General features: G+C 65.6%; 41 protein-coding genes (1 of these 41 running past the window's edge). 19 read left to right on the top strand and 22 right to left on the bottom strand.

The genetic code is table 11. The features are described 5' to 3' along the window. Window positions 1-1,853 precede the first annotated feature (1,853 nt). Window positions 1,854-2,477 carry a hypothetical protein gene (locus tag FN976_RS29595; RefSeq protein ID WP_255440856.1) on the bottom strand — a complete coding sequence of 208 codons (624 nt, stop codon included), beginning with the start codon at window positions 2,475-2,477 and terminating at the stop codon, window positions 1,854-1,856. Between the two features lie 240 nt (window positions 2,478-2,717). Between FN976_RS29595 and FN976_RS26210 the strand changes: the two genes are divergently transcribed. Next, complete coding sequence (locus tag FN976_RS26210) at window positions 2,718-4,205, top strand: pentapeptide repeat-containing protein (protein ID WP_145896540.1); 1,488 nt, start codon at window positions 2,718-2,720, stop codon at window positions 4,203-4,205. A 568-nt stretch (window positions 4,206-4,773) separates the two neighbouring features. Here FN976_RS26210 and FN976_RS26205 read toward each other — a convergent pair. Continuing rightward, complete coding sequence (locus FN976_RS26205) at window positions 4,774-5,085, bottom strand: hypothetical protein (protein ID WP_186511201.1); 312 nt, start codon at window positions 5,083-5,085, stop codon at window positions 4,774-4,776. 1,373 nt (window positions 5,086-6,458) lie between these two features. Between FN976_RS26205 and FN976_RS26200 the strand changes: the two genes are divergently transcribed. Continuing rightward, window positions 6,459-6,785: a hypothetical protein gene (locus tag FN976_RS26200; protein ID WP_145896536.1), complete on the top strand. Its 327-nt coding sequence runs from the start codon at window positions 6,459-6,461 to the stop codon at window positions 6,783-6,785. A 7-nt stretch (window positions 6,786-6,792) separates the two neighbouring features. Here FN976_RS26200 and FN976_RS26195 read toward each other — a convergent pair whose 3' ends face one another. Together FN976_RS26195 and FN976_RS26190 are read right to left on the bottom strand one after the other, a co-directional pair. Continuing rightward, a complete protein-coding gene (locus FN976_RS26195) occupies window positions 6,793-7,152 on the bottom strand; it encodes a hypothetical protein (protein ID WP_145896534.1) in 360 nt (119 codons plus the stop codon). A 9-nt stretch (window positions 7,153-7,161) separates the two neighbouring features. Then, window positions 7,162-7,488, bottom strand: a complete 327-nt coding sequence (locus FN976_RS26190; RefSeq protein WP_145896532.1) for a hypothetical protein — start codon at window positions 7,486-7,488, stop codon at window positions 7,162-7,164. A 723-nt stretch (window positions 7,489-8,211) separates the two neighbouring features. Between FN976_RS26190 and FN976_RS26185 the strand changes: the two genes are divergently transcribed. Further along, window positions 8,212-8,931, top strand: coding sequence for a hypothetical protein (locus FN976_RS26185; RefSeq protein WP_145896530.1), 720 nt, complete (start codon window positions 8,212-8,214; stop codon window positions 8,929-8,931). Window positions 8,932-9,169: 238 nt separating this feature from the next. On the opposite strand, the gene FN976_RS26180 is transcribed toward FN976_RS26185, so the two are convergent. Continuing rightward, entirely contained in the window at window positions 9,170-9,394 is a 225-nt protein-coding gene (locus FN976_RS26180; RefSeq protein WP_145896528.1) for a hypothetical protein, read from the bottom strand. 136 nt (window positions 9,395-9,530) lie between these two features. On the opposite strand from FN976_RS26180, the gene FN976_RS26175 reads away from it, so the two are divergent. Continuing rightward, window positions 9,531-10,148 carry a DUF8453 domain-containing protein gene (locus tag FN976_RS26175; RefSeq protein ID WP_145896526.1) on the top strand — a complete coding sequence of 206 codons (618 nt, stop codon included), beginning with the start codon at window positions 9,531-9,533 and terminating at the stop codon, window positions 10,146-10,148. A 412-nt stretch (window positions 10,149-10,560) separates the two neighbouring features. Here the strand turns inward: FN976_RS26175 and FN976_RS26170 are convergent, their stop codons facing one another. Continuing rightward, window positions 10,561-11,463, bottom strand: coding sequence for a LysR family transcriptional regulator (locus tag FN976_RS26170; protein ID WP_145896524.1), 903 nt, complete (start codon window positions 11,461-11,463; stop codon window positions 10,561-10,563). Window positions 11,464-11,583: 120 nt separating this feature from the next. On the opposite strand from FN976_RS26170, the gene FN976_RS26165 reads away from it, so the two are divergent. The 6 genes from FN976_RS26165 (at window position 11,584) to FN976_RS26140 (ending at window position 16,380) form a co-directional block, all read left to right on the top strand. Then, complete coding sequence (locus FN976_RS26165) at window positions 11,584-12,216, top strand: NADPH-dependent F420 reductase (protein ID WP_145896522.1); 633 nt, start codon at window positions 11,584-11,586, stop codon at window positions 12,214-12,216. A 48-nt stretch (window positions 12,217-12,264) separates the two neighbouring features. Then, window positions 12,265-13,086 carry a DODA-type extradiol aromatic ring-opening family dioxygenase gene (locus FN976_RS26160; protein WP_145896520.1) on the top strand — a complete coding sequence of 274 codons (822 nt, stop codon included), beginning with the start codon at window positions 12,265-12,267 and terminating at the stop codon, window positions 13,084-13,086. A gap of 107 nt (window positions 13,087-13,193) precedes the next feature. Continuing rightward, on the top strand, window positions 13,194-13,385 hold the full coding sequence (locus FN976_RS26155) for a hypothetical protein (protein ID WP_145896518.1): 192 nt from the start codon (window positions 13,194-13,196) through the stop codon (window positions 13,383-13,385). Window positions 13,386-13,592: 207 nt separating this feature from the next. Then, window positions 13,593-14,384: a hypothetical protein gene (locus tag FN976_RS26150; protein ID WP_145896516.1), complete on the top strand. Its 792-nt coding sequence runs from the start codon at window positions 13,593-13,595 to the stop codon at window positions 14,382-14,384. Window positions 14,385-14,410: 26 nt separating this feature from the next. Continuing rightward, window positions 14,411-15,262: an N-formylglutamate amidohydrolase gene (locus FN976_RS26145; RefSeq protein ID WP_145896514.1), complete on the top strand. Its 852-nt coding sequence runs from the start codon at window positions 14,411-14,413 to the stop codon at window positions 15,260-15,262. Further along, window positions 15,262-16,380, top strand: a complete 1,119-nt coding sequence (locus FN976_RS26140; protein ID WP_145896511.1) for an NAD(P)/FAD-dependent oxidoreductase — start codon at window positions 15,262-15,264, stop codon at window positions 16,378-16,380. The genes FN976_RS26145 and FN976_RS26140 overlap by 1 nt, the downstream gene beginning before the upstream one ends. Here FN976_RS26140 and FN976_RS26135 read toward each other — a convergent pair. Beyond that, window positions 16,325-17,404, bottom strand: coding sequence for a quinone-dependent dihydroorotate dehydrogenase (locus FN976_RS26135; protein ID WP_145896509.1), 1,080 nt, complete (start codon window positions 17,402-17,404; stop codon window positions 16,325-16,327). The two genes, FN976_RS26140 and FN976_RS26135, sit on opposite strands and share 56 nt — an antisense overlap. A 42-nt stretch (window positions 17,405-17,446) precedes the next feature. Between FN976_RS26135 and rpiA the strand changes: the two genes are divergently transcribed. Then, window positions 17,447-18,118 carry a ribose-5-phosphate isomerase RpiA gene (gene rpiA, locus FN976_RS26130; RefSeq protein ID WP_255440855.1) on the top strand — a complete coding sequence of 224 codons (672 nt, stop codon included), beginning with the start codon at window positions 17,447-17,449 and terminating at the stop codon, window positions 18,116-18,118. Here the strand turns inward: rpiA and FN976_RS26125 are convergent. From FN976_RS26125 to FN976_RS26105, 5 genes are all read right to left on the bottom strand, one after another. Further along, on the bottom strand, window positions 18,115-18,786 hold the full coding sequence (locus tag FN976_RS26125; protein ID WP_145896505.1) for a glutaredoxin domain-containing protein: 672 nt from the start codon (window positions 18,784-18,786) through the stop codon (window positions 18,115-18,117). The two genes, rpiA and FN976_RS26125, sit on opposite strands and share 4 nt — an antisense overlap. Window positions 18,787-18,806: 20 nt before the next feature. Then, window positions 18,807-20,840 (bottom strand): M3 family metallopeptidase, encoded by a 2,034-nt coding sequence (locus FN976_RS26120; RefSeq protein ID WP_145896503.1) that lies wholly within the window; start codon window positions 20,838-20,840, stop codon window positions 18,807-18,809. 89 nt (window positions 20,841-20,929) lie between these two features. Then, entirely contained in the window at window positions 20,930-21,781 is an 852-nt protein-coding gene (locus FN976_RS26115; protein ID WP_145896501.1) for a bifunctional methylenetetrahydrofolate dehydrogenase/methenyltetrahydrofolate cyclohydrolase, read from the bottom strand. 3 nt (window positions 21,782-21,784) lie between these two features. Next, on the bottom strand, window positions 21,785-22,411 hold the full coding sequence (locus FN976_RS26110; protein ID WP_145896499.1) for a response regulator transcription factor: 627 nt from the start codon (window positions 22,409-22,411) through the stop codon (window positions 21,785-21,787). After that, window positions 22,408-24,963 carry a PAS domain-containing sensor histidine kinase gene (locus FN976_RS26105; RefSeq protein WP_145896497.1) on the bottom strand — a complete coding sequence of 852 codons (2,556 nt, stop codon included), beginning with the start codon at window positions 24,961-24,963 and terminating at the stop codon, window positions 22,408-22,410. The genes FN976_RS26110 and FN976_RS26105 overlap by 4 nt, the downstream gene beginning before the upstream one ends. A gap of 181 nt (window positions 24,964-25,144) precedes the next feature. On the opposite strand from FN976_RS26105, the gene aceE reads away from it, so the two are divergent. From aceE to lpdA, 4 genes are read left to right on the top strand one after another with little or no spacing between them, the layout of a single operon-like run. Next, window positions 25,145-27,856 (top strand): pyruvate dehydrogenase (acetyl-transferring), homodimeric type, encoded by a 2,712-nt coding sequence (aceE, locus tag FN976_RS26100; RefSeq protein WP_145896495.1) that lies wholly within the window; start codon window positions 25,145-25,147, stop codon window positions 27,854-27,856. A gap of 56 nt (window positions 27,857-27,912) precedes the next feature. After that, window positions 27,913-29,562 carry a dihydrolipoyllysine-residue acetyltransferase gene (gene aceF, locus FN976_RS26095; RefSeq protein ID WP_145896493.1) on the top strand — a complete coding sequence of 550 codons (1,650 nt, stop codon included), beginning with the start codon at window positions 27,913-27,915 and terminating at the stop codon, window positions 29,560-29,562. A 12-nt stretch (window positions 29,563-29,574) separates the two neighbouring features. Beyond that, window positions 29,575-30,168, top strand: coding sequence for an Ntn hydrolase family protein (locus tag FN976_RS26090; RefSeq protein ID WP_145896491.1), 594 nt, complete (start codon window positions 29,575-29,577; stop codon window positions 30,166-30,168). Then, complete coding sequence (gene lpdA, locus FN976_RS26085; protein WP_145896489.1) at window positions 30,165-31,952, top strand: dihydrolipoyl dehydrogenase; 1,788 nt, start codon at window positions 30,165-30,167, stop codon at window positions 31,950-31,952. Before FN976_RS26090 ends, lpdA begins: the two co-directional genes overlap by 4 nt. A gap of 5 nt (window positions 31,953-31,957) precedes the next feature. Here lpdA and FN976_RS26080 read toward each other — a convergent pair whose 3' ends face one another. From FN976_RS26080 to FN976_RS26040, 9 genes are all read right to left on the bottom strand, one after another. Further along, window positions 31,958-32,434 (bottom strand): pilin, encoded by a 477-nt coding sequence (locus tag FN976_RS26080; protein ID WP_145896487.1) that lies wholly within the window; start codon window positions 32,432-32,434, stop codon window positions 31,958-31,960. Continuing rightward, entirely contained in the window at window positions 32,431-32,895 is a 465-nt protein-coding gene (locus FN976_RS26075; protein ID WP_145896485.1) for an EVE domain-containing protein, read from the bottom strand. The genes FN976_RS26080 and FN976_RS26075 overlap by 4 nt, the downstream gene beginning before the upstream one ends. 9 nt (window positions 32,896-32,904) lie before the next feature. Next, on the bottom strand, window positions 32,905-33,678 hold the full coding sequence (gene soxA / locus FN976_RS26070; RefSeq protein ID WP_255440854.1) for a sulfur oxidation c-type cytochrome SoxA: 774 nt from the start codon (window positions 33,676-33,678) through the stop codon (window positions 32,905-32,907). Beyond that, entirely contained in the window at window positions 33,675-33,995 is a 321-nt protein-coding gene (gene soxZ, locus FN976_RS26065) for a thiosulfate oxidation carrier complex protein SoxZ (RefSeq protein WP_145896481.1), read from the bottom strand. Before soxZ ends, soxA begins: the two co-directional genes overlap by 4 nt. Next, window positions 33,995-34,468, bottom strand: a complete 474-nt coding sequence (locus tag FN976_RS26060; RefSeq protein WP_145896479.1) for a SoxY-related AACIE arm protein — start codon at window positions 34,466-34,468, stop codon at window positions 33,995-33,997. Before FN976_RS26060 ends, soxZ begins: the two co-directional genes overlap by 1 nt. A gap of 10 nt (window positions 34,469-34,478) precedes the next feature. Further along, window positions 34,479-34,916 carry a sulfur oxidation c-type cytochrome SoxX gene (gene soxX / locus FN976_RS26055; protein ID WP_145896476.1) on the bottom strand — a complete coding sequence of 146 codons (438 nt, stop codon included), beginning with the start codon at window positions 34,914-34,916 and terminating at the stop codon, window positions 34,479-34,481. A gap of 16 nt (window positions 34,917-34,932) precedes the next feature. Next, window positions 34,933-37,119, bottom strand: coding sequence for a xanthine dehydrogenase family protein molybdopterin-binding subunit (locus FN976_RS26050; protein WP_145896472.1), 2,187 nt, complete (start codon window positions 37,117-37,119; stop codon window positions 34,933-34,935). Continuing rightward, complete coding sequence (locus tag FN976_RS26045; protein ID WP_145896470.1) at window positions 37,116-37,616, bottom strand: (2Fe-2S)-binding protein; 501 nt, start codon at window positions 37,614-37,616, stop codon at window positions 37,116-37,118. The genes FN976_RS26050 and FN976_RS26045 overlap by 4 nt, the downstream gene beginning before the upstream one ends. Window positions 37,617-37,732: 116 nt before the next feature. Then, window positions 37,733-38,335: a C40 family peptidase gene (locus FN976_RS26040; RefSeq protein ID WP_145896468.1), complete on the bottom strand. Its 603-nt coding sequence runs from the start codon at window positions 38,333-38,335 to the stop codon at window positions 37,733-37,735. 135 nt (window positions 38,336-38,470) lie between these two features. Between FN976_RS26040 and FN976_RS26035 the strand changes: the two genes are divergently transcribed. The 4 genes from FN976_RS26035 (at window position 38,471) to FN976_RS26020 (ending at window position 42,557) form a co-directional block, all read left to right on the top strand. Beyond that, a complete protein-coding gene (locus tag FN976_RS26035) occupies window positions 38,471-39,571 on the top strand; it encodes a PQQ-dependent sugar dehydrogenase (protein ID WP_186511199.1) in 1,101 nt (366 codons plus the stop codon). Between the two features lie 22 nt (window positions 39,572-39,593). Beyond that, window positions 39,594-40,211, top strand: a complete 618-nt coding sequence (locus tag FN976_RS26030; RefSeq protein ID WP_145896463.1) for an isochorismatase family protein — start codon at window positions 39,594-39,596, stop codon at window positions 40,209-40,211. An 83-nt stretch (window positions 40,212-40,294) separates the two neighbouring features. After that, complete coding sequence (locus tag FN976_RS26025; RefSeq protein ID WP_145896461.1) at window positions 40,295-42,187, top strand: propionate--CoA ligase; 1,893 nt, start codon at window positions 40,295-40,297, stop codon at window positions 42,185-42,187. A gap of 4 nt (window positions 42,188-42,191) precedes the next feature. Next, the gene (locus tag FN976_RS26020; RefSeq protein WP_145896459.1) at window positions 42,192-42,557 is read left to right on the top strand and encodes a hypothetical protein; all 366 of its coding nucleotides are present in this window, start codon (window positions 42,192-42,194) and stop codon (window positions 42,555-42,557) included. A 9-nt stretch (window positions 42,558-42,566) separates the two neighbouring features. Here FN976_RS26020 and FN976_RS26015 read toward each other — a convergent pair whose 3' ends face one another. Next, window positions 42,567-43,340, bottom strand: the 3' portion of a protein-coding gene (locus FN976_RS26015; RefSeq protein ID WP_145896457.1) for a methyltransferase domain-containing protein. 543 nt of this gene lie beyond the right edge of the window; only the last 774 of its 1,317 coding nucleotides appear in the window; its start codon lies beyond the right edge, outside the window — the gene reads right to left on this strand; its stop codon occupies window positions 42,567-42,569.

Here is a 43,340-nt window from a genome sequence, read left to right as displayed (position 1 = left end):
TGGTCTTCAAGGTTGAACGAGTAGAACAGCCGATCCTGCGCTCCGCCTTGGCTTCCCATCATCGTCAGCACCCCCGCATTTGGTTCGCGCAAATCTAGGCGGCACCGGAGAGTTTTTCAACAGAATCCGTCGAAAGCAGACATCAAGAGTCGGTAGGTCGTTGCCTTGATTCGGCAGTGGTCACGCTGGCGATCCGTGGAGCGAGCCGATCGGGGTGAAATTGGTGGCAATGGCCCGAAAAAAGGAGGGTAGCGCTGTCGCCGCCCGCTGCGCCTACCTTCGAGGCCATTCTCATAAACAGATTCGGGGAACGGCTACCAAGCCATCAAGTCCGGGCAGTCGTGGGGACTGCGCGAGGGAGAGACTGGCGCAGACTGCCTGCGGCGGGCAAGCGCGGAAGTCGAATGTGGGCCCACGAACGTCGCGTTGCTGTTCGAGTGCTACAGCGCAAGCGAACTGGCCGGCGCGAAGGAGATTTCAGCATGAGCCTGGAAAAAGAGAATTGCGGTCCTCGAAGCAGCCAAAGAGGTCGAAGCGGCGCCTTGCTTCTGGTGCCACTGCGAGGACACGGAAGGGCCGTGCACTCATCGGCTCTTTCCGGTCGTGCTCCATGAGGCCGCCTTGGCCGAACTGGAGTGAGCGATGCAGGAAGATCAGCAAGACCCGCCAGCGGCTTCCAGCGCAGGTTGCCCGACTGAGGCGCCAGTCGCGGACCCATTTTCCGTGCTGACCTCTATGCACGAGAGGATTGCGGCACTGGAGCTCGAGCGGGTAACGGTGAATGTGGTGACGGAGCGGCTTGCGAAGGTCGCTGTCGAGAACCAGATGCTGAAGGCAGGATTGACAGCGGGGTCCGAGGAGTTGCCTGGTTGTTGCTGGCCAGTTCACCGAAAGCAATAGCGCTGCTTGAGCGCGAGCGGTCCGACTTCCGAAGCTTCGCGCGGGCTGGTGGCTTGGTGCCGCTCCAGCAGGATCACGTTGTGCAGGCCATGGGGGACATGCTGAACTCGGCGAGGCTACAGCCCCGGGGCACAGTCGCCGACTTCGTCAGGGGGGTGGTGTTCGACTTGCTGGCCGCAACCGACGCAGCATGGCGGCCAGCGCGCTGGACATGGCGCGCGTGGTTCTGCATCGCTGGCGTCTGCACTTCGGCGTTGTTTCTCGGCCGATAGTTTCGGCGGGACGGGGCGAATCAAACGGATCGGACGCGCTGGAGCAGATCCGCGAGTTCCGGACTAGCGCACCCCAAGATCGATCCAAGGAACAACCAACTTGCGCCGATCGCAGATATGTTAAGGCCGCTCGTGCCAAATCGCTCCAAATTGCGGTTAACGGTTTCGCGAAGGCTATCCAAGCTAGCGGCCTGGGCCGAGACATGGCCCGCAAGTTCCTCGTGCTCGCGGTCCGCGTGTGAGTGGAGGCTCGTAATGCGCTCGTGTAAGAGCGTGATATTGCGGTCTAGATCCCTGATGCGGTTGTCAACAGGGGCTGAGTGGTCTATCCGATGCACGCTGTAGGCGCTTCCCCGCCCCATGGCAACGATGGGTAGTGTGGCGTGCATGTGACCAACAATGGGCTTGGGACGCCTGAACGGCGCTCTGCGCCACCAAGAAGCGATGTGGTCGCGAACAGGGGTTAGGCCGAAGAACTTCCGCGTTGAATGAATGCCGATCACGATTGTGCAGATTCCGGCCAACTGAAGGAACATTCCGCTCAATCGGATGCTGCGCTCCGACCCGCCTAGCAAGACAGGAACCATTAGGGCGGCACAAAGGCCGGCGAATGTGAGCCACAGGTACCGCGGTTCGACCAGCAGCCATCGAACCCAAGAGCGCACATTTCCCACAGCCAGTCTAATTGCAGAAGGTCTGGTTGCCGATGCGCTGGCAGGTTCGGTTGTAGCTGTTCCCGCGGCTGTCGGTGCCGTTGGAGAACTGAGTGTTCCCGTACGTCTGCGTCGTTCCATTCCAGCTAATTCCGTTCGCCGCAGTACCGTTGTGGAAGGTTGTGTTCCCGTAGGTCTGGCTGCTCTGGTTCCAGTTGCTTCCAGCGCTGGGGTTGTACCCCTGCACGTTGGTGGTGTTGCCGTACCTCTGGACGTTGTAGTTGTTGCCGGAGCTGTCGGTGCAGGTTTGGAAGCTGCCGCTGCCGAAGCAGGATGCCTGCGCCCCCATTGATGCCGTCAGTAGGGCGGCGGCTATTGCAAGTCTCATGGGTGGTCTCCAACGGAATACCCGCGAACCGCGCGGCTCGGACAGCACCACAAGGTTACGCCCCGGGGTTCGGCCCGACCTCTCCATCCGTCGCGACAACGTCAGGGTTTGTGCGTAGCCAATATGGGGCAGGGAAGTCGAGGAGGTGGGTTCAGCCGCTTGTGCGGCCTGACGAGGAAGACCATCATCCGCCACGAGGAGGGCGTCATGAAGCGACTTCTGATCGCCGGCTTGTTGCACGCCTCTGGCGGTGTGCATGCCCATGGCGGAGGCCTTAACGCCGAAGGCTGCCATACCAACAAGAAGACTGGCCAGAACCAGGGTCAGTTGCCTCCTGGATGCTACCGAGGGCCGCGCGGCGGCACCTACACCATCACCAAATCTGGGCGAAAGAACTATTCGGGATGCTGAAATTGATAATCGTCACTACGCTCTTGCGGGCGTCGAAGGGGGGCCGTGTCGTCACAGCCTGAAGACCACATAGCCAAAGCCAACCAGGTAAGAGTGTGGCTGCAATTTATCGCGCTGATCGCGAGTGGGTTTGTAGTGGGCACGGGTGCCACTCTGCTCGCATTGAACGCCAGCACTTTCGTCTATGAAAAAGCTGCAGTGGTTGGCATCGCTGCGGGGTTCGGAGCGTTTGCTCTGTTCTTCTTCGCCCGTACCGCTTTGGTTGGCCTCATGCAACGCAGTGTTGGAGACGCGGAAGCCTATCGCGGTGGTGTCCGCATGGCGCTGCAGGCAATGGCCACGGTGTTCCGCAATGGAAAGCCGCTGGCGGAGGAAGAAGCACGATCACTTGACGAGATCGCTGATCAAGCGGGCGACAAGCTCAAACAGGGAAGTACGCTTGCTCTTGCATATTTTGGTGCAGCCGCGTCGATGGGCATTGCCATTGCGATTGTTGGATCGGTGATTTCAATGGCCGCTGTCGTGGCAGCGCACCGTCAGGTCGACCGAATGGACCTTCAGAACAAGCTGCTAGAGCAGCAGATCCAAGAGGCGGCCGCGACTCGAATATCACAAGTGTTCGCTGCGCAGCTTCCAAGTTTGCTTGAGGCAATTCAAAAGAGTCGTGACTCGAAGGGAAACTGGACGCTCAATGGCGACCTTCTCGGTCGAATCCAAACGTTGATCCACGCGACACAACCGTACACCGTGGATGAGGATGTCAACCGTTGGAATGAAGAAATTCGCCAGCCTGCCGGAAGCGTGTCGAGCGGTGGTGGAGTCAAACCTATGCGCTTCAGCCCAGAAAGAGGACAGTTGCTGGCAGTGTTGCTGGCTGCTGACTTCCCTTTCGAACGGCATGAGTTCGACTTTTCACAAGCTGATTTGCGGGGAGTGACTCTTCGTGGGCGCGGTGAGGGCTACAAGGATCTAGGAAAAATCAACCTTAGCCGCTCGAACCTCAGAAATAGCAACCTCTCCCGTATTAATTTGCAGTGGTCAGATTTATCTGGGGCCATTTTGCCCACTTCAGAGGAGTTGCGGGAGGTTCTCACGTGGCCGGCTAGCAGCATTCCGAACCATCAGGCGGTGCTCAGGTCGAAGTCGACTTCAACCTTCGAAATTATGGCAGTACGTGGGGCGAATCTTGCGGGCGGCATTTTGGAAAGGGTTGCCGGGGACCTAAAGAAGCCCGGGGTTTTTGTGATTGAGAATGAGGTGAGAGAAGAGATGGCTGTTATCAACCCGGGACGCTGGCAGCCGAAGGAATACGCAGAGTTCTATTTGCTAAAGGAACGAACGACGTATGCGGAAATGCTTGCGCATTTGCCGAACGCTGCCCTTGAAGCTCATCATCTGTGGGTAGCACGCGAGCCTTGCAACGCCCGGTTGCCCGCGGTGCTTGCGTTTCAAGCTGCGATCGCTGCTGCTGAACGGGACGTGCCGGATAAACGTCACGGCCCGATTGAGGGTCTCCGCGCGGCCTTTAAAGAACGGGAATACATCAGCAGTTGCATACTATTTCGGATGGAATCCAAATAGGTGGGCCATCAACTGCCGGGGCAACTGGCAAAGTCGCCATGTGCAGCAGACGGCACGAACACCATCACGCTCGAGGGGCGGAAGAACTACAACGGCTGCTGAGTGGATTCTGGCCCTACCGTGGGCCGTCGCGGTGGCCTATTGGTTGTCATAGTACAACCTGTGTAGTCCAAGCCGGTCAGGCGATCAGAAGCTGCAGGCGCCACCCCACCCATCCTGCGCAGATTTGCGCATCTCATGTGCTATCGCCGCCGCTTGTTGCGCCACTTCTCCGGTTGGACCGCTTGGCTTGGCGCTGCTGCCGCCCGGGTCAAGAAGCGAAGTGCTGCTCACAACCTAAGCAAATCGCGTACTTGTACCGCTGCGCGAACCCGCATCCTCGCCACATGATCACCGCCAAAACCAGGCACCCCTCTCTCGCTGATGCCATCGCCGCCGAGCGCGAAGGCGATGGAGATTCGGGATGACCTCGCACTGCTCAAGAAAGCCTTTGACTCGGCACCGATGCGCCAAAACGGCCGCCAGGGCACTCGTCGATCAGCACTATGCAGACACGGTGCCGATGGGCTCAGTACACCGCGATTCTATAAGTGCAACTGATCCGCTTCGGCCTCTCGGGCGTCACGAAGCTTCCTCCCATTGACTGCTGCTTGTCGCCGGAGCGGACCGTGGCGAAGCCGAACGATCCGGGGAGCTTGCGTTCGTCCACGCTACATGCTTCGAGCTCTGCTGTGACGACCAACTTTGTGTTGTTCTTCACCGTGACTCCAGCCTCCAGGATGCAGTCCGAAAACGCCAGCCCCCATTCTGCATAGATGCGCACGCTGACTCCTGTGACCTGGCTGGGGGCTTCGAAGTACTCGCGCTTGCTGCGCCTCACGCATGCGCCATCGTTCCCGAGTTGGCCCGCCACATCCAACATTGCGGTGATGTACCCAACGCGAGACTGGCGGTCTGCTTGCACGCGACGGGGTGCTGTCCGTTCTCTTACGGGCGAGTCTCCGCGGGACGGCGCACGCGCCTCTTGCGACACGCCCATCCCTTGGCGAGCAGCGCGTGGCGCGGCATTGGGTTGCAGCGGTGTTGCAGGCGTTGCTGAAGGTGCGGGAGCCTGGGGGGCTGCCTGCTGCGCAATAGAACGACGAGATGCGTCGCACATGTCGGCCATGCACATCTTGGCGAAGTAGAGCCACGACTCGTACCCATTGTTCTGGGTCGAACCCGGTTCTGTTTCGTAATACCTTCGCCAGATCTGTCTCTGTGCTTCCCGATCGGTATTAACTGCGTAAGGGCCTCCGGGGCAATAGTCAGATCTGGAACCACGCTCGACGACCGATGACAGCAAGCCCAGCACAGTCGGGCCTCCCTGCTCGGTTTGCCGAGCGAGGGGCCAACTTCTCTGACGGAAAGCGGTGCAGTCGGGTGTGTCCGGCAAGCGAGAAATGGTGGACTCAGCTGACTGCGCGTAGCCATCCATGGAAAAGAGAGCAATGCCTGCGCTGGCGAACACGAAAGCAGCTCCTCGCATACCGGCTCCTCTTGTAAGGAGACCGGTTCTACCGCAGAAACGCCGTGGCGTCATCCATCATTACTGCGATGACGGCGGCTATCTAGCCTGGGTCGCTTCTCTTGGCGAGGCCTTCGCTGTGAGACGAAACTCGCCCATGAGGTCGGTAAGCGGCACCTCATCGTCACTCAGCCCGGGGAGCGCGCGAGCAACACTCCATCGGAATCGCGTACGTGGAGCAACTGCGCCGGGCCGCCGACGGCGTCCAGGAAGTCGTAGAGGCCCGGGGCGGTAGGGAGCGCCACGGCGGTTACCTCCGCTCCGATTCGGCCACAAGCGCGAGCCAGTCTGCCAGCGCCAAGTACGCGACCTCGACACCCGCCATGCGGCCGCTGGCGCGCCCTGCGCACGCACTGACGCATCTCGAAGTGCGGGCGGTCGAACTCGCAGCGGAACCTGCGGGCAGTTGGGGTAACGGGCACTGTGTTCATTCCTTGCATGGTGCTGGCAGGCGCCGCGCTCGGGCGATGAAGCAGCGCGCGCGGATTCTGTGCGCTATTTCCCAGGCCGCCTTTGACTTCGCCTGATGGTCCGGTTTAACATTGAATCCGGTGGCCGCTGGGCGGTCACGGGCGCTTGCATCAGCCAGCGCTTTCCGGCGGTGGGCAATCCCCCCGGCGCGCCCATGTCGAGTAATTCGCAGGGACGCAATCCTTTCTTGGACTGCAACTCTGTTGGAGAACGACATGACGTCATCAAAGACGATCGCGCGCGAACGTGACCACGCTTGCAAAAATCAAGGCGGCTACTGCTGCTACTGCACTCTCCCCATGCTTCCAGTCGGCGACGCAAGTCCATTGGAGTGCACAGCGGAACACCTCCAGGCACTGTGCGACGGTGGCACGCATCGAGGCAATATCGCTGCAGCGCACAGATGGTGCAATCAGCGACGCCACGATCTATTTCAGCCAGCACCTCCGCCGGAAAAATATCGGCAGATTGTTGAGAAGCAGGTCGCGAACAACACCTGGTTCAGCACGCCGCTATTGAAGCAACTTGAGGAATACGCGTGAGTCCCAGTCATCTTGATCTAGCCCTGCGGTCTTCTAGTTCCTTCTTGATCCATGCATAGGAAGTCGGCTCACACAGCCACCGCTGCGCAAACCAGAAGCGCCGGCCGCCGCGCTCCACGAGCTCCAGGCCGGTGTAGGCCATCTCGATCTGCATGACGCCACTGAATAGCGGTCGCCAGAGACGCGCAAGGACGCGGGTGGTGTTATTGCTCTGACGGGCGCTCAATGGGAAGTCGTAGGGCCGCAGCTCCAGCGTGTCCATGCGCTGTACCGCGTGGGACACCATGTTGCCGAACAGAGGCGCATCCGCACCGTTCCCGGGCTGGCGAGCGCCATCCCGATACCCGAGCAAGACCTTCACGTACATGGTCTCGCATCACGCCGGCAGGCCCTGGTCGCTCGCAGCCCTGCCAGGGGTGTTGGCGAGCAAAATGCCGCCGCTCGGTAGCCGTACCTCGAAGTGCGCGCCGGGTGCCTCCGCCAGGGAGCGCATGCCCTCCTGGCGGGCCTGCTCGGCCACGCGGTGCCAGCGGGCGGCAAGGCCCATCGTGTCGGCGTCCAGGTCCTCCGGCGCAGTGTCCAGCGCGCCGCTCCACGCCTTGAATGCGGCGGCCACGCCGTCCGGGCCGCGGAATGCATTCTCCAGTGCCTTTGCATAGCGACCTTCGGCTTCGACCTTGGCGGTCGATGAGGGCCGGCGCATCGACGAGCGCGACGAAATAGGGGTACGGCATGAGGCTTTCCAGGACTTCGATAGACACTGTGAAAACGTACAGTACACTCCCTGGCATGGCGCAGGGTTTACTTTGCGAGCTAACGGGGTGCCACCATGCGAGGGCAGGCCCGATCTGCCTGTGAGGGCCCCTCGGCCCCGGTCCCGTAGTGCGTGGAAATCCCAGCGGCTCTCGGCGCCCCCTTCCTATTGCACTAGTTGGCAGGCGACCCGCAAGCATTTATGGCTCAAATGTCGCTTCTCCTTAGTAGCAAGCGAATCGGCGCAATTGATATTCGTCCCACAACCCGGGAAGTGTTGGATAACTCGGACGAAGTGACGCTCAGCAAGACGGGTCTATAAAAACTATGCGCGATGGCTTGCTCTCGATCAGCAACGTCGGGTCGGGAAGGATCACGGGACAGGGGAGCAGTGTCTAGCACCTGCTCGTGGGCGGGTGTCAGCAGGCGTCTACCGTCGGTAGCCGTGGCGGGACCACGCCTGCTTTTCGCTGGGCGTCCTCGACGCCTCCGGGAACACGATGCAGATCCGCGCCCCGCACCAGGTTGTCTAGGTGCTGGCGCGCGCTGGGGCAGCATCAGGGCGGCGTGCACGCGCTCGATCGCGCCAGCGCCGTAGATCCAGCGCGTCACCAGCGGTGCGTTCGCCGGCTGCGGGGCGGGCAGAGGGTTCGCGAAGGCGAGCGCTTCGGCCATGGGGCAGCATAGCGCGGGACGTATCAGCGGGGTGGGCGTGCCGCTCGCCTTGTGCTACCGTTCCCGGATGTGGTGGTGCAAGCTCACGGCGATTCTCTTTCTGCTTCCGCTGGCATCGGGCGCACAGCCATCGAACCAGGAGACCGACCTAGCGGCCATCCTCAAGGGAACCCTCTATGTGGCGCCACACCGAGAAACCGCCGATGGGCAGCTAAAGGCGTGCGGTCTCGAATTCGCCGCGGTAGGCACGGACCACTCGACCAAATTGGGTGGAATGGTTCGCGTAGTCGGCTCTTTCTACTTGCGACCGCACGAAAAAGTGGGCCTCGCCTACATGCTCAAGCTCGGGGTGGTCGATGGACTGCCGCCGGGCACCCGGACGGCTCCTGCGAATGCCTTTGTGCGGGCACCTGATGCGAACTCTTCGCCGACGAAGCCTATCCGCGGGCCGGCTGATCGGCCAGAATTTGCCCTGTTCGTTGGTGAGGCGCTGGACGAGGCGATCCTGGCGGTGCTGCGATCGATAACCGAAGGCAAGACGTTCGTCGTCGGATTCAACCGGGCGCCCGGGCAGCAAGACGTTCAGTTGCCTATTGACCTGACAGTTGTGAATTCGAAGATGGACGGCGCGCGGATAGTTCGCGAGCGCAGCGATTCTGCCGTCCAGCAATTTGCGAGTTGCAACTCCGACCTGATGAAGACCATCACTATCCGATAGGCCGGCGACCTGCGAGGAAGAAACGGGGATGAAGATCCAAAACCGGCACTCCCAGGCACAGCGCTTCTTCGAAACAAGCCCTGGATTCCGGCATCTACGGAATCGCGCGCAAGTGTCACACGGCGGCTCGGTCGGGGCCCGTCAGCAGCGCGGCCCAAAGTGACGCGCAAAGCAGCAATGGAGCGGCGGCTGGCCGGCGTGAAGCGCTACGTAATGCACGCCAGTCTGCCGTCAGGGCTTAGAGCTTCAGTTCGAGAAGCAACTCCTCGACTGCTTCGGTCCACTCAGCAATGACCATATCCGACATTGCTGGGTGCAGGTCCGGCAGTGTGTGCTTTGCCAAATCCACTCTCACTCTCCGTTCGGCAACTTCCGAAATTTCCGCAACGAAGGTCGCCACGGCACGCTGCCGCACGTCGAATCGCATCTTCGCGCGCAGGGCTGCTCGCTCAGTCCGGTCCATGGCGTCCCTCCCGTTCGCAATGTTGTGGTGGACCTCGCATTGTCCAACGATCGACACTCACCATCTCACTGACGTGCTTCGCCGGTCACGTCAAGGAAAAGTATGACGGAAGAGCGTGGCAGCGCGAAAATGGCGCATGGGCCCCTTTATCTTTGCGCTTCAAGGCACTTTCTTCATCTTTATTGGCTCACTGCTCCCGCTGGATAGTCAGAAGGACAAGTGGGACATTGCAACGGCAGTCGGCACTCTACTTGCAGTGATCGTTGCCCTGTACCTGGGTCTTAAGGGCCACAAACAGGCCGTCGATAACGCCTCCATGACCCAGGCGCAGCTTCGCGCGTATATCCTGCCTGGCCTCGTCGAGCCCGTGCACCACCAGCAGAAGGGCAACGTCGTACGCCTCGTGTTTCACAACTATGGAGCAACACCCGCCATCAACATCCGGGCATGGGCAGGTGTTCTTCACCTCGCAGACAGGGCGAACGCGGTGCATCAGGAATGGGTCCAGCCCCAGGGAGTTGAGACCTTACATGATCATCAAACGCTCGGCCCGGGCCAGTTCAACGAGCAGCTAATGTCAGTGAATCAGGCCCTTGTCGAAGATGCGATGGGCGCTTCACCTTCAGCCTACTACCTATGGGGCGAAATCGTGTACCGCGATGTCTTCAACAGGACTCACCGAACCACCTATCGCTACGAGCTGAGCGGGTCGCAAGTGTTCATTGGCATGGCCAAAGGCAACTTTGCTGATTGATCGCGACGACGCCTGCGGATTACCCCTTTTTTTTGCAATTGCGAACATTGGCCATCGAACCCGTGCCTGAGGAGCATCCTTGGTCAGTCGGAAGCGGACGGTGGCAATGCTCGTCTGGTTGACGTGTGCGGAAAAGCGCCAGCGAGCAGAGTTGTTGATATGTTTGCTGGTTCCTTGACTACCGACCTGGGCGAGCCATAGCATTCATGCGGGTGTCAGTCCGATATGTGAGCCCCTCCGGGCCGAAGGAGCACATCACTGTTGCGGCTTGTTTGTGGTACCTTTGTGCCTCGTTCGCTGCTCGCGACGCCTTCACACGGCAGGGGTCACATGTTCGATCCATGTATCGCCCACCAACGGTTCGACGATTGACGGCACCTTCAGGTGCCGTTTTCATTTCCGCGTGCCTCGATCACGCGCCTTGCCAGCCTGGCCGCACGAACTCCGCCGCGAGGAATTCCACCAGTGCGCGCACCTTGTGCGGCACGAACTTCTTGGTCGGGTAGACGGCGTAGATGTCCAGCTCGATGGAGCTGTAGCCGGGTAGCAGCTCCACGAGGGTGCCGGCGCGGAGATGGTCCGCGATCAGGAATGTCGGCTGCAGGACGATGCCGGCTGCGCGCAGCGCGGCCTCGACGCAGGTATCGCCGTTGTTCGACCGCAGGCGGGGTGCCAGCGTCACTTGGATGGCACCATCGGGCCCCTGGAAGTCCCAGGTGTCGCCTCCCGCCAGCAGCGTGTAGCCGATGACATCGTGGCCGGGCAGCTCCGACGGGTGAGCCGGTGCGCCGCGCCCCGCGATATAAGCGGGCGCCGCGCAGAGGACCAGCCGGGTGCTGGCGAGACGCCGGGAAACGAGGGTCGAGTCCGGCAGGCGGGCGATCCGGATGGCGAGGTCGAAACCTTCCTCCAGCAGGTCGACGACCCGGTCCCCCAGGCTGGCGTGGACGGTCACGCCGGGGTGCTGCGCCATGAACCGCGGCCACAACGGCGCCAGATGCCGGATGCCGAAGCTGAGTGGCACGTTGACCTTGAGCAGCCCACTGGCGTGGCCGCTGCGCGTGGTCAGTTCGGCTTCCGCCTCCTCGAGACTGGCGAGGATGTCGCGGCTGCGTGCAAGAAAGAGTTCACCTTCGCCGGTGAGTGAAAGCTTGCGCGTCGTCCGATGCAAGAGCCGCGCGCCCAGCCTCGCCTCGAGTTCGGACACGTACCGGGACACAGCGGCCTTGGACATCGACAGCTCGTCGGCGGCGCGTACGAAACTGCCGGAGTCCACCACAGCGGCGAAAACGCGCATCTCCTGGAATCTGTCCATTGTTCAAGTTTAAGAGACAAATAATCTCATTAAAGTCTATTTATCAATGATTGTTGATCCAATAAAGTTGAATCCATGCCCCGCCACACCGACGGAGCACTCAACCAAGAGGAAATCATCATGAAAGTTCTCGTCATCGGCACCGGCAACATGGGCTCGGGATTCATCAAGCAGTTCACCGCGGCGGGCCACCATGTCACCGTGACAGGGCGCGACGCGGCCAAGGCGCAAGAGGTCGCCGGCAAGTTCGGCGCAAAGGCGGTCAGCAGTGCCGGCGCCGCGAGCGGGCAGGACGCGATCGTGCTCGCCACGGGCTATGCCGACGCCGTCGCCGCGCTCCGTGGCGTGGGCGACGTGTCGGGCAAGACAGTCATCGACATCACCAATCCGCTGTCGGCCGACTACATGAGCCTCACCCTCGGCCACGACACGAGTGCCGCTGAAACCATCGCCGCTGCCGTGCCGCAAGCCAGGGTGGTCAAGGCGTTCAACACGGTGTTCGCGACCGTGCTCGCGGAAGGCCCCGACTTCGGCAGCGGCAACAAGGTGCCGGTGTTCCTGGCTTCCGACGACGCAGCGGCCAAGGAGACGGTCAAGGTGCTCGCCCAGAGCGCCGGCTTCGACGTGGTCGATGCGGGGGGCCTGAAGAACGCGCGCTACCTGGAGCCGTTGGCCGGCCTGAACATCTACCTGGGCTACGGCGCCGGTCTGGGCACGGGGATCGCGCCCACGTGGATTCGCAAGGCGGCCTGAAGGCCAGCCGGGCGCAAGCAGAACCTCAAGCATTCAAAGGAGATCACCATGTCGACGCTGCCATCCATGTTCATTTCGCACGGTGCACCCACGTTCGCGATCGAACCTGGGCTGGCCGGGTCGCAACTTGGTGCCTTGGGGCGAACCCTGGCGAAGCCGCGCGGCATCGTGATCGTGTCGCCGCACTGGATGACTGCCGGCGTCGAAGTCACCTCTTCGCCCGCGCCGGAAACCATCCATGATTTCGGCGGGTTCCCACGCGCCCTGTACCAGATCCAATATCCGGCGCCCGGGGCGCCGGAACTCGCGGCGCGAACCGTGGAAGTTCTGGGATTCAAGGACATCCCTGCAACGCTCAATGGGCGCCGGGGTTTGGACCACGGTGCCTGGGTGCCGCTGATGCACCTGTTTCCGGAAGCCGACGTGCCGGTGGTGCAGGTTTCGCTTCCGTTGTCATCCAACGCGCAAAGCGCCTTTGCACTCGGCCAGGCACTGGCCCCGCTGGCGGATGAAGGGGTGCTCGTCATCGGTTCCGGCAGCTTGACGCACAACCTCTACGAGTTCCGCACGGGCGAGGTGGCTGAGGCGGCGTACGCGCGCGAATTCTCGCGGTGGGTCCGGCAGGCCGTGCTGCAAGCTGATTTCGGGCGCCTGTTGCGAACGCTGGAACTTGCGCCTCACGCGGCACGCGCGCATCCGACCCACGAGCACTTCCTGCCGTTGCTCCTCGCGGCCGGGGCGGCCCGCTCGGCGACGCCTGTGACCGTGCTGGATGGGGGCATCCGCCACGGTGTGCTGGCCATGGAGTCCTATCTGTTCGGCCGGAGCGTGAATCTGCCCGTGCCACAAGAGGAGGCGCTGGCAGGCTGACACCGCCCGTTGTTGCCATGGATGCCTCATGGCCGAGCTGTGCGCAGGCATTGACAGTGCGAGCAGCCGGGTGGATGCTTCAGGCGTCACGTTTCTTCAACCCGTCCATGGCCACGACCAAACCGCAAACGCCCCCCTCCAAGCCCTCGACCACGAAGCGGGCGCCGACCAAGCTCGACCATGCCGCCACGGTGTTGGCTGGCCAGGCGGGCCGCCAGATGCAGGAGCAACTGAACCAGGCTCACCGGAAGGCCGTCCAGAATGCCAAGGCCGGCTCGAAGGTGCCTCCGTCCAAGTAGCCGAGCTGAGCGGCCGCGGCGGCGCTGACGTGCAAAATGACGTGAAGGCTGAGCAAAGCCGGCCCACGCCTTGTTCGCCTGAGGTAAAAATCCGGGATGCCGTTTCTCGACCTGCCCCTTGCCGCACCTGGTGCGATTGATGGTTCCACTGCCCAACCCAGCGCCACCTCCCGGTGGCGTTTCCATTGGCGAGCCTGGAGTGCCGCGTTGATCACCGCCGGCCTTGCCGCGTGCGGCGGCGGTGGTGGGGACGATGACGCGCCCAAGCCGCCTGTGCTGGTACGCGCCAGCGGCCCTTCCGAGTTCGTGCAATGCACGACGGTGCCGAGCGCGGTGCGCGTGGTGCGCGAGCAGGACAACGGGCAGTGGAGGACCAACCGCTACGTCGCGTTCGGCGCCGAGCCGCTGGCCAAGATGCTGCCGCCGGCGGCCTCGACGCTGGAAACCGGGAAGAACCCCGAGGGTGTGCTGGACCACGGCCCCCTGCAGGCGCAGAACTGCGCACCCGGCAGCGGCCAGACCCAGACGCTGCGGTTGCGCGTGCGGACCGAGGACTTCTTTTCCACCGGCATCGGCGACCATCTGGCATTCGGGCTGCGCGCCTATTACCCGACGGCCAACCGCGAGGGCGAGGAGTCCTACGAGGCCCTGGGCGTCATCCTGCACCGCGCCTGGGGCGGCGCCCTGGCCGAGCGTTTCCGCCGCCCAGGCGGCAACGACATCGGCACTGCCGCCGGCGACCAGGTGATGCTGCAGGACGGCACAACCTATCTCGTCGAGATGCAGGCGTCGATCACCCAGCTGATGTTCCGCGTCACCAACGAGGCGACGGGGCAGACCACCGGCTGGAAGACCTACCAGCAGCCCGCCGATTTCGCGCCGGCCACGGGCACGGGCTTCCTGTTTGCCGTGCTGTGCCAGGACAACAACGCGCGTTGCGAAGCCTACGACCGGCCGTTCCGGGTGGACGTGTCGGAGATCGTCCTCGGCTGGATGTAGGCGCCCGCGTGGGCCAGAATGGGGGCATGTCCCCGTCGATCCGCTGCCTGCCCGGCAGCGCCCCCCTGGTCCTCGATTCGCCGCACAGCGGTACCACTTATCCGGCCGATTTTGGCCATGATTGCGATCTGGCCTTGCTCCGGCAGGCCGAGGACACGCACGTCGAGAAGCTCTACGACTTCGCGCCGGCGCTGGGCGTGGCCTGGGTCGAGGCGCTGTTCCCGCGCAGCTACCTGGACGTCAACCGGAACACGACGGAGATCGATGTCTCCCTGCTGGAGGACGAGTGGCCCCATCCGGTGGAGACCGACCCCGTGCTGCTTTCCAAGGTGCGGCTGGGCAAGGGTCTCGTGTGGCGCTACACCGATGACGGCCTCCCGCTCTACCGCCGCAAGCTGACGGCGGCGGAGGTCCAGCAGCGCATCGCCCGGTGCTGGGAGCCCTATCACGCCGCCGTGGCGGAGGCGATTGACGCGGCGCACCGGCGGCATGGCTACAGCATCCACCTGAACTGCCATTCGATGCCGGCGGTGGCCGGCAGCCAGGCCACCGAATTCCCGGGGCTGGCGCACGCGGATTTCGTCATCGGCGACCGCGATGGCACCACGGCCGCGCCCGCCTTGTCCGCGCACCTGTGCGGCTGGCTGCGCGGCAAAGGCTATGCCGTCGGCTACAACCATCCGTACAAGGGCGTCGAGCTGGTGCGCCGCCACAGCGATCCAGCCCGGCACCGGCACAGCATCCAGGTGGAGCTGAATCGCCGGCTCTACATGGACGAGAAGACGCTGGAGCTCAACGCGAACTTCGCCACCTTGCACCAGCACTTGCGCGAAATGGTGGAGGACTTGCTGGTGATCGATCCCCGGTCCTGGGCCTGATGGACCGCGTGGATGCCGTCGTCGTCGGGGCCGGCGCGGTCGGCCTGGCGGTCGCGCGGGCCCTGGCGCAGGCCGGGCATGAAACCATCGTGGCCGAGGCGGAGGCCGCCATCGGGCAAGGCGTCAGTTCACGCAACAGCGAGGTGATCCACGCCGGGCTCTACTACACCCCCGGTTCGATGAAGGCGCGCCTGTGCGTTCGCGGCAAGGAACTGCTCTATGCCCTCTGCGCGAGCCACGGCGTGGACCACCGGCGCTGCGGCAAGCTGACCGTGGCCAATTCCCCGCAGGAGGTGCAGGCGCTGCGCGGCCTGCAGGACCGGGCCGCCGCCAATGGCGTGCCGGTCGACTGGCTGGAAGCGGACCAGGCGCTGGCGCTCGAGCCAGCCCTGCGCTGCATCGCGGCGCTGGCGTCGCCCAGCACCGGCATCGTGGACAGCCACGGTTTCATGTTGGCGCTGCAGGGCGACCTGGAGCGTGCCGGCGGTTTCGTTGCCCTGGGCTCGCCCGTGGCCGGGGCGGTGCTGGGCCGCGGCGGCGCGGACCACGTGGTCCGCATGGAAGACGGTACCGAGCTCGCCGCCGGCATCGTGGTGAACGCCGCCGCGCTCCATGCCTGCGCCCTGGCGCGGCATTTCGAAGGCCTGGCTGCGGCGCATGTGCCGCGGGAATTCTTCGCCAAAGGCAACTACTACACGCTGGCGGGGCGGGCGCCTTTCACCCATCTCATCTACCCGGCGCCGGCCGACGCCTGGCTGGGCGTCCACCTCACGCTGGACCTGGGCGGCCAAGCCAAGTTCGGGCCCGACCTGGAATGGCTGGATGTGAAGGACCCCTCGGAGATCGACTACCGCGTGGACGCGGCGCGGGCGGACGCCTTCTACGCCGAAGTCCGCCGCTACTGGCCGGGCCTGCCGGACGGCGCGCTGGCTCCCAGCTACAGCGGCGTGCGCCCCAAGATCCACGGGCCCACCGAGAAGGCCGCGGACTTCCGCATCGACGGCCCCGCAGCCCATGGCTTCCCCGGGCTGGTGAACCTGTTCGGCATCGAGTCGCCCGGCCTCACGAGTGCACTGGCGATCGCGGAGGATGTGCTGGCGCTGCTGGCACCCGCCTGAAGGCGCGCGCGATGTCGTCGACCAGTTGCGGGCCGCGATAGATCAGCCCGGTGTAGATCTGCACCACGTCCGCGCCGGCGCGCAGCTTGGCCAGCGCGTCGGCGGCACTCATGATCCCGCCGACGCCGACGATGGGGAAACCCGGCCCCAGGGCGGCGCGCAACTGTGCGATCACCCGGTTGCTGGCCTCGAACACCGGCGCGCCGCTGAGGCCGCCTGCTTCCTCGGCGTGTGGCATGCCTTGGATGGCTGCGCGCGAAATCGTGGTGTTCGTGGCGATGACGCCGTCCATGCCGTGCCGCCGCAATGTGGCCGCGATCACTTCCACCTGGGCCTCGTCCAGGTCCGGCGCGATCTTCACGAAGAGCGGGACCCGGCGCCCATGCTGGCGGGCGAGCGCTTCGCGCTGGCTTGCGATGGCGCCGAGCAAGCTGTCGAGGGCTTCGTCGCTTTGCAGCGCGCGCAGATTCCTGGTGTTCGGGCTGGAAATGTTGATGGTGACGTAGTCGGCGTGCGGATACACGCCGTCCAGGCAGACCAGGTAATCGCAGGCGGCTTTCTCGATGGGGGTTGCCGCGTTCTTGCCGATGTTCAGGCCCAGCAGGCGCCCCTTGGCGCGGAAACTCGAGCGCTGGACGTTGCCGATGAAAGCCTCGAGCCCGTCGTTGTTGAAGCCCAGGCGGTTGATCAGCGCGTTGGCCCGGGGCAGGCGGAACATGCGTGGCTTGGGGTTGCCCGGCTGCGCCAGCGGGGTGACGGTGCCGACCTCCACGAAGCCGAAGCCGATGGCCCCCAGCGCGTCGATGCAGCGGGCGTTCTTGTCCAGGCCGGCCGCCAGGCCCACGCGGTTGGGGAAGCGCAGCCCCGCGAGCTCCACCGGGTCGGCAACGAAACCGTTCGCGTAGGCCAGTTGCAGGGGTGTGCCCTGCAGGCGCGCCAGCGAGTGCAGCGTCAGTTCATGGGCGGTTTCCGGGTCCAGCCCGAAGAGAAAGGGCCGGGCCAGGCCGTAGGGCAGCAGCGACATCCGATAATTCCTGGATTCCGAAATCAACCAAGGATTGTCGCAGTGAGCCAGGACGAACTCAAAGCGCTGGTCGGCCAGGCCGCGCTGCAATATGTGGTCCAGGGCGAGGTCGTGGGGGTCGGCACGGGCTCCACGGTGAACAAGTTCATCGAGGCCCTGGCGGGCATCCGGGACCGCATCCCCGGGGCCGTCTCCAGTTCCGACGCGTCCACCGAGCGCCTGCGGGCCGCCGGCATCCGTGTCTTCGACGCCAACGAGGTCGGGGAGCTGGCTGTCTACATCGACGGCGCCGACGAGATCGACGGCGCCGGCCACATGATCAAGGGCGGGGGCGCCGCGCTGACGCGCGAAAAGATCATCGCGGCGCAATCACGCCGGTTCATCTGCATCGCCGACGAGTCCAAGCGCGTCGAGGTGCTTGGACGCTTCCCGTTGCCGGTGGAGGTCATTCCCATGGCCACGCAGGCGGTCATCCGGAAGTTCGCGGCCCTGGGCGGGGCTGCGCAGGTGCGCCAGCGCGAGGGCCGCCCGCTGGTGACCGACAACGGCCAACATATCCTGGACGTGACCGGATTGCAGATCCGCTCGCCACTGGCTTTCGAGTCGGAGGTGAACCAGTGGCCCGGCGTGGTCACCGTGGGCGTCTTCGCGCACCAGAAAGCCGCCGTGTGCCTGTTGGGCACGGCCGGCGGCGTCCAGACGCTGAACTACTAGAAGCGGATGCCCGAAGGGTTGGCCGGCGGGTCGGCCGGGGCCGCTGTGGTGGCGGCAGCAGCAGGCTCGTTCTGGGCGGCCTGGCCCGCGGCCGCGGCGGTTGGCTGCGGCGGCGCCTGCACCGCCACCAGCGGGGCGGCAGCGGGCCTGCGGAAGCCAGAAGGCAACTGCGACGACTTGGGATAACCCGCGGCGTCCAGGAAGCTGCTCCATTCCGCGTCGGAGAAGCCGCGCAGTTGCTGGCTGCCGATGGTCAGGAACGGCAGGCGCGCCGCACCGGCCAGGCGCTTCAATGCATCGATGTCGTCGGCCGTGCTGACGGTCCGTTCCGTGTAGGGGATGCCCCGGCTGTCGAGGAAGCCCCGGCCCGCCACGCACGGCCCGCACTCGGGCCCGGTGTAGAGCGTCACCGGATACTTCGTCGCGACATTGCGCAATTCGAACGGCAACGCGCCCAGGCCGCTGCCACCACCGCCGGCGGACGCCGTGGCCGATCCGCCCGGTGCGGTACCGGCCTTGGCCGTGGCTGCAGGCGGCGGCTTGTCCGAGAAAGTGACCTTCCCATCCGGCCCGATGATCCGGTACACCTGCTGGGCACCGGCGCCAAAGCTGGCGGCGGCGAGCAGCCCCACCAGGGCCGCCATGGCGAAACGAGGACGAGAAACCATCAGCAACACCTCCATAACCGCTATTGTTGTGGCGAAGCCATGCCTTGGTGACGCAAGAGTGCGTCGAGCGTTGGTTCCCGGCCACGAAATGCCTTGAACGATTCCATGGCCGGCCGGCTGCCGCCGGCCTCCAGGATGGCCTGCCGGTATTTTCTTCCGGTCGCAACGCTTGGCAACCCGTCTTTACCCGCTGTTTCCTCGAAAGCCGCGTAGGCGTCGGCGCTGAGGACCTCGGCCCACTTGTAGCTGTAGTAGCCGGCGGCATAGCCGCCCGCGAAGATGTGGCTGAAGGTGTGGGCGGTCCGGCTGAAGGCCGGGGGCCGCAGCACGGAGACCTCCTCGCGCACCTGCTGGAGGAGGGGCATGAAATCGGCCTGCGGATCGTGGTCGGTGTGGACCAGCATGTCGAACAGCGCGAACTCGATCTGGCGCAGCGTGGCCAGGCCGCTCTGGAAGTTCTTGGCGGCCAGCAGCTTGTCGAACAGCTCGCGGGGCAGCGGCTCGCCGGTCTCGACGTGCGCCGTCATGTACTTCAGGACGCCCCATTCCCAGCAGAAGTTCTCCATGAACTGGCTGGGGAGTTCGACGGCGTCCCACTCGACACCGCTGATGCCGGAGACGTCGCGCTCGTTCACCTGGGTGAGCATGTGGTGCAGACCATGGCCGGACTCGTGGAAGAGGGTGATCACGTCATCGTGCGTCAACAAGGCGGGCTTGCCCTCCACGCCTTCCGCGAAGTTGCACACCAGGTGTGCCACCGGGGTCTGCAGGCGGCCGTCGTCCGGACGCAGCCAGCGGGCCCGCACGTCGTCCATCCAGGCCCCGCCACGCTTGCCGGTCCGGGCCGGTTGGTCCAGGTAGAACTGGCCGACCAGTTTCCCCTCACGTTCGATGCGATAGAACTCCACCGCGGGGTGCCACGCGGGAGCGTAGTCGCGGCGGATCGCGACCTCGAACAACGTCTCGATGATCTTGAACAGGCCCGCCAGCACCTTGGGCGCGGTGAAGTATTCCTTGACCTCCTGCTCGCTGAAGGAATAACGCGCTTCCTTCAGCTTTTCGCCGATGTACGGCCAGTCCCAGGCCTGTGGGGCAGCGATGCCCAGGTGCTCGGCCGCGAAGGCGCGCATGTCGGCGACGTCCTTTTCGGCATGCGGGCGCGCCCGGCGGGCGAGGTCCCGCAGGAACTGGATCACCTGCGCCGGGGATTCGGCCATCTTCGGCACGAGCGACACCTCGGCGAAGCTGGAATAACCCAGCAGCTGGGCTTCTTCCTTGCGCAGGGCAAGGATCTCGCGGATGAGAGCACTGTTGTCGAACTTGGGATCGCCCTGGTCGCTCGCGCGCGTGACATAGGCCCGGTACAGCCGCTCGCGCAGCGGGCGGTTGTGGCCGAACTGCATGACGGGCAGGTAGCTCGGCATCTTCAGCGTCAGCTTGTGGCCGTCCTTGCCTTCCGCTTCGGCCGCGGCTCGCGCGGCCTGGACCACGTCCGCCGGCACCCCGTCGAGTTCGTCCGCGTCGGCGTAATAGGAGAAGGCGTCGGTCGCGTCCAGGGCGTTTTCGCTGAACTTCTGGCTGAGTTCGGCCTGCCGTTCCTGGATTTCCGCGAACCGCGTCTTCGCGGCGCCCGTCAACTCGGCCCCGGACAGCGTGAAGTTGCGCAGCGCATTCTTGTGCGCCTGCCTCTGTTCGGCCGAGAGGCCGGCCGGCGCGATGGCCTTGTACTTCGCGTACAGGCGTTCGTCGGCGCCCAGCCGGGTCCAGAACTCGGTCACGCGGGGCAGGGCCTCGTTGTAGGCCGCCCGCAGCTCGGGCGTGTCGGCGACGGAGTTCAGGTGGCCGACCACCCCCCAGGCGCGGCCGAGCCGTTCGGTGGCCACGTCGAGCGTCTTGGCCATGGCATCCCAGCGCGCGGGGAAATCCGCGGCGGTCACGGTGGCCAGGGCCTGGTCGGCCTGCGCCAGCAGTTCGTCCATGGCGGGGGCCACGTGTTCCGGGCGCACCGCGTCGAACAGCGGGAGGTCGTTGAAATCGAGAAGGGGATTGCTCATGCCGTCATTTTGCGACAGCGCGCGCGGTTTCAACCGGGCCGTGGATTGGCAAAGCTCATGGCCCCGATTCGGGAGCCAATCTCCCCAGCTCAGCCGGCGGAACGTTCCGCGGCCGTGAGCGTGTTGACGAGCAGCATGGCACGCGTCATGGGGCCCACCCCGCCCGGCACCGGCGTGATCCAACCCGCGACCTGGCGCACGCCTTCGAAATCCACGTCGCCGCAGAGCTTGCCTTCGTCGTTGCGGTTCATCCCCACGTCGATGACGACGGCGCCCGGCTTCACCATGTCTGCCGTCAGCACGTTGCGCCTGCCCACGGCGGCGACCACCACGTCGGCCTGCAGGGTGAGCGCCTTGAGATCACTGGTGCGGCTGTGGCAGATGCTGACCGTGGCATCGCGCCCCAGCAGCATCAGCGCCATCGGCTTGCCAACGATGTTGCTGCGGCCGATGACCACCGCGTGCTTGCCTTTGAGGTCGTAGCCGATCGAATCGAGCATCTTCAGGCAGCCGTACGGCGTGCAGGGCCAGTAACCCGGCTGGCCGACCATCAGCGCGCCGGCGCTCGCCACGTGGAAGCCGTCGACGTCCTTGGCGGGCGAGATGGTTTCGATCACCTTGTGGCTGTCCATGTGCCTGGGGAGGGGCAACTGCACGAGGATGCCGTGCACCGCCGGGTCATCATTGAGCTGGCGGATGCGGGCGAGGAGGTCCGCTTCCGTCATCGTCGCCGGATAACGCTCCAGCGTTGCCGCCAGCCCCGTTTCCGTGCTGTCGTTGACTTTGTGCTTCGTGTAGACCTGGCTCGCGGGATCGTCGCCGACCAGGATGATCGCGAGCGCGGGCTGCACCCCGCGCGCTTTCAGCGCCTGGGTGCGGCCTTGCACTTCGGCGCGGATTTGCTTGGCAAGCGCGTTGCCATCGATCAGCTGCGCGGCCATGCCCTACGCCTTCGGCGGCTGCTGGCCCAGCGCGATCTTCAGCAGATCGGCCACCGTGTTCGCGTTGAGCTTTTCCATGATGTTGGCGCGGTGCGCCTCCACCGTCTTGATGCTGATGCCCAGGTCGTCGGCGATCTGCTTGTTCAGGCGGCCGGCGACGATGCGTTCCAGCACCTGCGCCTCGCGCGAAGTCAGCTTCGACAGCAGCGCGTCGCGGCTGGCCGCGCTCTGGTACTCGGCAAACGTGTCCTTGGCGCGTTCGAGCATGCGCTCGACCAGGCCCACCAGCTCGTCTTCCTTGAAGGGCTTCTGGATGAAGTCCATCGCGCCCTTCTTCATGGTGTTCACCGCCATGGGCACGTCGCCGTGGCCGGTGATGAAAACCACGGGCAGGGGCGACTTGCGTTCCACCATGCGGTCCTGCAGTTCCAGCCCCGTCATGCCGCCCATGCGGATGTCCACGATCAGGCAGGCGACCTCGCGCGGATCGTAGCGGGCGAGAAAGGACTCGGCGGAGTCGAAGCAGCGGACGCGGTAGTCCTTGCCCTCGAGCAGCCATTGCAGCGAGTCGCGGACGGCCTCGTCGTCGTCCACGACGTAGACCGTCCCCTTCTTGGGAATCAAACTCATGCTGTTGTCACCCCGGTGTCCTTGCCCACGTCCTTCGCCACTATCGGATTTGTAGCGCCGGAGACTGGAATCCAGAAGGAAAAACGGCAGCCGGCGACTTCGGCTCCATTGTAGATGTTCTCCGCCTGCATCCGGCCGTGGTGCGATTCGACGATGGTGCGGCAGAGGTTGAGGCCGATGCCCATGCCTTCGACCTTGGTGGAGAAGAACGCTTCGTAGAGCCGCTCCATCACTTCGGGCGCAAGCCCCTGGCCCGAATCGAGCACGGAAAATTCGACGACCGCCTGCACGTCGATCTGCCGCGGGATCACCCGCAGCTCGACGCTGCGCCGCCCGGCTGGTCGCCTGGCATGCTCGATGGCCTCGGCCGCATTGCGCAGCAGGTTGACCAGCACCTGCTCGATCAGGATCGGGTCGACCATGAGCTTCGGCAGCCGCGCGGCCACGTAGTGCGACAGGCGCACGTTGCGCCGCCGCAGTTCGATCTCGGCGAGTTCCAGGGCCTCGGCCACCATCACATTGATGTCCGACAGCGTGCGGTTCGGCTCGCTGCGTTTCACGAAACTGCGGATGCGCTGGATGATCTGGCCGGCCCGCTGGGCCTGGCGCGACGTCTTGTCCAGCGCGGCCAGCATGTCCTCGTCGCTGATCTGCCGGCTCTTGATGCGCGACACCAGTCCGTTGCAGTAGTTGGTGATGGCGGTCAGCGGCTGGTTCAGTTCGTGCGCGACGCTGGAGGCCATTTCGCCCATGGTGATCAGGCGGCTGGCGGACTGCGCGCGCTCGGCCTGGGCCGCCGACTGTTCTTCCGCATGGCGCCGGGCGGTGATGTCCGTGGCGATGACCATCTGCGCCAGGCGGCCATCCACCCAGTTCAGGTACCGCGAACGCACTTCGAGCCACTTGCCCAGTTCGGGGACGAAGATCTCGGCGTTCTCCGAGATGGCGGTGGTCAGCTGGCCGGTCGGCAGGCCGACGAAGGAATCGACTTCGTCCATCGCCTCGTCGGTGGTGCGCGGTGCCTCGGCCACGCCGGCCTGCGCCACCATCTGCAGATGCCCGCCCGCCTGCCCACCGAACCAGAGCCGGTACAGCTTGTTGGCGAAGAGCAGCTCTTCGCTGCCCAGCGGCGCGACCGACACCGAAGCGTCCAGCGCTTCCAGCACGGTGGTGAAGCGCTCGTGCGACGCCTGCAGCTGCTCGCGGATGCGATTCGGCTCCGTGATGTCGGTCATCGACGTCATCCAGCCGGTCTGGTGGCCCTTGGCATCGACCAGCGGCGAGACGTAGAGCCGCGCGTCGAACAGGCTGCCGTCCTTGCGCTTCACGCGCACCTGGAAGCCGCCAGGGATGGTGCGGCCGTGCAGTTCGTCGTCCAGACGGGCGGCGAGCATTTCGCGGTCCTGTTCGGGCCAGTAGGGGAAGGGCGGAGTCCGCCCCACGAGCTCGGCCTCGCTCCAGCCGGTCATCTGGCAGAAGGCCGCATTGACGTACGTGATGCGCCCGTGCATGTCGAGCGCGCGCATGCCGGTCAGCATGGAGTTTTCCATGGCACGCCGGAAATTGGTTTCGGCAACCAGCGCCTGCTGCGCCTGCACGCGCCGGCGGGTGTGGCGCCAATTCGCGATCAGCATCCAGGCCGTCATGGCGGCCAGTGCGATCACCAGCCAGAACAGGCCGCTGCCGATGACGCCGAGCGAGGTGCGATAGGCCTGCGCGCGCAGGATCAGTCCGTTGCCCACCGGCGAAACCGGAACCTCGTATTCGTTCGGCTGCGCCGCCCAGGGCAGGAGCTGGGTCGCCGGATTGCGCGGCGGCACGGTGTTGCCGGCCAGCATGCGGTTCTTGCCGTCCAGCAGGGCGACGGCGTACTTCGCCGAGATCTCCGCCGGCACCGCGTAGCGCAGCAGGCCGTCGATGGAGTATTCGCCGAGGATCACGCCGCCGAAACGGCTCTGGTCGGCCAGCGGGACGTGCAGTTGCAGCAGGCCTGTGCCTTCGGTGCCGGCGACGGGCTGCGAGTAGACCGGCTGCTGGAGGTCGCGTGCCAGGCCGTACATGCTTTCGGTCTCGCCCGGCCGCAGCACTTCGCCGGGCACGCGCAGCAGGCCGCCCATCATGCTCGGGGCTGAATAGCTGGCCTTGATGCGGCGCCGCTCGTCGATCCACGTCAGCACCTGCAATTCGGGATACTGCGCCAGCATCGATTCGGCACGGACGACGAATTCGTCGGCGTCGACTTCCTTGTTGGAAATGTCGCGTGCGATGCGCATCAGCTGCTCCTGCCGCTCCAGCAGGCGCAGGCGGACGCGCTGCTGCGCGTATTCGACGTCGCGCTTCACGGCTTCCTGCTCGCGGTCCATCTCCTCCAGCCGCAGGTACCAGAAAGCGGAAATGATGGCGGCCAGGAACAGCATCACCGCCGCCAGCGGCGCCAGCATGGCGAAGCGGTCCTGGCGGGTCGGGGTCTGGCGGCGCCACCAGTGGCGCCACCAGGCCGGGTTCGGGTTTTTGCTTTCCGGCAGCAGCTCGGAAGCGGGTGCGTCTTGCATGTGCCCAATAGTGTAGGGCTGTGACTTCGACAGAGTGGAAACACCCATGGATGCTTCGTTCGAATTTCGCATTATGGTACGTAGAAGCACTATTTGAAATCACGAACGATCTATGCGACACTTTCCCCGTTGCACGGTTCGCCGTACTAAATTCGCTCGAAAGCCAATCAAGGAGACAAGCATGTCCGCACAGCCCGACAACCTGTTCGGGGGCGCCGCCAACGACGGCGATGCCCAGGAAACCCGTGAATGGATCGACGCCCTGTCGGCCGTCGTGGCCAGCGAAGGGCGCGAACGCGCGCACTTCCTGCTGGAGCAGCTCCTGGAACAGGCGCGGCAGGAGGGCATCGACATGCCGTTCTCCGCCACCACCGGCTACGTCAACACCATCGAGCCGCAGGACGAAGAGCGCTGCCCGGGCAACCTCGAGATCGAGGAACGCCTGCGCGCCTACATGCGCTGGAACGCCATGGCGATGGTGGTGAAGGCGAACCGGCTGCATCCCGCCGACGGTGGCGACCTCGGCGGCCACATCAGCTCCTTCGCCTCGCTGGCCAACATGTTCGGCGCGGGCTTCAACCACTTCTGGCACGCCGAGAGCGAGAACCACGGCGGGGATTGCCTGTACATCCAGGGCCACAGCTCGCCCGGCATCTACGCGCGCGCCTACCTGGAAGGGCGCCTGACGGAAGACCAGTTGCTCAATTTCCGCCAGGAAGTCGACGGCAAGGGGCTTTCGAGCTATCCCCACCCCAAACTCATGCCCGAGTTCTGGCAGTTCCCGACGGTATCGATGGGCCTGGGCCCGCTGATGGCCATCTACCAGGCGCGCTTCCTCAAGTACCTGCACGCGCGCGGCATCGCCAATACCGAGAACCGGAAGGTATGGGCCTTCCTGGGCGACGGCGAAATGGACGAAGTGGAGTCGTTGGGCGCCATCGGCGTGGCGGCGCGCGAGAAGCTCGACAACCTGATCTTCGTCGTCAACTGCAACCTGCAGCGCCTCGACGGGCCGGTGCGCGGCAACGGCAAGATCATCCAGGAGCTGGAAGGCGAATTCCGCGGCGCCGGCTGGAACGTCATCAAGCTGATCTGGGGCAGCTACTGGGATCCGCTGCTCGCGCGCGACAAGGAAGGCGTCCTGCGCAAGATCATGATGGACACGCTGGATGGTGACTACCAGGCGATGAAGGCGAACGATGGTGCGTTCGTGCGAAAGAACTTCTTCGGCCGCCATCCCAAGGCGCTCGAAATGGTCGCCAAGATGAGCGACGACGACATCTGGCGCCTGCAACGCGGCGGCCACGACCCGCAGAAGGTGTACGCGGCCTACGACCGCGCGGTCAAGCACAAGGGCCAGCCGACGGTGCTCCTGATCAAGACGGTCAAGGGCTTCGGCATGGGCAAGGCCGGCGAGGCGAAGAACATCGCCCACCAGGCCAAGAAGCTGACCGACGAGGACATCCGCGCCTTCCGCGATCGCTTCAACATCCCGGTCCCGGACGAACAACTCGCCGACATCCCGTTCTACAAGCCGGCCGAGCACACGCCCGAGATGGAGTACCTGCACGCCCGCCGCAAGGCGCTGGGCGGCTACCTGCCCAAGCGCCGCGTGAAGGCCGACGAGAAGTTCACGGTGCCCGGCCTCGACGCCTTCAAGTCGGTCACCGAGCCGACGGCCGAAGGCCGCGAAATCAGCACGACGCAAGCGTATGTGCGCTTCCTCACCGCCCTGCTGCGTGACAAGGAACTGGGGCCGCGCATCGTTCCCATCCTGGTCGACGAGGCGCGTACCTTCGGCATGGAAGGCCTGTTCCGCCAGATCGGCATCTACAACCCGGCCGGCCAGAACTACACCCCGCAGGACCGCGACCAGGTGTCCTATTACAAGGAAACACTGGACGGCCAGATCCTGCAGGAAGGCATCAACGAAGCCGGGGGCATGGCCAGCTGGATCGCCGCGGCCACCAGCTACAGCACCAGCAACCGCATCATGGTGCCGTTCTACATCTACTACTCGATGTTCGGCCTGCAGCGCGTGGGTGACCTGTGCTGGGCGGCCGGCGACATGCAGGCGCGCGGCTTTCTCCTCGGCGGCACTTCGGGCCGCACGACGCTGAACGGCGAAGGCCTGCAGCACGAGGACGGCCACAGCCACATCCTGGCCGGCACCATCCCGAATTGCGTGAGCTACGACCCGACCTTCGCCCACGAAGTCGCGGTGATCATGCAGGACGGCATGAAGCGCATGGTGGAGCGGCAGGAGAACGTCTTCTACTACATCACCCTGCTGAACGAGAACTACCCGATGCCCGGCCTGCAGCCCGGCACCGAGGAGCAGATCGTGAAGGGCATGTACGTGTGCAAGCCGGGCGAAAAGCTCAAGGGCAAGCCGCGCGTGCAACTGCTGGGCAGCGGCACCATCCTGCGCGAGTCCATCGCGGCCCAGGACCTCCTCGAGAAAGACTGGGGCGTCGCCGCCGATGTCTGGAGCTGCCCGAGCTTCAACGAGCTCACCCGCGACGGCCAGGACTGCGAGCGCCACAACCTGCTGCACCCGGACGGCAAGGCGCGGGTGCCGTTCGTGACGCAGCAGCTCGAAAAATCCGTCGGGCCGATCGTCGCCTCGACCGACTACATGAAGGCGTACGCGGAGCAGATCCGCGCATTCATCCCCAAGGGCCGCGCCTACAAGGTGCTGGGCACCGATGGTTTTGGCCGCAGCGATTTCCGCAGCAAGCTGCGCGAGCACTTCGAGGTCAACCGCCACTACATCGTGGTCGCCGCGCTCAAGGGCCTGGCCGAGGATGGTGCGGTACCGGCAGCCAAGGTGTCCGAGGCCATCAAGAAGTACGGCATCCAGGCCGACAAGATCAATCCGCTGTACGCCTGATACTCGGCCTGGCCATCGCGGCCGCGAAAGACAACAAGAAACCGGAGAACAAGAACATGGCACTGGTCGAAGTGAAAGTCCCCGACATCGGGGACTTCGAGGAAGTCGCGGTCATCGAACTGCTCGTGAAACCCGGGGACACCATCAAGCCGGAGCAGTCGCTGGCCACGGTGGAGTCGGACAAGGCCTCGATGGAGATTCCCTCCAGCCACGGCGGCGTCGTCAAGGAATTGAAGATCAAGCTCGGCGACAAGGTCAAAGAGGGGACGGTGATCGCGGTGGTGGAGTCGGCGGAAGCGGCGGCACCGGCGCCTGCTGCGGCAGCTGCGCCGGCGGCTGCATCTTCGCCGCCTGCAGCGCCTCCACCCCAACCCTCCCCCGGTGGGGGAGGGAGCCAGAGCATCAACGTCCACGTGCCCGACATCGGCGACTTCAAGGATGTCGCCGTCATCGAAATCCTGGTCAAGCCTGGTGACGCCATCCAGGTCGAGCAGTCCCTGATCACGGTGGAATCGGACAAGGCATCGATGGAGATCCCGTCATCGTCCGCCGGCACCCTGAAGGAACTCAAGGTCAAGGTCGGCGACAAGGTCAACATCGGCGACTTGATCGCTGTCGTCGAAGGCTCGGCCGGAAGTGCTTCGCCTCCTGCAACGACCTCGGCCAGCGCGTCCCCACCCCAACCCTCCCCCGGAGGGGGAGGGAGCCCATCCCAGGAGCGCACGCCGCCGACTGCGGCCTTGCCTCCGCACGAACCCGGCACACCCACCGGCAATCTCCCGCATGCCTCGCCCTCCGTGCGCAAGTTCGCGCGTGAACTCGGCGTGCCGCTGGACGAAGTGAAGGGCAGCGGTCCCAAGGGCCGCATCACGCAGGAGGACGTGCAGGCATTCACCAAGGCCGTGATGTCCGGCACCGCACAGACCAAGGCATCGGCCGCCAAGGCGCCGGCCGGCGGCGGTGGCGGCGAGGCGCTCGGCCTGCTGCCCTGGCCCAAGGTCGACTTCACGAAGTTCGGCCCGGTCGAGCGCAAGCCGCTGTCGCGCATCAAGAAGATCAGCGGGGCGAACCTGCACCGCAACTGGGTGATGATCCCGCACGTCACCAACCATGACGACGCCGACATCACCGAGCTGGAAGCTTTCCGTGTCTCGACCAACAAGGAGAACGAGAAGGCCGGCGTCAAGGTGACCATGCTCGCCTTCCTCATCAAGGCTTCGGTGGCTGCCCTCAAGAAGTTTCCCGACTTCAACAGCTCGCTCGACGGTGACGAGCTCGTGCTGAAGAGCTACTACCACATCGGTTTCGCAGCCGACACGCCCAACGGCCTGGTCGTTCCAGTCATCCGCGACTGCGACAAGAAGGGCGTGCTGCAGATCAGCCAGGAAATGGGCGAACTTGCCAAGAAGGCACGCGACGGCAAGCTGGGCCCCGCCGACATGTCAGGTGCCTGTTTCACGATCTCGTCGCTCGGCGGGATCGGCGGGCGTTACTTCACACCCATCATCAACGCGCCGGAAGTGGCTATCCTCGGAGTGTGCAAGTCCCAGACCGAACCGGTGTGGGACGGCAAGCAGTTCCAGCCGAGGTTGATGCTGCCGCTTTCGCTGTCGTGGGACCACCGGGTCATCGACGGCGCTTCCGCGGCGCGCTTCAATGCCTATCTGGGACAGATCCTGGCGGACTTCCGCCGTGTACTGCTCTAAGAACCAGAAGAAATGACAACTGTTGTGGTGGTGAAGAAGGCCGGTCAGATCGCGATCGCGGCCGACACCCTCGTGACTTTCGGCGACACGCGTCTCGCGCACCGCTTCGAAAGCAACACCAAGATCTTCCAGGTCGACACGGACGCCGGCCCCAGCTACATCGGCATGGCCGGCACCGTCGCCCACTTCCCCGTGTTGCGCAAGGCGATGGGGTCGATGCCCCGCGAGCTGCTGAAGCTCGGAAGCAAGGATGAGGTGTTCGATACGTTCACCAAGCTGCATCCGTACCTGAAGGACAACTTCTTCCTGCAGACCAAGGAGGAAGACAGCGACCCGTACGAGTCCAGCCAGTTCAGCGTGGTGATCGCCAACGCGACCGGCATCTACGGCTTGTACAGCTACCGTGAGGTGTTCGAGTTCAAGGAGTTCTGGGGCATCGGCTCCGGGCGCAGCTTCGCGTTGGGTGCGATGCATGCGGTGTATGCGAAAGCCAAGACGGCCAAGGAAGTGGCGGAAGCCGGCATCGGCGCCGGCTGCGAGTTCGACCGCAACTCGGCGACTCCCTGCGACATCTTCACGATCAAAGCGACGAAAGAAACAAAATGAGCAGCTTGACGGAAGTGAAGGTCCCCGACATCGGGGACTTCGAGGAGGTGGCCGTGATCGAGGTGCTGGTGAAGCCCGGCGACACGATCAAGGTGGAGCAGTCGCTGGTGACGGTGGAGAGCGACAAGGCCTCGATGGAGATTCCTTCGACGCACGCGGGCGTGGTGAAGGAGGTCAAGGTCAAGGTCGGTGACAAAGTCGCCGAAGGTTCGGTGGTGGTGCTGATCGAGGGTGCCGCGGGCGCCGCTGCCGAACCTGCAACTGCGCCCAAGTCCGCCCCTGCTGCGCCCGCGCCGGCACCTGCCGCGGCCGGCCCAGCACCTGTTGCTTCTTCGTACGCCGGCGGTGCAGATCTCGACTGCGACATGCTCGTCCTGGGCGCGGGACCCGGCGGCTACTCCGCCGCCTTCCGCGCCGCCGACCTCGGCATGAAAGTCGTGCTGGTCGAACGGTACGCCACCCTGGGTGGCGTCTGCCTGAACGTCGGCTGCATTCCGTCGAAGGCGCTGCTGCACGTGGCCGCGGTCATGGACGAAGCCAGTCACTTCGAGTCGCTTGGTGTGACGTTCGGCAAGCCCACGATCGACCGCCCCAAGCTGAAGGCGCACAAGGACAAGGTGGTGGGCAAGCTCACCGGCGGCTTGAGCGCCATGGCCAAGATGCGCAAGGTCACCGTCGTGCGCGGTGTCGGCGCTTTCCTGGACCCGTACCACCTGTCGGTCGAAGAGACCACCGGAGCGACCGGCCAGGAAAAGACGGGCAAGAAGCAGACGGTCAAGTTCAAGAACTGCATCATCGCGGCCGGCTCGCAGGCGGTGCACCTGCCTTTCATGCCCAAGGATCCGCGCGTGGTGGATTCCACGGGCGCGCTGGAACTGGCCGGCGACCCCAAGCGGATGCTCATCCTCGGCGGCGGCATCATCGGGCTGGAGATGGGCACGGTGTATTCCACGCTGGGCGCGCGCCTCGACGTGGTCGAGATGCTGGACGGCCTGATGCAGGGCGCCGACCGCGACCTGGTCAAGGTCTGGCAGAAGATGAACGCGCCGCGCTTCGACAACATCATGCTGAAGACCAAGACCGTTGGCGCCGAGGCGACCAAGGACGGCATCCTGGTGAAATTCGAAGGCGAGCAGGCGCCGAAGGAGCCGCAGCTGTATGACGTGGTGCTGCAGGCCGTCGGCCGCAGCCCCAACGGCAAAAAGATCGGCGCCGACAAGGCGGGTGTCACCGTGACCGATCGCGGCTTCATCCCGGTCGACATCCAGATGCGCACCAACGTGCCGCACATCTTCGCCATCGGCGACATCGTCGGACAGCCGATGCTGGCGCACAAGGCGGTGCACGAAGCGCACGTGGCGGCCGAGGCCGCGGCCGGTGAGAAGTCCGCGTTCAACGCACGCGTGATCCCCAGCGTCGCTTACACGGATCCCGAGGTTGCCTGGGTCGGCCTCACCGAGGACCAGGCCAAGGCCGAAGGCATCGCCATCAAGAAGGGCCACTTCCCCTGGACGGCTTCCGGCCGCGCCATCGCCAACACGCGCGACGAGGGCTTCACGAAGCTGCTGTTCGACGCGCAGACGCACCGCATCCTGGGCGGCGGCATCGTCGGTACGCATGCCGGCGACATGATCGGCGAAGTGGCCCTGGCCATCGAGATGGGTGCCGACGAAGTCGACATCGGCAAGACGATCCACCCGCACCCCACGCTGGGCGAAAGCATCGGCATGGCGGCGGAGATCGCGCACGGCACGTGCACGGACGTGCCGGCGCAGAAAAAGTAATCCATTCAGCGGCAGCGCAACGGCAGCAGGCCGGCCGGAACGTCGGTCCGGTCGGTGCCGTGCGCAGCCATCGGCGGCGGTGGCGCGGCGCGCCCGCACAGCCAGACCACCGGCACCACCCGCGCGTCTTCCACGCCCGCCGGCCGCAAGGTGAGCGTTCGTCCGCGCAGCGACGGGTGCGCGCGGTGGCCGAAGACGATGTGGACGGCGCCGTCCTGGAGCGTCACCGAAGTCACCACGGCATTCACGATCTTGTCGCCAGCCGGCAGGCCAGCCGCCGCGTTGTCGGCAGGCAGTGGCTCGCCGTTGCGCCAGGCCGCCTCGACGGCCGGCTTGGCGAGGTTGGCGAGCGGCAACGCCTCGACGACCTGCTCGCGGACGATCCGGTCGGTGTAGCTCGGCAGGGCAATCAGCAGCAGGATGCACATCACCGCCAGGGCGGCGAGCAGTTCCAGCAGCGAGAAGCCCCGGCAGGCATTCACGTCAGCAGTTTCTCGATCACGCGCCAGTGCTCCGCCGACACCGGCGTGATCGACAGCCGATTGCCCTTTTTCAGCACCAGCAAGCCCGCCAGAGCGGGTGTCTCACGCATCTCGGGCAGGCCCAGCAGTCGGGTCTTGCGCAACGCACGCACGTCTACCAGCGTCCAGCGCGGTGACTCGAGCTTGGACGCCGCATCGAAGTAGGGTGACTTCCTGTCGAACTGCGACGGATCGGGGTAGGGCGTGGACGCCACTTCCGCGATGCCCGCGATGCCGGGCTCCGGGCAGCTCGAGTGATAGAACAGCACGCCATCGCCGACCCGCATCACGTCCTTCATGAAGTTGCGCGCCTGGTAGTTGCGCACGCCCGTCCAGGCGACGGTCTGCTTCGGCGCGGCGAGCGCATCGTCGATCGAGACCTCGTCGGGCTCGGACTTCATCAGCCAGTATTGCTTCGTCATGCATTCCTCCTAAGGCCGGACGGCTGGCGTTTCCAGCGGCATGCCCATCGCGCGTGCTGCCAGGTACAGCTCCAGCTCCGCCATTTCCACGCTGCCATGCGCAAGCGGCTCGGCTCGCACCCCGGTCATGCAGTTGCGCACGCGCCGGCCGAGCGACCCCAGGCCCTGCCACTCCAGGCGATAGATGGGGTAGCCCGTCGCCTGGCCCTGCGGGATCAGCGCGGGACCCAGCTTGCCGCCGGCGCGCTCATCGTGGCATTGGGCGCATGACAGCGCGAGTTGGCCGATGCGCTCGCCGAACAGTTTCTCGCCGCGTTCCCGGTGCGGCAGCAGCCGCCGGTCCTCCGGGGGCGCGATCGGCAGACCGCGCGACTGCAATGCCAGGAAAGCCTCCAGGCCCAGCAGCGATCCGTTCTCGGCCGGCCAGGGTGGCAGGCCCTGATGGCGTTGCCGGCACAGGTTGATCCGCGTCCCGAGATTGACGGGACGGCGCAACGCGTCATCCCAGGCCGGAAAGCGCACCGCCACGCCGCGCATGGCTTTCGCGTCGCCGTGGCAGCTCGCACAGGAGCGCGCCGGCGCGCCCTCGGTTCGTGCCCAAAGCTGTTCGCCGTCGCGCACCCACAGCATCGCGGGGTTGGCACTGTCGTCGCGCTGCATCGCCTGCGTGGCCGGGCTCATGTCTTTGAAACCGGACCGGCGGGCCGGTTGGGTCGACGGCGGCGCGGCACAACCCAGCACCAGCGCGACCGCGACCATGACGGCCAGCCGGGCGGTGCTCACGTCACCTGCAAGGCCATGCGCTCGGTCTGCGCGAAACCGTTGTCGCCTTGCCATTCGAATTCGAGGGAGCCACTGTCCGTCACGAGCGCATGGAAGCTCAGGTACGGATTCGCCGAAACCGCCTGGTACAGCTCCGCGGCGAAGACCACTTCGCCGTTGTAGCGGCAGGTGAAGCGCCGGATGATGTCGCGCGGCAGCACGCGGCCGTCCGCGCCGGGCCGGTAACCCGTCTCCATGGGATGCGCGATCAGCGCCCGCACTTCGATCACCTCGCCCTTGCGGGCAGAGGGCGGCATGTGGATCAGGGCACGCGCCATCAGCTTTCCCCCTCGATGCAGGCGGCGAGCACGACCACCACATTCACGGTATCGGACCAGACGCTGCCATCGCTCATGCGCGCGAGCGCCACGAGCTTCTGGCTGGTCGCGAGGCGGATGCGTGTCGCGACGTCGGCCTTGCCGCTGCGTGGGCCCAGCGTGAAGCGCGCCACGTCGCGCTGCGGGTTCTTCTCGTTGAAGACGGCGATCTCCGCGACGTGGTCCGCCGCCGACATCGGGCTCTCGACCGTCACGCGCATCGGGACCACGTTGCCGTTGTCGACCAGGGGGGCGATGTCCAGCTTGACGCGTCCGGTGCGGACCTGCTGCGCACCGGCGAATTGCGCGATCGCCTTGGCCATCTCGCCGGCGTCTTGCGCGCTGACCCGGTCCAGCCAGGAGGCCCCGACAGCCGCGGCCCCCAACTGCAGCAGGTGCCGACGTGGCCATGTACGAAGTGTGGCGTCCGTCATGCAGCGAAGCCTAGCGCAATGTCGCAAGGTAGGCGACGACGTCTTCCACCTGCTGAGCTGTCAGGATGGGCTTGCCGGCCCAGTTGCCACCGACACGGGACGGGTTGTGTTCGGAATGGAACGAGGGCATGAAGCTCTGCGGATTGACGCGCCGCGGATCCACCAGGCGCAGACGGAGCTGGCCTGGGCTGTAGCGCGCGCCGGCGCCCGCCAGGTCGGGCGCCAGATTGCCCTGGAAGCGTTCCTCGGGGATGGGGCCGCTGTGGCACAGCAGGCACAGGCCGGCTTGGCGATTGGCCACGATGGTTCGGCCACGCGCGGGATCTCCGGGCTCCGCAGTCAGGGGCGAGGGGACGGCATCGCCAACGACCTCATACCGCACGATGCCCTGGGCATCCGCCGCCTGGACCAGACACACCATGGACATGCCGGCCAAGAAGCGCCGCATGGCCATGGCTGCCTGTTCAGGCCCGCTTCAGGCTCTGGTTCTTCAGCGGCAGGTCGCGGATGCGCTTGCCGGTGGCCGCGAAGATCGCATTCAGCACGGCCGGCGCGGCCACGGCGATCGTCGGCTCGCCGACGCCGCCCCAGAAGCCGCCGCTGGGCATGACGATGGTCTCCACCTTGGGCATGTGCCGCATCTGCACCACCGGGTAGGTGCTGAAGTTGTCCTGCTCGATGCGGCCGTCCTTCAGCGTGCACTCGCCGAAGAGTGCGGCCGACAGCCCGTAGGCGAACGAGCCTTCGACCTGGGCCTCGATCTGCTGCGGATTCACGGCATGGCCCGGGTCAGTCGCGGCGACGATGCGGTGGATCTTCAGCTCCCCTTCCGCATTCACCGAAACCTCGGCGCACGCGGCGACGTAGCTGCCGAAGCCCATGGTCTGCGCCAGGCCGCGGAAGACCTTCTGCCCGTTGACGTCGGGCGCGGGCCGGCCCCAGCCCGATCTCTCGGCCACGGCATTGAGCACACCCAGGTGCTTGGGATGGCTCGCCATCAGCTTGCGGCGCAGCGCGAGCGGATCCTGCCCGAGGGCCGCGGCCACTTCATCGACGAAACACTCGAGGTAGATCGCGTTCTGGTTCAGGTTGACGCCGCGCCAGAAGCCCGGCGGCACGGGCGGGTTGCGCATCGCGTGGTCCACCAGCAGGTTCGGGAAGCTGTAGCCGATCGAAGCCTCCGGCCCGGGCGAGTTCAGCCCCTGGAATTGCACGGGATCGAGCCCGTTGCGGATGTTCTGCGGGAACACGCCTGCCAGGATCGACTGGCCGGAGATGCGCATGTGCAGCGCCGTCACGTTGCCCTGCGCGTCCACGCCGGCCCGCAGTTTGCACTGGGTGACGGGATGGAAGCGGCCGTGCAGCATGTCTTCCTCGCGCGACCAGAGCAGCTTGACCGGCACGCCGGGCATCTGTTTGGCGATCTCGACGGATTGGCGCACCCAGTCGTGGATGGCGCCGCGGCGGCCGAAGCCACCGCCCAGGTGCAGCTTGTAGACCTCGCACTTGTCGGCCGGCAGACCCGAAGCTTCGCTGGCGGCCGCGAGCGCGGCTTCGCCGTTCTGCGTGGGCGTCCAGACTTCGCAGCGCTCCGGCGTGTAGCGGGCCGTCGCGTTCATCGGCTCCATCGTCGCGTGGTTCTGGTGCGGATAGGAATACACCGCTTCGATCACACGCGAGGCGGAGGCCAGCGCGGCTTTCGCATCGCCGTTCTGGTTGCCCACGGCCGCGTCCGGGGCGTCCAGGCCCGCCTTGAGCATGGCCGCCACCGTGGCACTGGATTCCTTGGCGTTGGGCCCCAGGTCCCATTCGATCGGCAACGCGTCCAGGGCGGTCTTGGCGCGCCACCAGGTGTCGGCCACCACGGCCACGGCGCTGTCGCCGACCCGGACCACCTTCTTCACGCCCGGCCGCCGCTCGATGGCGGCGGCGTTGAAGCTCTTCACCTTGCCGCCGAAGACGGGGCAGTCCTTGATGGCGGCGTTCAGCATGCCCGGCATCTGGAGATCCGCGCCGTAGATCTGCTTGCCGGTGACCTTTTCGACGGTGTCCAGCCGGGCCATGCGCTTGCCGACCAGCTTCCAGTCCTTGGGGTCCTTCAGCGGCACGTCGGCGGGAGGGGTCAGCTTGCCGGCGGCGTCCGCCAGCTTTCCATAGGTCAGCGTGCGGCCGCTCGGTGCGTGTGTCACCACGCTGTTGGCGGCCCGGCATTCGGCCACCGGCACCTTCCATTCATTGGCCGCGGCCTGCACCAGCATCACGCGGGCGGCAGCGCCGCCCTTGCGCACGTAGTCGTGCGACTCGCGGATGCCGCGGCTGCCGCCGGTCGAGTAGTTGCCCCACACGCGCTTGCGCGCCAGGTTCGCGCCAGGCGTCGGGTACTCGGTGGTCACCTTGGCCCAGTTGCATTCCAGTTCCTCGGCGGCCAGTTGCGCCAGGCCCGTCAGCGTGCCCTGGCCCATCTCGGAGCGGGCGATGCGGATGATCACCGTGTCGTCGGGCTTCACGACCACCCAGGCGTTGATTTCGGGCGCCATGGCCTGCGCGGTGGCCGTCCCGGCGAATGGGATGTGGAAGCCGATCACCAGGCCTGCGCCTGCCGAAACCTTCAGGAAACCGCGACGGTCGATCGAGGAGGGGACGGCGCTCACGTGACGCTCCCATCGGCGTGCTGGATGGCCAGGCCCGCGCTGCGCGTACTGCCTTGCACCGCCGCCTTGATGCCCGCACGGACGCGGTTGTACGTGCCGCAGCGGCAGATGTTGCTCATCGCGTCGTCGATGTCGGCATCGGTCGGATTGGGCTTGGCCTTCAGCAGGGCCGCCGCGGCCATGAGCATCCCGCTCTGGCAGTAGCCGCATTGCGGGACGTCGAGCGCGACCCAGGCCTTCTGCAAGGGGTGGGAGCCGTCGCGCGACAGGCCCTCGATGGTCACGATCTTTTCTTCGGGGCCGACCGTGGAGACCGGCCGCACGCAGCTGCGCGTGGGAACGCCGTCCAGGTGCACTGTGCAGGAGCCGCAGGCAGCGATGCCGCAGCCGTACTTGGTGCCGGTCAGGCCCAGCTGCTCCCGCAGCACCCACAGCAGGGGCGTGTCCCCCTCCGCGTCGAATTCGCGCACCGCGCCGTTCACGTTGAGTTTCGCCATGCCCCTTGGTCCTTCTCTGCTGGGTGGATGAGCCGTCGCGCATGGTACGCGCGGCCCGCGAACCTTGCAGGAGGGTTTGCAGCAGAGGCAATTCGACCGCGTGGGCGGCCGGCGAATCAGGGGAGCAGGACGGGAATTGGCGCCTGGGCCTGCGCGGCGACCGGCGTGAGGACGCGGCGCGCGCCGTCGAACCGGCGATCCCAATACGAGTTGCCCATGTCTTCGACGCGCACCTGCGCACCAGGCTTGGGCGAATGAATGAATTTGTTGTCGCCGACGTAGATGCCCACGTGGCTGAAAGTGCGCTTCATGGTGTTGAAGAACACCAGGTCGCCAGGCTGCAGTTCGCGCCGCTCGATCTTCTGCGTGGCGGCGGCCTGCTCGTTGGCGCGCCGCGGCAGCACCAGGCCCACGGTCTGTTCGAACATGGCTTTCACGAAGCCACTGCAATCGAAGCCGGTATCGATCGAGTTGCCGCCACGCCGGTAAGGGACACCCAGGAAGCCCATGGCGGAGACGACCAGGTCGGATGCGCGATGCGCCACCGTGCCAGCCTGTTCGACCACCCGGTCCGTGACCGAATGGCGAACCTGGTCCAGGCGGTCCAGAAAGCCCTTTTCCGCCATGAAGCGTCCCACGTCGTCTTCGGCCGAAGTCGCGGGCGCTGCCTGTGCGCCGGCGCACCAGGCGAGCAGGGCAATGCTGAGCCAACGGGTCATGGAGGCGGAGCTTAGCCGGTTCGGCATTGAGAAGTCAAGCGAAGATTCGCGGGCAAACTGTTGATCTGTATGGAAATTTGGAAAGATTCTGGGGACCGAACCCCGCGCGACCGGCCAATGAGGAAGAATCCGGCCATGCGATACACCCGCTTTCTGGCCGCCGCCATTGTGGCAGTTCTCACGAATCCCTCTGCCTGGGCCCAGGCCTGGCGCACGGAGACCATCGCCTCCGGCCTGGAGAATCCGTGGGCGGTGGCCTTCCTGCCGCAAGGCCGCTTCCTCGTGACCGAACGCCCGGGCCGCATGCGCGTCGTCGAAGCGGACGGCAGGCTGGGGAAGCCGTTGGCCGGCGTGCCCGAGGTCGTGGCGCGGGGCCAGGGCGGCCTGCTGGACGTGGTGCTGGACTCCGGGTTCGACCGCAACCGCGAGCTGTACTTCTGTTTCTCGGAGCCCGGCGCCGGCGGAAACAGCACGGCCCTGGCGCGCGCGAAGCTTTCGGACGACTTGAGCCGGCTGGAGAACGTGCGGGTCATCTTCAGCGGCAAGCCGAAGGTGGAAAGCAGCCACCACTTCGGCTGCCGGATCGTGGAAACGCGCGACGGACATCTGTTCCTGACGCTCGGCGACCGCTACTCGCGCATGCGCGACGCGCAGACGCTGGACACGCACCACGGCAAGGTGGTGCGCATCCAGAAGGACGGCACGGCGCCCAGGGACAACCCCTTCGTGGGCCGGGCCGGCGCGCTGCCGGAGATCTGGAGCTACGGCCACCGCAACATGCAGGGCGCCGCGCTGGGGCCGGACGGCGCGCTCTGGACCCATGAGCATGGCCCGCAGGGCGGCGACGAAATCAACATCGCGCGCGCCGGGCGCAACCATGGCTGGCCCGTGATCACCTATGGCGAGAACTATGGCGGCGGCAAGATCGGCGAGGGCATCACCGAACGCGCCGGCCTGGAGCAGCCGCTGAAATACTGGGTGCCGTCCATCGCGCCATCGGGCATGGCCTTCCTCACCAGCGACAAATATGGCGCGGCGGCCCGCGGCAACCTGTTCGTCGGCTCGTTGAAGTTCGGCTACCTGGCCCGGCTGGAGCTTGCCGAGGGGAAGGTCGTGCGCGAGCACAAGCTGCTGGAGGGCGTGGGCCGCGTCCGCGACGTGCGCCAAAGCCCCGACGGCTGGCTCTACGTCGTCACCGACAGCGCGCAAGGGCAGTTGCTCCGGTTGCGGCAGTGACTTGCGGCGGGATAATCCCCCCATGCTGATGCAAGCCGACGAATGCCAATTGGTGCTGGTGGACTACCAGCAGCGCCTGATGCCCTCCATCCACGCAGGCGCCGAAGCCGTCGCCAATGCCGTGCGGCTGGCACGAATCGCGCAGTTGCTGGAGGTCCCGTTCTGGGCCACCGAAGAGAACCCCGCAGGGCTGGGCGGCACCGTCGCTGATTTGCAGCCGCTGGTGGCCGGCCGCGTGCTGTCGAAGATCGCCTTCGACGGCTCGAGCGTGCTCATCCCCAAGCTGCGCCCGGCGGCGAAGGCAGGCCAAGGCGGGCAGGGCGGCAACGCGCGCAGCCTGCCCAAGCACCTGCAAAAGGCGGTGCCGCCGCCCGCCCCAGGGCGCGAGAGCATCGTCCTGGCCGGCTGCGAGGCGCACGTCTGCCTGCTGCAAACCGCGCTCGGCCTGCTCGAGGAAGAGTTCGAGGTCTGGGTCGTCACCGACGCCTGCAGCTCGCGCACCGAGCGCAGCCGTGACGCCGCCTTCGACCGCCTGGCCGGCGCCGGCGCGGAACTGGTGACGACCGAGATGGTGGCCTTCGAATGGCTGCAAGATGCGGAACACCCGCGGTTCAAGGACGTGCTGGCACTGGTCAAATAGTCATTGGCGGGACAGTCCGGCGTCAGTTCCTCGCAAAGTCGCGCGACAACAATCGCGGCGCCCCGTACCAGGAGACAAGAGGCATGACGAACTACGCCGACTTCCATCGCCGCTCGCTCACGGACCGCGACGCGTTCTGGGCCGAGCAGGCCCGGCTGATCGACTGGAAGACGCGGCCCGCGACCATCTGCGACGCGAGCCGCCCGCCCTTCGTGCACTGGTTCGCCGGCGGCACCACCAACCTTTGCCACAACGCGGTGGACCGGCACCTGAAGGACCGCGCGGACCAGGCGTCGCTGATCTATGTTTCCACGGAGACGAACCAGGAGAAGGTCTACACCTTCCGGGAACTGCACGCGGAAGTGCAGAAGATGGCCGCGGTGCTGCTGTCGCTCGGGGTCGCCCGGGGCGATCGCGTCCTGATCTACATGCCGATGATCGCGGAGGCCGCCTTCGCGATGCTAGCCTGCGCCCGCATCGGCGCGATCCATTCGGTGGTGTTCGGGGGGTTCGCATCGGTGTCGCTGGCCTCGCGCATCGAAGACTTCACGCCGTCGGTGATCGTGAGCGCCGACGCGGGGTCGAGGGCCGGCAAGGTGCTGGCGTACAAGCCGCTGCTGGACGAAGCGATCCGGTTGTCCGCGCACAAGCCGGCATCGCTCCTGCTGGTCGACCGCGGCCTGGCGCCGATGGAAAGGTCGCCTGGCCGCGACCACGACTGGGCCGAGCTCGCGCAACGCCATGCCGACGTGCAAGTGCCTTGCGTGTGGCTGGATTCCACGGACATCAGCTACACCATCTACACCAGTGGAACCACGGGCCGTCCCAAGGGTGTGCAACGCGACGTCGGCGGCTACGCGGTGGCCCTGGCGGCCAGCATGAAGCACATCTTCCTCGGCGAACCGGGCGAGACGTATTTCTCCACCAGCGATATCGGCTGGGTCGTGGGCCACAGCTACATCGTCTACGGTCCGCTGATCGCCGGCATGGCGACCATCATGTACGAGGGCCTGCCGATCCGGCCCGACGCCGGCATCTGGTGGAGCCTGGTCGAAAAGTACAAGGTCACGTCGATGTTCAGCGCGCCGACCGCGGTGCGCGTGCTGAAGAAGCAGGATCCGGCATTCCTGAAGAAGTACGACCTGTCCAGCCTGAAGGCGCTGTTCCTGGCGGGCGAGCCGCTGGACGAGCCGACCGCGCGCTGGATCAGCGACGGGCTGGGCGTGCCCATCATCGACAACTACTGGCAGACCGAGAGCGGCTGGCCCATCCTCACCATCGCCAACGGCGTGGAAAAGCAGGCCAGCAAATTCGGCAGCCCGGGCGTGCCCATGTATGGCTACGACGTGAAGATCGTGCATGAGTCCACCGGCGAGGAATTGACCGAGCCCGACCAGAAGGGCGTGGTCGTGATCGCCGGTCCCACGCCGCCGGGGTTCATGCAGACGGTGTGGCGCGACGACGAGCGCTTCGTCAGCACCTACTGGTCCAGCATTCCCGGGCAGCAGGTCTACAGCACCTTCGACTGGGGCATCCGCGACAAGGACGGCTACTTCTACATCCTCGGCCGCACCGACGACGTGATCAACGTGGCGGGGCACCGGCTCGGCACGCGCGAGATCGAGGAGAGCATCTCGAGCCATCCGAACGTGGCCGAAGTCGCGGTCGTCGGCGTCGCCGACCCGCTCAAGGGCCAGGTCGCGATGGCTTTCGTCGTCATCCGGGACACCACGGCCGTCCATGACGACGCCGCGCGCCTGAAGCTCGAAGGCGACATCATGAAAGTGGTCGACGACCAGCTGGGCGCCGTCGCGCGGCCGGCGCGGGTGCGCTTCGTGACGCTGCTGCCCAAGACGCGCAGCGGGAAGCTCCTGCGCCGCGCGATCCAGGCGGTGTGCGAAGGGCGTGACCCCGGTGACCTGACCACCATCGAGGATCCATCAGCGCTGCAACAGATCAAGGACCTATTGGCCTAGCCCCATGCGAACCATCGCCATTTCTCTCGACAAAAGCGGGCAATCGCGCTTGCGTGCCCATCCCCTGCTGGAGCAAGTGCTTCGCACCATGGTTCCTTCGGCGAGCCCCGACTTCGAGAAGGCCTACAGTGACGTCAGGCACTGGTGGATCGAGGTGGACGAGACCGGACTCCCGCAACGCGAAATCGGCTTCAGCATCAGCGAGCAGGCCATCGTCGCGGGCCCGCTCGGCAGGAACATGGGTTTCTGGACGGACTCGCCCATGCTCTTCGACGACCCTTCCTACGAGGAGGTTTCCCCCCAGGCGTTCGAGGATGAGTGGGCCGCGTTTCTCGGAGAGTGGGAAAGGAACCGGCCCAGTGCGAGCTGAGCGGCCGACTCAGCCCGCTTTCCGCGCCACCACGAGGAAACCTTCCACCGGCGCGCGGTCTTCCTCGCGCACGGTGACGGATTCGATCTCCACCTCGGCGAACCCCGCCGCCTTGCACTGCGCCTCCACTGCGGCGCGCTGGTGCGCGTAGCGCAGCGAGGAACGCAGGACCATGTCGGGCTCGCCTTCGGCGGCGCTCTCGCACGAGAGCACCAGCCGGCCGCCCGGCTTGAGGATCCGGTGCGCGTCCTTGACGGCGATTTCCAGGGCGCCCGCGTAGATGAAGACGTCCAGCGCCGCGATGACGTCATAGAGCGCTTCGGGCGTGGCTTCGAGCGCCTCCAGCAGGTCGACCTGGTGGAACTTGTCGTAGACGTTGCGGCGGACGGCCTGGTCGATCATCGGCCGTGACAGGTCGACGCCGACCATCGCCCCGTTGATGCGGCCCAGGTAAACGCCGAGCAGGCCGGTCCCGCAACCGAGGTCGAGCACGTTGAGCTTGCGGTCGGGGTACCACTGCAGCACGCGGCTGGCGGCGAGCTCGGGCAGCTTGTACTTGAGCGTGCCCATGACATGCTGTTCGTACAGGTCGGCGAAGCCGTCATAGAGATGGGTGACCATCTCGGCCGGCTGGTGCTGCGGCGTTTCGCCCTGTGCCACCGCGGCCCAGAACTGGAACGTCGTGTTCGCAGGGTCCGCCGCCAGCAAAGCCGCGGCGTCCTGTTGCGCTGCGGCGTTGTCATCCATCGCCAGCGCGGTCTGCAGCCGGCCCAGGCGGGCATC

Origin of the sequence: Caenimonas sedimenti (genome assembly GCF_007833165.1) — a bacterium.
Lineage (GTDB): Bacteria > Pseudomonadota > Gammaproteobacteria > Burkholderiales > Burkholderiaceae_C > Ramlibacter > Ramlibacter sedimenti.
Note: the sequence above shows the minus strand (reverse complement) of the source record. Positions and strands in the feature narration are given on the sequence as shown.

Bases quoted from the DNA above. Each gene is read 5' to 3' on its own strand.
- FN976_RS29595 (WP_255440856.1), bottom strand. From the start codon at position 2,477: ATGGGCATGCACACCGCCAGAGGCGTGCAACAAGCCGGCGATCAGAAG.
- FN976_RS26200 (WP_145896536.1), top strand. From the start codon at position 6,459: ATGACGTCATCAAAGACGATCGCGCGCGAACGTGACCACGCTTGCAAA.
- FN976_RS26195 (WP_145896534.1), bottom strand. From the start codon at position 7,152: ATGTACGTGAAGGTCTTGCTCGGGTATCGGGATGGCGCTCGCCAGCCC.
- FN976_RS26190 (WP_145896532.1), bottom strand. From the start codon at position 7,488: ATGCGCCGGCCCTCATCGACCGCCAAGGTCGAAGCCGAAGGTCGCTAT.
- FN976_RS26185 (WP_145896530.1), top strand. From the start codon at position 8,212: ATGGGGCAGCATAGCGCGGGACGTATCAGCGGGGTGGGCGTGCCGCTC.
- FN976_RS26180 (WP_145896528.1), bottom strand. From the start codon at position 9,394: ATGGACCGGACTGAGCGAGCAGCCCTGCGCGCGAAGATGCGATTCGAC.
- FN976_RS26175 (WP_145896526.1), top strand. From the start codon at position 9,531: ATGGGCCCCTTTATCTTTGCGCTTCAAGGCACTTTCTTCATCTTTATT.
- FN976_RS26170 (WP_145896524.1), bottom strand. From the start codon at position 11,463: ATGGACAGATTCCAGGAGATGCGCGTTTTCGCCGCTGTGGTGGACTCC.
- FN976_RS26165 (WP_145896522.1), top strand. From the start codon at position 11,584: ATGAAAGTTCTCGTCATCGGCACCGGCAACATGGGCTCGGGATTCATC.
- FN976_RS26160 (WP_145896520.1), top strand. From the start codon at position 12,265: ATGTCGACGCTGCCATCCATGTTCATTTCGCACGGTGCACCCACGTTC.
- FN976_RS26155 (WP_145896518.1), top strand. From the start codon at position 13,194: ATGGCCACGACCAAACCGCAAACGCCCCCCTCCAAGCCCTCGACCACG.
- FN976_RS26145 (WP_145896514.1), top strand. From the start codon at position 14,411: ATGTCCCCGTCGATCCGCTGCCTGCCCGGCAGCGCCCCCCTGGTCCTC.
- FN976_RS26140 (WP_145896511.1), top strand. From the start codon at position 15,262: ATGGACCGCGTGGATGCCGTCGTCGTCGGGGCCGGCGCGGTCGGCCTG.
- FN976_RS26135 (WP_145896509.1), bottom strand. From the start codon at position 17,404: ATGTCGCTGCTGCCCTACGGCCTGGCCCGGCCCTTTCTCTTCGGGCTG.
- FN976_RS26125 (WP_145896505.1), bottom strand. From the start codon at position 18,786: ATGGTTTCTCGTCCTCGTTTCGCCATGGCGGCCCTGGTGGGGCTGCTC.
- FN976_RS26120 (WP_145896503.1), bottom strand. From the start codon at position 20,840: ATGAGCAATCCCCTTCTCGATTTCAACGACCTCCCGCTGTTCGACGCG.
- FN976_RS26115 (WP_145896501.1), bottom strand. From the start codon at position 21,781: ATGGCCGCGCAGCTGATCGATGGCAACGCGCTTGCCAAGCAAATCCGC.
- FN976_RS26110 (WP_145896499.1), bottom strand. From the start codon at position 22,411: ATGAGTTTGATTCCCAAGAAGGGGACGGTCTACGTCGTGGACGACGAC.
- FN976_RS26105 (WP_145896497.1), bottom strand. From the start codon at position 24,963: ATGCAAGACGCACCCGCTTCCGAGCTGCTGCCGGAAAGCAAAAACCCG.
- aceE (WP_145896495.1), top strand. From the start codon at position 25,145: ATGTCCGCACAGCCCGACAACCTGTTCGGGGGCGCCGCCAACGACGGC.
- aceF (WP_145896493.1), top strand. From the start codon at position 27,913: ATGGCACTGGTCGAAGTGAAAGTCCCCGACATCGGGGACTTCGAGGAA.
- FN976_RS26090 (WP_145896491.1), top strand. From the start codon at position 29,575: ATGACAACTGTTGTGGTGGTGAAGAAGGCCGGTCAGATCGCGATCGCG.
- lpdA (WP_145896489.1), top strand. From the start codon at position 30,165: ATGAGCAGCTTGACGGAAGTGAAGGTCCCCGACATCGGGGACTTCGAG.
- FN976_RS26075 (WP_145896485.1), bottom strand. From the start codon at position 32,895: ATGACGAAGCAATACTGGCTGATGAAGTCCGAGCCCGACGAGGTCTCG.
- soxZ (WP_145896481.1), bottom strand. From the start codon at position 33,995: ATGGCGCGTGCCCTGATCCACATGCCGCCCTCTGCCCGCAAGGGCGAG.
- FN976_RS26060 (WP_145896479.1), bottom strand. From the start codon at position 34,468: ATGACGGACGCCACACTTCGTACATGGCCACGTCGGCACCTGCTGCAG.
- soxX (WP_145896476.1), bottom strand. From the start codon at position 34,916: ATGCGGCGCTTCTTGGCCGGCATGTCCATGGTGTGTCTGGTCCAGGCG.
- FN976_RS26045 (WP_145896470.1), bottom strand. From the start codon at position 37,616: ATGGCGAAACTCAACGTGAACGGCGCGGTGCGCGAATTCGACGCGGAG.
- FN976_RS26040 (WP_145896468.1), bottom strand. From the start codon at position 38,335: ATGACCCGTTGGCTCAGCATTGCCCTGCTCGCCTGGTGCGCCGGCGCA.
- FN976_RS26035 (WP_186511199.1), top strand. From the start codon at position 38,471: ATGCGATACACCCGCTTTCTGGCCGCCGCCATTGTGGCAGTTCTCACG.
- FN976_RS26030 (WP_145896463.1), top strand. From the start codon at position 39,594: ATGCTGATGCAAGCCGACGAATGCCAATTGGTGCTGGTGGACTACCAG.
- FN976_RS26025 (WP_145896461.1), top strand. From the start codon at position 40,295: ATGACGAACTACGCCGACTTCCATCGCCGCTCGCTCACGGACCGCGAC.
- FN976_RS26020 (WP_145896459.1), top strand. From the start codon at position 42,192: ATGCGAACCATCGCCATTTCTCTCGACAAAAGCGGGCAATCGCGCTTG.